The organism is Enterobacter cloacae complex sp. XAL002 (assembly GCF_049236805.1).
Classification (GTDB): Bacteria; Pseudomonadota; Gammaproteobacteria; order Enterobacterales; family Enterobacteriaceae; genus Enterobacter; species Enterobacter intestinihominis.
The window spans coordinates 1-56,182 of sequence record NZ_JBMKJN010000026.1 but is presented as its reverse complement, the minus strand read 5'-3'; the positions used below and the strand labels follow the sequence as shown (position 1 = coordinate 56,182).

The 56,182-nt window shown below is 45.6% G+C and carries 61 protein-coding genes; 29 read left to right on the top strand and 32 right to left on the bottom strand.

The window, feature by feature from the left end:
• Positions 1–12 precede the first annotated feature (12 nt).
• The 3 genes from ACOT0L_RS20035 to ACOT0L_RS20025 form a co-directional block, all read right to left on the bottom strand.
• Entirely contained in the window at positions 13–363 is a 351-nt protein-coding gene (locus tag ACOT0L_RS20035) for a hypothetical protein (protein WP_000743059.1), read from the bottom strand.
• 59 nt (positions 364–422) lie between these two features.
• Positions 423–1,025 carry a hypothetical protein gene (locus ACOT0L_RS20030; protein WP_012695474.1) on the bottom strand — a complete coding sequence of 201 codons (603 nt, stop codon included), beginning with the start codon at positions 1,023–1,025 and terminating at the stop codon, positions 423–425.
• Positions 1,026–1,120: 95 nt separating this feature from the next.
• A complete protein-coding gene (locus ACOT0L_RS20025; protein WP_000778029.1) occupies positions 1,121–2,065 on the bottom strand; it encodes a DUF5417 domain-containing protein in 945 nt (314 codons plus the stop codon).
• A gap of 510 nt (positions 2,066–2,575) precedes the next feature.
• On the opposite strand from ACOT0L_RS20025, the gene ACOT0L_RS20020 reads away from it, so the two are divergent.
• The 11 genes from ACOT0L_RS20020 to ACOT0L_RS19970 all read left to right on the top strand — a co-directional run bounded on the left by ACOT0L_RS20020 (position 2,576) and on the right by ACOT0L_RS19970 (position 9,619).
• Positions 2,576–2,752 (top strand): hypothetical protein, encoded by a 177-nt coding sequence (locus ACOT0L_RS20020; protein WP_001371930.1) that lies wholly within the window; start codon positions 2,576–2,578, stop codon positions 2,750–2,752.
• Between the two features lie 416 nt (positions 2,753–3,168).
• Entirely contained in the window at positions 3,169–4,353 is a 1,185-nt protein-coding gene (locus ACOT0L_RS20015; RefSeq protein ID WP_001272971.1) for a hypothetical protein, read from the top strand.
• 65 nt (positions 4,354–4,418) lie between these two features.
• Positions 4,419–4,700: a hypothetical protein gene (locus ACOT0L_RS20010; protein WP_000708863.1), complete on the top strand. Its 282-nt coding sequence runs from the start codon at positions 4,419–4,421 to the stop codon at positions 4,698–4,700.
• 314 nt (positions 4,701–5,014) lie between these two features.
• Positions 5,015–5,716, top strand: coding sequence for a hypothetical protein (locus tag ACOT0L_RS20005; protein ID WP_004248818.1), 702 nt, complete (start codon positions 5,015–5,017; stop codon positions 5,714–5,716).
• A gap of 134 nt (positions 5,717–5,850) precedes the next feature.
• Complete coding sequence (locus ACOT0L_RS20000) at positions 5,851–6,147, top strand: hypothetical protein (protein ID WP_000856246.1); 297 nt, start codon at positions 5,851–5,853, stop codon at positions 6,145–6,147.
• A gap of 44 nt (positions 6,148–6,191) precedes the next feature.
• Complete coding sequence (locus ACOT0L_RS19995) at positions 6,192–6,629, top strand: hypothetical protein (RefSeq protein WP_000286108.1); 438 nt, start codon at positions 6,192–6,194, stop codon at positions 6,627–6,629.
• A 67-nt stretch (positions 6,630–6,696) separates the two neighbouring features.
• Complete coding sequence (locus tag ACOT0L_RS19990) at positions 6,697–7,233, top strand: hypothetical protein (RefSeq protein ID WP_000800251.1); 537 nt, start codon at positions 6,697–6,699, stop codon at positions 7,231–7,233.
• 225 nt (positions 7,234–7,458) lie between these two features.
• Positions 7,459–7,827: a hypothetical protein gene (locus ACOT0L_RS19985; RefSeq protein WP_000537761.1), complete on the top strand. Its 369-nt coding sequence runs from the start codon at positions 7,459–7,461 to the stop codon at positions 7,825–7,827.
• Positions 7,828–8,259: 432 nt separating this feature from the next.
• Positions 8,260–8,559, top strand: coding sequence for a hypothetical protein (locus ACOT0L_RS19980; RefSeq protein ID WP_000442693.1), 300 nt, complete (start codon positions 8,260–8,262; stop codon positions 8,557–8,559).
• A gap of 356 nt (positions 8,560–8,915) precedes the next feature.
• Positions 8,916–9,200 (top strand): hypothetical protein, encoded by a 285-nt coding sequence (locus ACOT0L_RS19975; protein ID WP_001091367.1) that lies wholly within the window; start codon positions 8,916–8,918, stop codon positions 9,198–9,200.
• Positions 9,201–9,265: 65 nt separating this feature from the next.
• Positions 9,266–9,619, top strand: a complete 354-nt coding sequence (locus tag ACOT0L_RS19970; protein WP_000210769.1) for a hypothetical protein — start codon at positions 9,266–9,268, stop codon at positions 9,617–9,619.
• Positions 9,620–9,905: 286 nt separating this feature from the next.
• On the opposite strand, the gene ACOT0L_RS19965 is transcribed toward ACOT0L_RS19970, so the two are convergent.
• From ACOT0L_RS19965 to mobI, 8 genes are read right to left on the bottom strand one after another with little or no spacing between them, the layout of a single operon-like run.
• Positions 9,906–10,637: a nuclease-related domain-containing protein gene (locus ACOT0L_RS19965; RefSeq protein ID WP_000338612.1), complete on the bottom strand. Its 732-nt coding sequence runs from the start codon at positions 10,635–10,637 to the stop codon at positions 9,906–9,908.
• A 1-nt stretch (position 10,638) separates the two neighbouring features.
• Positions 10,639–11,820: a S49 family peptidase gene (locus ACOT0L_RS19960; protein ID WP_000952985.1), complete on the bottom strand. Its 1,182-nt coding sequence runs from the start codon at positions 11,818–11,820 to the stop codon at positions 10,639–10,641.
• Positions 11,821–11,830: 10 nt separating this feature from the next.
• Complete coding sequence (locus ACOT0L_RS19955; RefSeq protein ID WP_000718549.1) at positions 11,831–12,493, bottom strand: DUF4400 domain-containing protein; 663 nt, start codon at positions 12,491–12,493, stop codon at positions 11,831–11,833.
• The gene (locus ACOT0L_RS19950) at positions 12,480–13,589 is read right to left on the bottom strand and encodes a hypothetical protein (protein WP_000343600.1); all 1,110 of its coding nucleotides are present in this window, start codon (positions 13,587–13,589) and stop codon (positions 12,480–12,482) included. The genes ACOT0L_RS19955 and ACOT0L_RS19950 overlap by 14 nt, the downstream gene beginning before the upstream one ends.
• Entirely contained in the window at positions 13,589–15,673 is a 2,085-nt protein-coding gene (gene traD / locus ACOT0L_RS19945; RefSeq protein WP_001284073.1) for a conjugative transfer system coupling protein TraD, read from the bottom strand. Before traD ends, ACOT0L_RS19950 begins: the two co-directional genes overlap by 1 nt.
• Positions 15,673–18,819 (bottom strand): MobH family relaxase, encoded by a 3,147-nt coding sequence (gene mobH, locus ACOT0L_RS19940; RefSeq protein ID WP_001011152.1) that lies wholly within the window; start codon positions 18,817–18,819, stop codon positions 15,673–15,675. Before mobH ends, traD begins: the two co-directional genes overlap by 1 nt.
• Positions 18,820–18,828: 9 nt before the next feature.
• The gene (locus ACOT0L_RS19935; RefSeq protein ID WP_000995978.1) at positions 18,829–19,566 is read right to left on the bottom strand and encodes a hypothetical protein; all 738 of its coding nucleotides are present in this window, start codon (positions 19,564–19,566) and stop codon (positions 18,829–18,831) included.
• Positions 19,563–20,048 (bottom strand): conjugative transfer protein MobI(A/C), encoded by a 486-nt coding sequence (mobI, locus tag ACOT0L_RS19930; RefSeq protein ID WP_000071885.1) that lies wholly within the window; start codon positions 20,046–20,048, stop codon positions 19,563–19,565. Before mobI ends, ACOT0L_RS19935 begins: the two co-directional genes overlap by 4 nt.
• A 759-nt stretch (positions 20,049–20,807) precedes the next feature.
• Here mobI and ACOT0L_RS19925 point away from each other — a divergent pair.
• The 5 genes from ACOT0L_RS19925 (at position 20,808) to ACOT0L_RS19905 (ending at position 29,124) form a co-directional block, all read left to right on the top strand.
• Positions 20,808–21,608 carry a hypothetical protein gene (locus ACOT0L_RS19925; RefSeq protein WP_000004208.1) on the top strand — a complete coding sequence of 267 codons (801 nt, stop codon included), beginning with the start codon at positions 20,808–20,810 and terminating at the stop codon, positions 21,606–21,608.
• A 1-nt stretch (position 21,609) separates the two neighbouring features.
• Positions 21,610–22,122, top strand: coding sequence for a hypothetical protein (locus ACOT0L_RS19920; protein ID WP_001140952.1), 513 nt, complete (start codon positions 21,610–21,612; stop codon positions 22,120–22,122).
• Positions 22,123–22,713: 591 nt separating this feature from the next.
• A complete protein-coding gene (locus tag ACOT0L_RS19915) occupies positions 22,714–23,760 on the top strand; it encodes a thioredoxin family protein (RefSeq protein WP_000196727.1) in 1,047 nt (348 codons plus the stop codon).
• Entirely contained in the window at positions 23,750–25,165 is a 1,416-nt protein-coding gene (gene trhH / locus ACOT0L_RS19910) for an IncHI-type conjugal transfer protein TrhH (protein WP_001257292.1), read from the top strand. The genes ACOT0L_RS19915 and trhH overlap by 11 nt, the downstream gene beginning before the upstream one ends.
• Positions 25,166–25,173: 8 nt before the next feature.
• Positions 25,174–29,124, top strand: a complete 3,951-nt coding sequence (locus tag ACOT0L_RS19905) for a conjugal transfer protein TraG N-terminal domain-containing protein (RefSeq protein WP_000386160.1) — start codon at positions 25,174–25,176, stop codon at positions 29,122–29,124.
• 122 nt (positions 29,125–29,246) lie between these two features.
• Here ACOT0L_RS19905 and ACOT0L_RS19900 read toward each other — a convergent pair whose 3' ends face one another.
• The 4 genes from ACOT0L_RS19900 to ACOT0L_RS19885 form a co-directional block, all read right to left on the bottom strand.
• Entirely contained in the window at positions 29,247–29,753 is a 507-nt protein-coding gene (locus ACOT0L_RS19900; RefSeq protein WP_000654195.1) for a YrhA family protein, read from the bottom strand.
• A gap of 9 nt (positions 29,754–29,762) precedes the next feature.
• On the bottom strand, positions 29,763–30,824 hold the full coding sequence (locus ACOT0L_RS19895) for an HNH endonuclease signature motif containing protein (protein ID WP_000902297.1): 1,062 nt from the start codon (positions 30,822–30,824) through the stop codon (positions 29,763–29,765).
• Between the two features lie 123 nt (positions 30,825–30,947).
• The gene (locus ACOT0L_RS19890) at positions 30,948–31,505 is read right to left on the bottom strand and encodes an HAD domain-containing protein (RefSeq protein ID WP_001371950.1); all 558 of its coding nucleotides are present in this window, start codon (positions 31,503–31,505) and stop codon (positions 30,948–30,950) included.
• Between the two features lie 82 nt (positions 31,506–31,587).
• On the bottom strand, positions 31,588–32,127 hold the full coding sequence (locus tag ACOT0L_RS19885; RefSeq protein WP_000494968.1) for a lytic transglycosylase domain-containing protein: 540 nt from the start codon (positions 32,125–32,127) through the stop codon (positions 31,588–31,590).
• 147 nt (positions 32,128–32,274) lie between these two features.
• Here ACOT0L_RS19885 and ACOT0L_RS19880 point away from each other — a divergent pair, with 147 nt between their 5' ends.
• From ACOT0L_RS19880 to ACOT0L_RS19870, 3 genes are all read left to right on the top strand, one after another.
• The gene (locus ACOT0L_RS19880; protein WP_000720274.1) at positions 32,275–33,024 is read left to right on the top strand and encodes a thioredoxin fold domain-containing protein; all 750 of its coding nucleotides are present in this window, start codon (positions 32,275–32,277) and stop codon (positions 33,022–33,024) included.
• Positions 33,025–33,048: 24 nt separating this feature from the next.
• Positions 33,049–33,441 carry a hypothetical protein gene (locus ACOT0L_RS19875; RefSeq protein WP_000843243.1) on the top strand — a complete coding sequence of 131 codons (393 nt, stop codon included), beginning with the start codon at positions 33,049–33,051 and terminating at the stop codon, positions 33,439–33,441.
• A gap of 195 nt (positions 33,442–33,636) precedes the next feature.
• On the top strand, positions 33,637–33,897 hold the full coding sequence (locus tag ACOT0L_RS19870; protein ID WP_001439466.1) for a hypothetical protein: 261 nt from the start codon (positions 33,637–33,639) through the stop codon (positions 33,895–33,897).
• Positions 33,898–33,956: 59 nt separating this feature from the next.
• Here the strand turns inward: ACOT0L_RS19870 and ACOT0L_RS19865 are convergent, their stop codons facing one another.
• Positions 33,957–34,304 (bottom strand): hypothetical protein, encoded by a 348-nt coding sequence (locus ACOT0L_RS19865; protein ID WP_121343843.1) that lies wholly within the window; start codon positions 34,302–34,304, stop codon positions 33,957–33,959.
• Between the two features lie 370 nt (positions 34,305–34,674).
• Here ACOT0L_RS19865 and ACOT0L_RS19860 point away from each other — a divergent pair, with 370 nt between their 5' ends.
• On the top strand, positions 34,675–35,484 hold the full coding sequence (locus tag ACOT0L_RS19860; RefSeq protein WP_000031378.1) for a DsbA family protein: 810 nt from the start codon (positions 34,675–34,677) through the stop codon (positions 35,482–35,484).
• Positions 35,485–35,529: 45 nt separating this feature from the next.
• On the opposite strand, the gene umuC is transcribed toward ACOT0L_RS19860, so the two are convergent.
• Positions 35,530–36,783: a translesion error-prone DNA polymerase V subunit UmuC gene (umuC, locus tag ACOT0L_RS19855; protein ID WP_001371894.1), complete on the bottom strand. Its 1,254-nt coding sequence runs from the start codon at positions 36,781–36,783 to the stop codon at positions 35,530–35,532.
• Positions 36,773–37,207, bottom strand: coding sequence for a translesion error-prone DNA polymerase V autoproteolytic subunit (gene umuD / locus ACOT0L_RS19850; RefSeq protein ID WP_000111290.1), 435 nt, complete (start codon positions 37,205–37,207; stop codon positions 36,773–36,775). Before umuD ends, umuC begins: the two co-directional genes overlap by 11 nt.
• A gap of 325 nt (positions 37,208–37,532) precedes the next feature.
• On the opposite strand from umuD, the gene ACOT0L_RS19845 reads away from it, so the two are divergent.
• Positions 37,533–38,230, top strand: a protein-coding gene (locus ACOT0L_RS19845; protein WP_095033700.1) for an IS1-like element IS1B family transposase whose coding sequence is annotated in 2 segments (ribosomal slippage) — positions 37,533–37,782 and positions 37,782–38,230 — 699 coding nt in all. Because the reading frame shifts where the segments join, the coding sequence is not laid out codon by codon here.
• Here ACOT0L_RS19845 and ACOT0L_RS19840 read toward each other — a convergent pair.
• The 3 genes from ACOT0L_RS19840 to ACOT0L_RS19830 are packed head-to-tail and all read right to left on the bottom strand — an operon-like array spanning position 38,224 to position 39,465.
• A complete protein-coding gene (locus ACOT0L_RS19840) occupies positions 38,224–38,775 on the bottom strand; it encodes a trypsin-like peptidase domain-containing protein (protein WP_421637270.1) in 552 nt (183 codons plus the stop codon). The genes ACOT0L_RS19845 and ACOT0L_RS19840 overlap by 7 nt on opposite strands.
• Before the next feature lie 44 nt (positions 38,776–38,819).
• Complete coding sequence (locus tag ACOT0L_RS19835) at positions 38,820–39,125, bottom strand: hypothetical protein (protein ID WP_001100610.1); 306 nt, start codon at positions 39,123–39,125, stop codon at positions 38,820–38,822.
• Between the two features lie 22 nt (positions 39,126–39,147).
• A complete protein-coding gene (locus ACOT0L_RS19830) occupies positions 39,148–39,465 on the bottom strand; it encodes a hypothetical protein (protein ID WP_000785965.1) in 318 nt (105 codons plus the stop codon).
• Positions 39,466–39,656: 191 nt separating this feature from the next.
• Here ACOT0L_RS19830 and ACOT0L_RS19825 point away from each other — a divergent pair, with 191 nt between their 5' ends.
• A complete protein-coding gene (locus tag ACOT0L_RS19825) occupies positions 39,657–41,060 on the top strand; it encodes an ISNCY family transposase (protein ID WP_000125668.1) in 1,404 nt (467 codons plus the stop codon).
• 32 nt (positions 41,061–41,092) lie between these two features.
• Here ACOT0L_RS19825 and arsH read toward each other — a convergent pair whose 3' ends face one another.
• Positions 41,093–41,797: an arsenical resistance protein ArsH gene (arsH, locus tag ACOT0L_RS19820; protein ID WP_000130816.1), complete on the bottom strand. Its 705-nt coding sequence runs from the start codon at positions 41,795–41,797 to the stop codon at positions 41,093–41,095.
• Between the two features lie 86 nt (positions 41,798–41,883).
• Here arsH and ACOT0L_RS19815 point away from each other — a divergent pair, with 86 nt between their 5' ends.
• Genes ACOT0L_RS19815 through arsC form a run of 3 tightly spaced genes read left to right on the top strand, consistent with a single transcriptional unit; the run spans position 41,884 to position 43,977 of the window.
• Positions 41,884–42,204, top strand: a complete 321-nt coding sequence (locus tag ACOT0L_RS19815; protein ID WP_000941305.1) for a transcriptional regulator — start codon at positions 41,884–41,886, stop codon at positions 42,202–42,204.
• Between the two features lie 45 nt (positions 42,205–42,249).
• Positions 42,250–43,539, top strand: a complete 1,290-nt coding sequence (locus ACOT0L_RS19810; protein ID WP_000922628.1) for an arsenic transporter — start codon at positions 42,250–42,252, stop codon at positions 43,537–43,539.
• Positions 43,540–43,551: 12 nt separating this feature from the next.
• Positions 43,552–43,977, top strand: coding sequence for a glutaredoxin-dependent arsenate reductase (gene arsC / locus ACOT0L_RS19805; protein ID WP_000065802.1), 426 nt, complete (start codon positions 43,552–43,554; stop codon positions 43,975–43,977).
• A gap of 59 nt (positions 43,978–44,036) precedes the next feature.
• On the opposite strand, the gene ACOT0L_RS19800 is transcribed toward arsC, so the two are convergent.
• From ACOT0L_RS19800 to ACOT0L_RS19765, 8 genes are all read right to left on the bottom strand, one after another.
• Complete coding sequence (locus ACOT0L_RS19800) at positions 44,037–44,864, bottom strand: universal stress protein (RefSeq protein ID WP_001066652.1); 828 nt, start codon at positions 44,862–44,864, stop codon at positions 44,037–44,039.
• A gap of 18 nt (positions 44,865–44,882) precedes the next feature.
• Entirely contained in the window at positions 44,883–46,361 is a 1,479-nt protein-coding gene (locus tag ACOT0L_RS19795) for a SulP family inorganic anion transporter (protein WP_000927306.1), read from the bottom strand.
• Between the two features lie 491 nt (positions 46,362–46,852).
• Positions 46,853–47,128, bottom strand: coding sequence for a hypothetical protein (locus tag ACOT0L_RS19790; RefSeq protein ID WP_000864986.1), 276 nt, complete (start codon positions 47,126–47,128; stop codon positions 46,853–46,855).
• Positions 47,129–47,268: 140 nt separating this feature from the next.
• Positions 47,269–47,466 (bottom strand): hypothetical protein, encoded by a 198-nt coding sequence (locus ACOT0L_RS19785; protein WP_001371914.1) that lies wholly within the window; start codon positions 47,464–47,466, stop codon positions 47,269–47,271.
• A 986-nt stretch (positions 47,467–48,452) separates the two neighbouring features.
• On the bottom strand, positions 48,453–48,710 hold the full coding sequence (locus ACOT0L_RS19780; RefSeq protein ID WP_000637193.1) for a hypothetical protein: 258 nt from the start codon (positions 48,708–48,710) through the stop codon (positions 48,453–48,455).
• A 73-nt stretch (positions 48,711–48,783) separates the two neighbouring features.
• Positions 48,784–49,098 carry a hypothetical protein gene (locus ACOT0L_RS19775; RefSeq protein ID WP_001005009.1) on the bottom strand — a complete coding sequence of 105 codons (315 nt, stop codon included), beginning with the start codon at positions 49,096–49,098 and terminating at the stop codon, positions 48,784–48,786.
• A gap of 47 nt (positions 49,099–49,145) precedes the next feature.
• Entirely contained in the window at positions 49,146–50,042 is an 897-nt protein-coding gene (locus tag ACOT0L_RS19770; protein ID WP_000975181.1) for a hypothetical protein, read from the bottom strand.
• A gap of 2 nt (positions 50,043–50,044) precedes the next feature.
• Entirely contained in the window at positions 50,045–50,560 is a 516-nt protein-coding gene (locus ACOT0L_RS19765; RefSeq protein WP_000464825.1) for a thermonuclease family protein, read from the bottom strand.
• A 214-nt stretch (positions 50,561–50,774) separates the two neighbouring features.
• On the opposite strand from ACOT0L_RS19765, the gene ACOT0L_RS19760 reads away from it, so the two are divergent.
• The 4 genes from ACOT0L_RS19760 to ACOT0L_RS19745 are packed head-to-tail and all read left to right on the top strand — an operon-like array spanning position 50,775 to position 53,988.
• Entirely contained in the window at positions 50,775–52,202 is a 1,428-nt protein-coding gene (locus ACOT0L_RS19760; RefSeq protein WP_000833380.1) for a DNA cytosine methyltransferase, read from the top strand.
• Between the two features lie 60 nt (positions 52,203–52,262).
• Positions 52,263–52,430 carry a hypothetical protein gene (locus tag ACOT0L_RS19755; RefSeq protein ID WP_000220758.1) on the top strand — a complete coding sequence of 56 codons (168 nt, stop codon included), beginning with the start codon at positions 52,263–52,265 and terminating at the stop codon, positions 52,428–52,430.
• A 22-nt stretch (positions 52,431–52,452) separates the two neighbouring features.
• Positions 52,453–53,772, top strand: coding sequence for a DUF1173 family protein (locus tag ACOT0L_RS19750; RefSeq protein WP_000078513.1), 1,320 nt, complete (start codon positions 52,453–52,455; stop codon positions 53,770–53,772).
• Positions 53,773–53,784: 12 nt separating this feature from the next.
• The gene (locus tag ACOT0L_RS19745; RefSeq protein ID WP_000121164.1) at positions 53,785–53,988 is read left to right on the top strand and encodes a hypothetical protein; all 204 of its coding nucleotides are present in this window, start codon (positions 53,785–53,787) and stop codon (positions 53,986–53,988) included.
• Between the two features lie 63 nt (positions 53,989–54,051).
• Here ACOT0L_RS19745 and ACOT0L_RS19740 read toward each other — a convergent pair whose 3' ends face one another.
• Entirely contained in the window at positions 54,052–55,257 is a 1,206-nt protein-coding gene (locus ACOT0L_RS19740; RefSeq protein WP_001371952.1) for a hypothetical protein, read from the bottom strand.
• Positions 55,254–56,072 carry a DUF4942 domain-containing protein gene (locus ACOT0L_RS19735; RefSeq protein ID WP_000193207.1) on the bottom strand — a complete coding sequence of 273 codons (819 nt, stop codon included), beginning with the start codon at positions 56,070–56,072 and terminating at the stop codon, positions 55,254–55,256. Before ACOT0L_RS19735 ends, ACOT0L_RS19740 begins: the two co-directional genes overlap by 4 nt.
• Positions 56,073–56,182: the final 110 nt, after the last annotated feature.

The window sequence follows — 56,182 nt, the reverse complement described above, 5'->3', positions numbered from 1 at the left end:
GATACCTGCCGTTTACCCTTTGTCTCCGTTAAGAATGGCATCACGGCAGGCTTCCCAGATTACCTGGGCATTAGCATCACACTCCACGAACCCGCCGCACTGATCGTATATCACCTGGTATACCTCAGGGGGAATCTTCCCAGGCGCAACCGGAGTTGAGCGTTTGCCTTTATGAATCTCATCTGCGGTATCACAGACAGCGTCGAGATGCCGCGACATCCACTCAGATAATTTCAGACCCTCTCGATTTGCCTGTTTTACATAGCGAACCTTTCTGGAAACCGTAGATCGCATCTGAATCTGTGTCACAGCTGGCACATCTTCTTTCATGGCATTCTGTAATGCAGCTTTGGGCTTTTTCATGTTCATGGTTGCTTTAAATTATTCTGGAGTTCGTCTGATATAAATGCTGACGTGATCTGTCAGCGTTGCTTAAATAGTTTATCGCCTTCCGCCAGTTCGCCGTTGAGCTGTTCAATCACGCTCCAGATGAGCCGATCATCCGGCGTTGAGCCTGCACACTCTTTCACGACCGCCACGGGTCTAAATTCTTCAGGGTCTGCCTGCCCGGAGGTGAAGAGCCTGCTCTCAATCCAGTGGGCCCCCTCTGTGCAGCAGTGGCAACTGGTTTCAGGTGGTTCATCCAGACCGTCCACTCCACAGGCTGAGCAGGTGAACAGTTTGCGAGACCCACCAGCCAGTGGCGTATCGCAAGCTGCTGGAAGTGCGCCAGCATTGCGCCAGTACAGCACATGATTTGAATCGTAGCAGTGTCCATGAAGCAGAAGCGAAACGCCGCAACTGCGAGTTTCAATGGCTTTGCCTGTGCCAAGGTATTGCCCGATCTCGTCCCATACGTCCACTAAGGTGTCAGGCAGCGGACGCGTAACAGGGAACTTAGCGCAGTCGTCCGGGGTGCCTTTAATGCAGCAGAGGGCCGAATACGCAAGCTCCTGCATTTCGTAGGAGTACTGACCACATACCACGCGTTCCAGTTTGTCGATTAGTTGTTCTTTATTCATCATACTCAGCCTTATTAAACAAATTCATTACGCCACTGGCACCATCTGGCCGGAGCAGACTGCGGCCCGGTAGTAGAGCCGCAGGGGGTGTCGCTGGACTAACAGGTGCTCAGTGAGTCCCGCACTTCCTCATGACTGGTCATTTTCAGAAGAAGCTTTCCAGGGCAGCGTGGTTCCGCCTGTGAACGGGTGACGTCTTCGTTGATTGCCTGGATATGAGCAGATTCAACGGTCCGACGCTGTACGACATGGTTGCTCAGGTTGAATTCGCACTGGAGCCTTCTGGCATCAGAATCCGCGTTCATTGCAATACGTTCATCAAAGCGGCGGTTCATTCGCAGAGCCTCTTCGTGAGCTGCATCAACAAGGGTGCGTCTGGTGACATAGTCGTTACCAGCAAAAAACGATAGCTGAGCGTGTTCCGAAGAGTAGTCGGAGCTTCCCTTACAACGGGCAATCGCGGCTTCAGAGTGCAGGATTAATGAACTCAACCGTGAACAGACGTCATTGATGGTGCCGGTTTTCAGACAGTCGTGGATAAGTGTCCAGGCGGAAATGCTCAGCGGGCGGCTGGTGATCACATAGGGATTGTAATGATCAACCGTTACGATAGTACGCAGTGAATGAAGCGATTCGGACTGCGTACGTAAGTCACGGCGAACAGTACATGCCACCGAGGCAACATCTTTACATTCTTTGTCGGACATCGAGTCCAGTACGCGGATCTCCACCTCTGCCGCCTTTGAGGCGATATGCGCACTAATCTCACCCTTAAGACGTTTGTAGTCAGCCTTGAAGCTTCCCACGCTGTCAATATCGATCCAGTAACCACAGCTGTAACCAGCATTACCAAACTCGTCATCTTTCTCATAGTTCGGACAGCCGTCATTGCTCCAGCCAGCTTTTTCCAGCAGCTCGTCAATAGCGACCAGCTCAGCCATTGGTGCATGTTCGATAATGAAATAATGGACACGGCCCCAGGCATATGCGCGTGAACGGCCATCAACAGAAGTATCAGAAGTCGTCTGACGGGAAAGTTTCATGAGGTACTCCAGTTCTGCCCGGTACCGCCGGGGCGGTGGTGCGAAAGCCGCACCATGAATGACACTATGATCCTCCTAACTTCTATTGTCAATACAATTGAAGTGGCGTTGTATTTATTCATTATTTGGACCCGGCTCGTACGGAACGACCGTCGGGACTTGCCAATTATTCTGCGGTGAGCAGGGGGAAGGGAACATCCCACCGCTTGTTTCAAGATGTACAGCCAAGGAGGGCGCAGAATGCCTGACAGAATCATCGTGCAGCGGTAGCGAAAGACCTGACAAACGGGAAAAGTATCCTTTTATTCCAAAGCCAACCTCAGCTTTTAATGTCGCCAGTACGTTTCTTAAACATGCCAAATCGGTCTCTTATACGGCCGGATGGGCCCGATGAAAACGATAAAATGAGAAACAGAACCCGACACATCGCTGCTCTCTGGGAAAGCCGGTCAGCAGATGGAGCGCCAGGAACTAAATCCGCTGGTTTTAATAATGATTGAGGAGAACAAGATGAAAGATAACAAGACACGTCCTGTAGACTCGTATGCTCATGCTGATTTCATGGAGTCCGTCTTCAGCAACCTCAGGGCTTTCTGTGATGCGGAATGCCAGCGGCTAACTGCCGGTTATCCCCCAACTGTCAAACCAGAACAGCAAAGCACTGACGGCCAGCTGTCGGCGGCATAAATCATTACCTGCCAGTTCGTTCAAATTTCCGCTTCCTTAAGCCCGGGCCAAAAGCCCGGCTCAATCCAAAAACTGAACGTACCGGTTTACCTCTATATCTCCTCAATCCCCTGCGACTTACAAGAGACCCGCACCGGTTTAGCCATTCCTGTCCTGCCACTCTCTCATCACTGGCCCAGACAACCGGAAAAGTAACTTTTCTCTCCGACTCACCTTCTGAACCAGCTATTTTGCTTAAACGTAAAAACGGCCCACTGTTGTGAAGATTTAAAACGGACGGATCGAGTAGTATTGTCTCAGGAATTTTTTTTAAGAAAAGTTACTTTTTCTTCTGTGCAACCTATTAGAAAAAATGTCGAACCTGGTATTGTTGTGTTGTAGCGCAGTTAAACAACCAACCAAAAGAGAGAACAAAAATGTCCGCAATCGAAACTGAAGTAAAAAACAACAGCAACGAAATCAGCCTTCGTGGTTACCTGGAACGCACTGGTAACGGTGCCCGTAAAGGTAACGGCCTTATCATTGACCCTTCGGTTGTTGTAGAGCAGGAAGGCTTTAACACCCGCACGGCCGGTATGGGCGAGCTCTACTATTCAATGCCTCACGTTGTGGAACACCTGAACAGCCTGGCCGATGCCTACATGGAAGACCCGTTCAGCGTGACGCCTATCGTTGTTCAGATGGTTAATGGCGTACCTGTACTGCGTCAGGGGGCTTGCCGTATCCGTTCCATCGCTATTGCAAACCGCCAGCTGGAAGCAGAAGGGCGTGAACGCATTACTCGTATTCGCTGCGAAGAGTTTCGCGGTAGCGCTTCAAAAGCAGAACTCTTCACCCTGACCGGCAACTCCAACCTGGCGCTGTCTGTCGTAGCTGAAGCGCTTTCAATTAAGCGTCTTGTTGAAGATAAAGAAGAGCCTAAGACCTTTGCGGAACTGGCAAAAAAACGTGGTAAATCAGAGCAGCATCTTCGCCAGATGGTTCGCGTACTGGACCTGCCTTCTGAACTACAGACCATGCTTGTGAGCGATCAGGTGAGCATGTACGTTGCGCTGGACGAGTATATGTACAGCGGTGAGGATGCGGTAGATAACATCAACAAGGCGATCTCCATCTATGGTAAAGCGACGAAAAACACGCTGAAATTCGTCAAAGCTGCCAAGGTAGAAGAGCGCATGGCAGATCCGCAGACTCCGGAAAACTCCGGTGATGAGCAACCGGCAGGTAATGCTACCGTTAACACCCCGGTACCGGATCAACTGAATGATGAAAGCAATACAGAGACGCTGGTTACGCCACCGGTACAGGAACCAGCTCCGGCTCCAAAGGACAGCGCTCCTAAACAGAACCCGGCAGGTAAAGCACCATCCATGTCCAGCGTTCTGAACAAAAAGACCGTGACCGTCATTGCCGACACCGCGATCCCGATTTTTGAACGTATTGCTGAAGAAGCCAAGCTTAAAGAAGGTGAATCTGTCAGCACTGATACTTACACGCTTGTTCTGACCAATGATGAAATGAACGATATCATCAATGCTCATGCTGACCTGAAAGAGTACCTGCGTAAGCATGCTGAGAAGATGAATAAGGGACAGGCATGATTTTCTGACCGACCCCTCCATCCGGACGGGTCGGTAACTTTTTCAGGACAAGGGGAAACAGGGCAATGAAGAAGGCTTTTATCAACGTAGACAAGACTAACCCACTGCCAGTCCTGACGGATTCGGTGACCCGGGTAAGTATTCAGTGCACGGCAAAAGATGAAAACGGGGCAGGGATCGAAGTGAACATCCTCGACCTGATTCAGGATCATGATACGGATGAAGTGAAAGTGCAGTTTGGGAGCTCGCCTGTTCAGGCTCTGGCGATGCTCCGCCGGGTTATGACAGCACTGGAAAAGCAGGCAAATGCAGAACTGCAACAGAATTCCTGCTCGCGTATGCAGTAAACGGTAAAAGCAGAATGTTCCCTACTGGATAAACCCGGTGGACCTCACGGAGAGCAAGTCACCGAATGGTTCACTGTTAAGTGATATACATCCGGATTTATAAGGTTTTGCAGCATCCGAATAGGCAATAAATAGAATTATTTTGATTTATCTCAGCAAGGAAATGGAAAGCTACCAGATTTTAGGATAGCGAAATGCCTGTATCGCTACTCTGCTGAATTAGAAATGATTTTAAACGCAATGCATAATGATAGAATAGCAATGCCTTTAATTATTTGTCACGTCTGAATTATATGTAGACTTACGGAGAGGATATGGTAATTACTTATTCATTATCGGAAACGTTTAATATGTTTTTACGCGAGATTATTGCATCTGGACTTGCAGTTTTTTGCGCATGGTGCGTTTTGTGTCTTTTCTCTGATCAGGAACGAGGTAAAGAGGTTCCTGTTTCTATGAAAAAAATAACTTCAAAGTCAGCTTTCTCCTACTTTATCAGTTCTCAAATTGCCGCTTTTATTATCTCCTTGTTGGGTTCAATCTTAAGCACGAAATGGGACAACATCGTCTGGAATGATGAAATAAGACAGTTTTATCTGCATGTAGGATTTGGGCTGGTAGCTTGTGTATTCTGTCTGCTTGTAATCTTGCATGAGAAATTTATCAAAAGAAATTTAAATGTTTATTCTGGTTATTGTGGTTCACTGGCAGTTAGTCTCACAGGAATCTTTGTACTTTGTGCGTTATATCTGACATTTTCATTACCATTTCATTATGAAGAACGTCTACTTAATGATGCATCCTTGGTGGCTTCGGATGGCGTTGAAAATTCAGTCGTTTTTGCAGACGGTCGTTACTGGGTTTTTGAACTGGGCTTACCATATTTCAAACAGTCATTGCTCAAAGAGGTAAGAAGGGGCAGGTACCAGCTAATCTGCACTACAGAAAAAAAAACAACATGCTGGTCTGGCAAAAAACTTCCCGAAAAACCAACCTCTTTGAAAGCTAGTTCATAAAGATTTAAACTGCTCGCTTAAATCCACACTGGTCCAATTTTGAAAATTTATTGTGTTTTTAAAAGAAATTACAGTGTGGGTTATTAGCCAGTAGGTCGGAGTTTTATATAATACCCAAAAACACAGGAGGTATTATGAAAACCAATCTGGCCTATGCATCTAATTGCTCCGATTCTGTCTACTCCTATATTTATCAGGCACTGCAACAACGCTCTGGTGCCGAGAATGAAAGCCTTTATCAGCAGGCCATTTCCAGCTGCTGCACAGATAAACAAAAAAAGAAACTGGCCGGGTATTATGCCGGTCCATGGCAGCTGCTATTCAACGCGTGGTGTAACAATCGCGTCCCTAACACAGCGGTGCTGGCCCTTTTACTCCAGCAGTGCTTATCTCATTTCCAGTGCGAAGAAGTGATCGCAGCCTGGCAGTAACCCTATCAAGCCCCTTCGTATAGCGGAGGGGCAGGAGATATCTCATGTACAGAAACGACAGAAACGTGGATTCCTTCAACCTGGTTAATGCTCTTCAGCCGGTCTTTCGTAACACCGGCTGTGGGATGTTTGAATATGATCGTAAAAAGCAGAATGAAACCGCTGATTCAATCTTACGAGCGTTGGCGTTAAATGCCGATTTCGCGAGGGCCTTAAAACAGTACGTCCGGATTAATTCTGTACGACGGGTTGTTCAGTTCGATGACGGCTCGGTTCGCTATGGTATTCATGCCGAATTTGAAGGGCATAATAAAATTAATTCCTTCCGTATTTTTAAAGATGAAGATACAGACGCATTTGACTCCTATTTTTATTCGGTTTGCGATAATAAAGCTGAGCTGGTGGATTTTAAAATGGACTCTCTCGATATTCAATTGCAGGCAGTTTTTGAAAAGGTGACAGGTATTTTTCTGTCACATTAAATATTCAAATTTTCAATCCTCGGGCTGATAGACAAAAAACGCACTTTAGAATATAGATGAGATGAATATGAAAAACGTAAATATTTTGGATACCGATATTGCGGCCATTAATGCTCTTTCTGGCGTAGAACTGACTGACTTTCTCACTGCCGGGTATCAGGTAAACTGGTTAGGAGAAAGGGAGGTTTCGCTGGTGGGCTTTCCGTGTTTAGCAAGCAACAAGCAGCCGGTAGAAGTTGGTCCCGGCATTTTCATTAATCGCGTGTACAGCAGAGACAGCCAGTCTCTGAGCGGGAAATTGCGCTATGACCTGTCTAATGGTCTGGCAACGAGTGCATTTTCATTTTTCTCCCAGTCAGGCTGGTATGGGGGATTCCGTGTCGTATCTTTCCGTGACAACGGGCCAGCTGCGTTAATCAACATTGGTATTGTCCATGAGAATGTTTTGAATGCATTTTGTGCTGACTTCCCCCGGGCCAATGTGAGCGTAACCCGTTTTCATTGTGGCATGACGCTTGAGCAGATCCGAATGTTCATTTCAGACACTGCTTACGATATGCCGCTTTATAACAACGAGTCTGACTTTCGCAGGCTCGCCAGTTAGCATGGAGGCTGACTTCAGTGCTTACGCCTAAAAGCCGGTGAGCGAGGTGGCGGAACCGGTTGGCTTCGCCCAGTCTTACTTACTTCTCTCAAGGTACTGCGCTGCAAGCGTACGTAAAAAAAGTAAGTAGCTAAATGGCGTGAGCGATTAGTTCTATACGGGAAGAAGTCATAGTATTCTGAAATGATAGTTATCTCATACGAACGATAGTAATGGAGTTTCTTAATGGGCGTTGATATCTGCTGGCGATTTCAAAGGGAAGAAAAGCCTGGTAAATGGATTAATTTATCAAGCAATTATAAAGGGGACCGATCATATCTCCACTTTGCCTGGCTCGGATTTGATGTAGATCGTGAAAGGGCGAGCACATCAGCAGTTTTTATCCACGCATTACGCGGATTACCTGATGATATACCGTCCGAAGATGATGATTTATTCGGTGAACATTCATACTCATGGCTGACTTCGGAAGAAATTTTGTCAGCCATACCACCCGATAACGCCGGAGAGGTGATCCAGGAATTTGTCGAAGAAGTAAAGCGTCTCCACGTGGAGAACGGCAGCGTCCGTTTCGTCTTTGGATTTGAAGGGTAACCCGTAAGAAAGTAGCTATCTTACCCGGCTAGGTCTCCAATCTCTCAGATGCTCAAAGAGGGCCGGGCATGGTGCCCACACATCCCCTACCATTCCGATTTGATATTCGTCTAATACACCCTTTAAAGAAAACAAGCAGACGGCAATGAGACGTCGGATTAGCGTCAGCAAATATGAGACGTCAGTAGTCGATGTTTGTCCTGCGGAACGTGAATCTGTTTACAAGGGGTAAAGCCGTACCATCCATGAGGGCTCAGAGAGCCGGGGTCTCCTCCAGATCACTGGAAGTTATTGACTCTGGCAGGCCTATCCCTATGACTTTTTCCCGGATGGCAAATTAAGAGCGAACAGGGCCAAATTAGTACTCTTTTCTAAACGGAAATACTGAATCACCCTGATATAACTGGTCTCTCACAAGACAGGAGATCATCAATGGAACGTGTAATATTTTCAGTAATCTTTTTTATGATGCTGGGCGTACCTTTTTACCTTCTTTATAAAATTGCCCGGGACATTTTTGGTACCGCCGGTGCTGGTGAGCCTGCACAATTGCCTCAGGGCAAGCAAAGACGCTCAGGAGGCGCTGGTTCGGGTTCGATCTGGCAAGGACACCATCTACAGGGGAGCAGCCATTTGAACCCCCTCGGAGGTGATTGTAATGGTGAAAATAGCATAGCTGGTGGTTGTGATGGTGGCGGTGGAGGAGGTGACGGAGGTGGTGGTGGTGACTGATAGCCTGCAACTTTAACTATCAGGATGAAACCCATGTCCAGCAACCGGAAAAAGAATTCATTTCAACCGAAAAGCCCTGCCTTAAAGTGAAGCGTATTAAACGTGAAGGATGCTGAATTAGAGGGTATCGGTTTTATACTGAAGCGTAACTGGAAGAAGGATCTGAAATTAACTATTACGGAAAAGTAACTTTCTGACTCACCACGTACGCCCCTCGGTTATGCCATACAGTTTGATACGAAAACAGATCAGTAAGTAGATTGCTATACGCCGGAGAGAAGTCTATTTTTCATGCACCGAACCTGTTTGGCCTGCAATGGAAGCAGGTATAATAATCACATACAAAGGAGGGCATTATGAATACATTTTTATACGTGCTTTTGGCCTGGATTGTTGTGCTTTTTATCGCCAACAAACTGCTCGCAAGACGTAAGCCCAATACGGTTAAAATCCTGGTACAGCGCAACGGGAAAGCCGCAGAGGTTGATGCTGTAGTGGTTCAGGGTTCAAAGAGAGCTAACAACAGTTCTGTTGCGGACAGCGACGCGGTAGATAGTTATTTTGAAATGAATCCTTACTCCCGCGAAAACCAGGCGAATGGTTGGGCTATGCTGGCCAGAGACGATGACCAGCTTAAATAATCAGTTGAGTGTGATGTGTAAAGCAGCTTAAAACTCTAAATGGACGAACAGGGGAGGTGACAAAGATGACAACCAATACAACAACGACCACCTACCGCTCAGAAGAAATCGTGCCGTTCAGACGGCCCAAAGGGGATCTGGATAGTCGGTATATGCCTCAGGTGTATGCAATGGTGCGGAACTGGGCAAGTAACCCTGCTCAATATGGTGAGGGTGTACTGGCCTCCTACCGCCAACCGGCAGTAAACCTTGCCTACCAGGTAAAAGGAACTCGTGTTGTTTTAATTCTGGTACCAGTAGAGTGCGAGCCACCTGGAGTGATAATGACGGAAACAGTCCTGTGGCCGTCACTATCACTTGTAGAAGTCTTGCAGACCTTGCAGGAGGCCTGGCAAAATATTCCGGCGTTAAACCCCTGACGACTTCTGTCAATATCACCGGCTAGTGATTTACCTCTCTGCTGGTGGTCAGCCCGCCTAAGTTCAAATTATCTCTTTCTAAATTAGCCCGGATAAAAATCGGTCCCTCTAAAATAGCCTGCCCTGAGTAGGCTACGTCATACAAAGCGTTGGCCAGTCACCAGCTGGCTGGTGGCCATAATGCTCCACAGGATAAACCGTATCAGAACTACGCAAAGAAAAAGCCCCAACAATTTACCGATGGGGCCTTTTGCAGACATTTTACAGCCTTACCAATGATAGAGCGCTAAGGCTTCTGCTTAGTGAACAGACTTGCCCACAGATAATGGATAAAGTTGAGCAGAATGTATGTTACTCGTTGCTCGAATTTCATCGGGGCTTTGTACTTTGTCGTTATGTTATGAATATGAGTAAGGTCCGTATAGAGCCCTGGCGACTTCCTTGTTGACTTCAACACCGAACAGATGTGCTGAACAGACTCCGGTGTGAACAACCGTAGCCCTCGTCGTTGTTTGACTTTATGGATAAAATCGTCCATCCCCATACATAACCATTCCGGCTTGATGCCATCAAACTTACAACGTCCGTTTATGATGACGACATTGATACATTCCAGTTCTCTAGCCTTAAGAGCAGACTGAATAGCCCTGATGTGCCCCTGGTTTTGCTTAAACGGGTTCTGCAACTTGAGGGTTCGGGACTGAGTCCATTTCCGCCAGTGGCTTTCCTCCAGAGTACCGTAGAGCTTGCCTACGTAGTTTTTCTGCTCTATGACGTATATACCATGTGGGGCTACGAGAATGTGATCAACCTGCGTAGTGCTATGAGCCGACAACTGAAAGGTGAGATCACTAAGTAGCCCCTGAGCTTCTTCAGGAAGCCCAGATTCAATTGCCTTTGCAGTCCGCCGTTCCGCTATGGCAGAGGTCATAAATCCCAACAGACACAGCAACACGACGAAAATAAGGATAATGAAAGCTACCCCCGTAATGCTCCACAGCAGATTGAAAGCATCCATGTTACCTCACAGAGGGGTAGCTGGTGGCATTAACAGATTCTACTAAGCGGGTAGTGGTACCGGTAAGGCTCTCAATATTTGAAGACAGGCTCATCAGCATGCCGAGTGCAGAACGGAGATTACGATGAGGCTCATTGTAGTTTTTGAACGTGTCAGTGGAGTACATTTTTGAAAGACGTGTACGGATCTCTACTGACGTAAGATCTCCATCCACCAGGCCGTACTTAACTGCCTGAGGTGTTGGCCATACACGGCCTGAATAGAGAGAAACAGCATCGGCATCATGACGCGAGAGAAGCTTTTTACCCCGTCCAAGTTCAACATCAGTTATAAATTTTTCATGCATCGTGTTCAGGATCTCCTTCTGCATGAACTCCCTCGTTGAATCGGACAATGGGTGGAAGGGGTCAAGAGCATCTTTGAACTCACCGGCCGTAAGGGGCTCATTCTTGACGCCTACTGTGCTCATGATCTCTGACAGATTCCAGTGGTCCATACGCACACCGATAGAACCGATCAGGGCATTACTGTCGGCATAAATTGCATCAGCGGGCGATACCGCGTAATAGCATGCGGATGCGCATATGCCTTTCACACTAACGATGATTGGTTTATATGAGTCTGCGATATCAGAGAAAAAACGACCGGTACCGCTGGAGAGTACTTCGAGGGAGTTTTGCTTCGACCGTGCTTCATCGCCACGTTCTGTGCTCCCGGTTTTGTTACTCTTGTCAGCGGCTACAGATGAAAGAGAGCCACCGGCATCTGATACGCGTTCAATCTGTGGCTGGTGGTTTTTAAGCGCGTTTATCTGGCGGTAAATAATGATGGCGTCAGAGGGACCACCACCACCTGACTCTGCCTCGATAATAACTGCTTTGGCATGGGGATTATTGTAAGCTTTGGCAAGAGCTGTTGCGATCACTGTTCCATCGCCCGTTTCCGAGCCGGTACCCATCTCGCCAGAAATCCGTATTACAGCTATATGGTCTTTCTTCCCTTCAGCGTCCTGCCATTGTTCGTAAAGATTGTAGAAAGAAAACCCTACAGCGGTCATGGCAATTAGCGACATAGCAACTTTTGCCGTGGTATGAATGCGAAACATCTTATAAAAACGGTCAGCGTTATCATTGAGCGATTCTTTGATATTTGTAGGGGACTTCCTTTTTTTACTGCTTAACATCTGACCACCTTTACATGAGTTTTTGAAAGTTAGACCACAAGCGATTCAATGCAATTCCCAGTATCAATAAAGCGACTGGTGGGAAAAGTTGAGCGATATTGTTAAATAGTGACATATTTGGCATGACCAGGTAGACCATCGTTAAAGCACTGATCACCCAAAATGCTCGAAACCAAATACGATAAAACTGAACTGTAACCTTACCAAATACGTACCTCTTCAATTTCCACTGGTACATTCCATCTGCTAGCATGGCAAATAGATAGGGCAGAAAAACGATTAGCCACCCCAGGATTAAGTTCCACCGGAAAATGGACTGATAAAGTAAGAGGGGTATGTTTTTGGCCATAGTGTAATTAATAGAGGTAAATTTTTCAGCAACAATGTTAATACCTCTGGCTGGTTTTTTGGTGTCAGGGATCAGAATAGTATTCAGATAGTCAATTAACTTATAGTCATGTACCAACCAATTTAAAGTCGCTTCACTATTTGCAATGACAGACTTCCAACGGTCATTTGATATGATGGACCGGCTTGCATTAACCTCCTGAGTAATCTGATATTTGAGCTCCTCAGTATTCTGGAAAGCCAAGCTGTAACCAAAATAAATGACCATGCCAAAAAAAAGCATTGTTCTGAGCACTGCTGCCCTGCTTGTATTATCCGCAGCCATTGCTTTCCCTCCATTCACGAAAAAGAGCTAGCCTCTGATCGTGATTGCAATAGTTGTTACGCCACATCGTCGGGATACCCAGGAGCCAGTGGTACTGTTTAGGTATGATTTGGTCGATGAGGCTTAACTCCGCCAGTTCTTTATGCTCTGCGCTTTTCCACTCGATCTGTCCCACATCAGGAACAAATACAGCGGTCCTTGCTTTTGCGGCCTGGCGGGAAAATTCTATAAAGTTGATGCCCCACGGCGTCCAGTATCTGTACTGCTCGTTTAGGCCGATGTTAAACACCGGCAGAGAAAGAGTTGAGTCGGCAAAAGCCGAAATCACATTTTTGCAGACTCTTGGACTATCTATTTTTTCCTGTTCGGTTTTGAGATGAGTCAGCAGTGCACGGTCAATAATGCTGTTAAAGGTGTTTGTATAAAGGCCATTAGGGTCAGGAAGCTGATCTATGGCAGTAATGATTTTAAATTTTAACCGAGAAAGAAAGGGAGAGTCCTCAATAGTAACTATATGACTATGTGTTGTTTCTGGATGAATCTGGGGTTTGATGCGCTGTACTTGTTTAAAAGAGACACTACCTGGCAAATTAATGAATGCGCCCACCGTGCGTGTTAAATCGACGAAATAAGGCAAAAGATAACAACCAAGCATACGGGCATTCTTTTTTACAAGATCACACCGTACGTCATTGTTATCGAAAGAAATACGGAAACTAACGAATTTACGTTCAGGACCTTCGCTGGTGGTCAGTGATTGAATCCATTCATGGCATGATCCTTGTGGTACCGACCAGTAGCTGGTTTCACGGTCCCCAAAGGGATCAGTCGTGATCAACTCTCCCTTTAAAAGGAAAAGCTCAGACAGGGTATTTGCCATGGAGAATAGGGAATCGATATCGTTGCTCTGACAAAATTTTCCCAAATGATGAAACGCGTTTTTTTCTATCATAGTTAGCCGATCTCGAACTTCCTGAGAATCTGCGTACTTTAAACCCAAAGACTGAAAGCGCCTTTTTACGAGCGAGCGACATTTGCTGACTTTTAGTGCAGAGCTTAAAATTTGCTGGCGCGTCAGGACAATTTTTTCATCCATCAATGCAACTTCCTTAGAAATTTATTAAGATTTTTGATATCGAGATTTTGACGCAAAGTAACTTTTCCGGCCTTCTTGAAAAGCATTTCCGACAGAGTTGTGTTTGGCTTCATTTGTTTCTCAGCAACAGCAATAGGGATTTGGCCTACAACCTTCCTGCCATCTTGAAGCCTGGCAACTATGTGAAACATAGGGACCTGACCCAAGAGATCCTTTGGAATACTCTCTTCTAAAGTTGTCTGCTTTCTTTCTGAGATTGAACCTGAGAAGTTATTATGCGGCAAAGATGTTTCTGAACCGGTCGTATAAGTGACCATATTTGTGCTTATCGCACTCTTACCAAAGTTCTCTACAACAAGCGTCTGAGTAGGAGTATCGTTGACTCGCAAGCTTATATAATTGTTGCAGAGCCCCGTAATTCGATTGGCAGTTTCAACACTTGCCGCAGCAATAAAGTCGGAGATGGTTTGGGTGCAAATAAACAGTGCAATTTTCGCTGCACGACCCTGCGCCAGAAGGTTAATCATAGGGTTGTTAATGGCTGAGTGTGCCTCATCAACAAAAATACTTATCCTGGAATTAGCTGACATATCACCATCTTGAGCGTTGTAGCGACTACCGGCACAGGAGGTCAGATCTGACATTATTAATTGAGAAATAGCAGCTGCTGTATCGGGGTTTGAAAGGCCATCAAGCGAAATGTATAGCACCCCGCCAGTGCTGAACATCCCTTCGCTTGTTACAATTTCTCTTGATGATACTGAGTTCGGGTTAGGAGATAAAAGCTCATTTAAAGGTTTTTCAATGAGCATATCGAAAACAGGCATAATACCTGCGGTCATTTTAGCCATATGCTCTGGGTCGGACATTGAGTAATCAATAAGCTGGGAAACAGTATCTAACCAGTCTATTTGTTCGGACCCCTCGTAATTCATGAAATGAGCCGTAAACCATTCAGCGAGACGCTTGAAACGTACCGGCAAGGTATCGTTAGCGACGTACTTAACTTTTTCGGTCCAGACATCGTAACCATAATATCTCGCGTAACATGACTCCATTACCTTGACTGTAAGATTCACAATAGACATGTGGCTTTTCATGTTCTTGTGAATCAGATAAATAGAAGGCTTTTTCTCTATGTAAGAAAGCCCGGAAATCACATTGGAAACGAGAGCCTTGGCATACTGAACGAATGGGTTAACCTCACCGGGAACTGTCACCAAGCTCAAAAGACGAGATGTTAGGTCAGAAACATTAGTATAGGTGTTGCAGACATCAATACAGACCGAAGATGCTGGCTGGCCAGGATGAAATTTATAGAAAGGAAGACCGAGGGTCTTAGCCTCTTCCATTAGAGATTCTCGCCACTCTGCATCGTTCTTTGGATCTATGACAACAACAACATGACCAAGATGAAGCATGCTAATGCTTAGTAAACGCTGTAGCACCGTTTTCCCGGTACCCACGTTTCCGGTTATCAGAGTATGACCAAACCAATTGTCTTCAGTTACAAATATGGGTTCCCTACGTTCCACAGCAAAAATTGCATTGCTGCCGCCCATCTTACGAGCCATTGCGTCAAAATGTCTCTTAATTGGGTTGAAGACGAATGGCAACTCGATCTCACGTTTATCACTGGAGAGGTTAGCTATTTGATATGCCCGATCCGCATGTTCCGGACCCCACTCAAACCCATCACAAAAATAGGACTTTCGCTCGGGTATATCCTTATTTTTATTTTGATAATCCTGAACCAGTTGACGATACTTTCGCTCATTGGAGAAAAAGTTACTTTTGTTAATTACACGCAGTGAATCAAGACTAACGAACATGAAATGTCGCTTGAATACACGCCAATGAGCCATCAAAAATGGCGCTGCTGTTTTGCAACGATAAAGGCACAGCAAAAAAAGCAATATTGAGGTGAACAGAACTATTGGGGCGATGTCCAGTCCGTCTGAAGAAAGTCCCATATAAAGCATAGAAACCGAACAAATCAAAAGTATTGAGGCACTACGATACTCAAGAATAGGCCGATAAAAATTCTCTTGTGCATGGAGGTTAGTCCTCTTCGAATCTGACATTATAGGTTCCCAGCCTCTTTCAGGTTATTGATAATTCGTTCAATGTCCACTTTCGCCCGGTCTGATGCGGCCAGCAAAGTAGGCATGTTAAATGCATGGCATTTTGTATTGATCACAGCACCAGAATTAACGAGGTACTGAGGAAGCTTATTGAAAAGATCTTGAGCCTCTAACTGCGACCCAAATTTTTCCACGCAAGATTGGGTCAGATAGAGAGTATTAGGAGTACTTACCATAAATCTGTTTTTGCGCTTTCTTTTAAACGCCACCTCCATTTTGGACAGAATTTGATGCAGTACTAACGCAATTTCTACAAATTCAAGCTCTGTAACGTCACCTTCGCTTATAAGCGAGAATTCACCATTTTGGTCTGATTCAGTAGATGCAAAGACTTTACTGTTCAGATTGTGACCAGAAACAGGTGATGCTGGTTTTTGTACTTCTGCTTTGTCCGATGATTTATTCCGGTTGCGCTTGGGATTTTGTTTTTCTACCGGTGCTGTTGGGGCGAACAGTCTGGCCAGTGCTGGCGAAAGATGATGCCCCTTAGCGTCTGTGGGCGCATGCTCTCCATTTGATTCTTCAAGTACAGGAGGTAAGGCGGGCTCTTCACTTGCCATCACACTGGTTGCGGCTGCTTCGGTCTGGGAATACACAACTTCAGCTGGTGGTGGGCAGTTACCCTCAGTATCTGGTTCTGAGTTTTCTTGTCCTACAGAAACATCCATAGAGCGTTCATTCGTACCCTGGGGATCAGCGTTCTGTTCTCGGTTAAGTTCTGGTAATTCTGACGGCTCGGAGAGAAGCTTTTCATTATGGACCGAAGAGCTTGTTGCACAACTACCGACTTCTGGCCGAGAAACACTAAGCTGTGAGAAATCGGTATAATCAATGATCTCATGCTCTTCATCTTCTTTCTCAAAAAGATGTTGATAATGTTCATATTCCACAGCCTCAGTTTTCAGCGGACCAGTCGCGGATGCACTATCGGTTCCATGATATTCCACGTCGCCAGAATGTTCTTCGACTGCATTTACACGTGGGGGAGGCAGCTCAAGCGTTTGCTTTGGACGTGGGGCAGAGTTTTCAACAGAAGACTCATCATTAATCACTAATGCCTGATACATAGAAGTATTGAAAAGTGACTTTAAAGTTGTTGGCCTTCTTGGCTCATGATAGGTGAGCTGGAACCCGGCGCAGTTATCGCCGAGCTGGACTAAACGCAGATCGTCAATGTCCCTTACTATCCACATTCCATCGAGAGAGCCTTCTCTGAATGTCAGTTGGAAATAGGGCTCTTCACTGAATGCTTTTTCATCTAATCCCGGCAGCAATGCCATAGTGGTATCTATGTTGAGGTAGGGGACAGCATCAACACACACTATATAGTCATTGGAAAGTGGAGCGCTTAAAAGGAGTTCATGAAGTTGGTTGACCAGGACATGGGATTCCGTGTCCTTTGCCGATTCATCTTCACTTTCTTCTATATCAGGAATGACAGGATCAGCTGCTTCCTCACCCTCAGATTTAACTATCTGCGTGTCATTATCAATTTCATTATCACTTTCGGCTTTCTTCTCAAAATCGTCGGATGAGCCTTCATTTTTCTTAGAATGTATATCAACATCAATAGAGGCAGAGGAGCGGCCTAAATCATTAACCTTAAGAACAGCCGTCTCAACAGTATCAGTAATTTTAGTTATAACGTCCCGACCGGGCACTGGTCTTCTGTATTCAGTAACTGTTTTTTGCTCGTCAATGTAAATAAAGTCTTTATTGGCATTAACGCTAAAAAGACCCGGCACTGAGTCAGGGATTTTATAGGAATCAAAGATTAAACCAATCCACCTTAGCTTAAGAAGGTTATAGAATTCTAGTTTCCCTATCCCATTTCTAAAGATGTTTGATATTTCGTTTTCCGAATAGATACCCGGAATGAAGTAGTGAACGACACGCTCATCATCATAGGGCTCGACGTAACCACGTTGAACTAGGGATTCTACCAATACGGTCTTACCAGCCTCTCCCTGAGGGAAGTTATATTTATGTAATTCGAAATCATTGAGAACAAAATCAAGGAATGCGTTCTCGTTAAGGTATACCTCACCATTTACGATAATGATGTGCATAGGCTTAGCATTGTAATTGTTGATATTGATACTGGTAAAGTTGTGCTTGATGGTACTAATGGCCCTTGCTGCTGCATCATTAGAACGCAGACCCATGATAGGGTCACGTAAAACATTAAGGTCTGTACCAGTAGAATAGAAATCAGCGGTCCTCACGCATTTAGACAAAAAGTCATTCCCATCAGTATAAACGTTTAGGGCGGTGATCATTTTTGAATAAACACGTTCTTTATTTACCCGATCCAAAAATGCAAGACATACCGGGTTTAGGATTCGCTCAAGGAAAACGCTGGACCAGATATTATGTTGATTATGAATACGCTTTCGCCAGTGGATTTCGTATTCAACCACGTCATTTTCACGTGCCCAGTCAAGAAGACTTTGTGAGCTTGGCGTCCAAATGATCGGACTAGCTAAATTCAGGCTTACAATGTCGAGATCGTAAACCTTTCCGGCATCATGGACTAAACCACAGATAAACGCAGCATAGAGATATACTTTTCTACGGACTACTTCTTCATCTTGATATCCGATTGGTCTCAGTTCTGAGTGATGCGCATTTTTTAAAGAGAGTATGGCCACTTCCAGGCTGTGAGAAAGTAACCCACCAATACCATTATGATGATGATTTTCGGAAGCTGGCAAAAGATGTATCCAGCGAACATATTCAACCAAGGGCTTTAAAACTAAATTAGTAAATGTATATGCATCGTCCCTGATGTCGCTATCGCTGATAGCTAACATCATTGAAATTGAGTGCAGCTTTTCCCGATACAGAGACAGGATTGACTGTTCATTAAATGTCTGTATGCCCGTCGGACGAGTTGGATACTCGATGAATTTCAGGACTTCTGGATTTGGATGATCAGGAACAGTGTACTTCTGATCTCCTAGAATCTGCGCAAAAGGAGAGAGGCTTGATATATCCTCAATCATTACAGAGGTTGCATCATTCTCCTGAGATGAGAATATCCCCAAAATCCGTTTAATACATAAATACAGCGCCCTGAAATTCATCATCATACCTTATCGACGTTTGCCTGACAGTTCGGCTGCAATGTATGCCTGCACACTTTTATATTGCATTACTTTGGTGATGAACTCTGCTGGACTGTATGGCCCATCCTTACGGCGAGAAACATTCAGAGTCTTTTTCACATTCTCAACATATAAATTAATACTCTTTATAATGTTGTGAGACATAACCGGATAGTCGCTTACAGCCAGTAAACCCAATGAGTTGTACTCATACATTGTGTTCATGAGCTGGTTCATCTCGAAGATGTACTTGTAAAACCTCATGGTGTTGTGGTTATTGAAGTTGAGTTGTACTGGTTCAAAACTGAAAGGTACAAACTGAGTTGATGACATGAATGAGTCATTCTTGTCGAACTCAATTGACTTAATATAAGCAACAAGATTTTCTTTCATCTTATTGTTTTCTTCATGCAGCTCGTTGAACCAATCCTGAATAGCCTGAACAAGGTCAGGATGTTTAACTGCATCAACCGTTTTAAAGAGAGAGGAAATAGCGATACTCACATCATCAAAACCTCTGATGACTGCTCCATTTCTGGCAGTTAAAAACCGGTTAAAGTCTGGGGTGCCGGGGTTAATAATAACTTTGGCCATACCCTGGTGCTCTGGTCTACGTTGAGTAGAAGTTTGAGCGTTTACGCCTTGCTTTTTATTTGAACCTTTTACCATTACATCTTTTGGTTCAATGTTAATACGCTCATTGTCCGTGATAATTGCGTCGTTCATTGTGCCACCTTAGTTTTTGAGTATTGACGGATTTTTCGTCCAAGTTCGATATATGCTGAATGATAGAGCTCAAGCATTTCTCTGTAAGGCTCCAGCAATGCTTCCGTTTCAGAAATCATTTCGTATTCCCAGCTGGCATGGTTTACAAAACAGTTCTTAGAATATTTTCCACTTTTCATTGGTTGCACCCGTTTTGACATGTGGCTAGGCGCTCTTGTTTTATAAGGGCTGAACTGATGCCAAGTGATCGTTACTTTTCTGGCATTACCAATTAGCTCAACTTTTGGTGCGTAAGAACCCAGGTACTCCCTCTTTGGAACTTTGCTATGTCGGGTAAGGTTAATCTCTTGGTGGTTTCGTTCCTTCCACTTGATCCAGTATTTTGTAATGAGATCTTCAGCCTCAACACGCAAACCTTCAATCTGAGCACGTAAATTTTTACGTGTTAGCTCTATAGAACTTATAAGATTTGAATTACTCATGACGCCTCCTGATGTGAAATTACTATACCGGAGGAAATTTCCGTTTTTTTTCACGAACAGAAGATTTTTGAATGCTCTTTGATGAGGGAATTGAACAGATGTAATGCACTCGCTGTTTCCCCCATTCGGGAGGGGCCTTCAGAAACAGTAACAGCGAGTTTAGCCTCACTTCCATCGCTACCCCCTAAAGTTACTTTTGACAGAATGACCATTGTGGATTATTGCTTTTGATAATGTGCATTGCTCTATTAAAGTTATACATATATCTAGTGCCACTTTTCCAAAAAAAATGACCCTATGGAACTTTGTCCATAGTGACACTTTTATAAAAAGTGACCCTATGACGACATTACATAGGGTCACTTTTCAAACATAAGTGACCCTATGTGAGGCATTCATAGGGTCACTTTTCTTTGTTTAGTGATCCTATGTAAGCATGAGGTTGATGAAAAGTAAAAATGTCAGTTTATGACGGTCAGTGAAAGACGTCGTTATTCTAATCCAACGTTGGGAGGGGCTGGATTTAGGTTTTTTTTTAATCGCTTCACATTTCGTTAGCATGCGCAGGAATTTTTGATAAAATTCTGGTTAGTTTGGTTAAAAAGTGTTACAAGTAAGCGGTGTGGTTGAAGGGATAGATTTAAGGCTTATTCAAGCCTTAAGAAAATACTAAAAGTTACTTTTCACCCTACCGAACACCTAACAAAAAATCCATGTTGAAGATTTGAACAATTGTAATGGCGCAAGGACAATCAGCACATGTCAGAATCTGATAATTTAACTCGTAGCTTACTCGGTAAACTTTTCCGCACTGAGATTTCGCTTATTCGTAGTTACCGTGCATTTTTAATGTTATTGCCTGTGCATGGATCTTCTGCATATCAAACTGGGACTCCTCTTCTCCAGCGTCGCCTATTTGGGAAAGGATTTAGTACAGCCGCTGATTTAGCTTTTGAAGTGGAAACACGTCCAGGTAGTTTTTTGGTTCCGCGTACACTCGGAAAGGAAATTACATGGGAGAGGTTTTTTTCTGCGGTCTTGGACGGTGATTCCAATGTAATTCGTGAATATGATACAAATGATATTGACTATGGTATTTACGATGCCGGTGAAAAAGTGACTTTTCTGAATGGTACAGTGGATATCTATAATCCCAAGAAGATTCATGAGTTGCGTTCTAAATGTGTTGATATACAGAATGACTACTTTATGCAGGTGTTCTTTATCTCAATGCTCGCACCAGAGTTTGTAAGTATTTTCTTTGGTTTAAAACCAACTACAGCTGATGCTATTAAAGACATTGGTTATTCATCGTTAAAAACAATTAACGATGTCGTTCTTTTCCCACGTACAATTGCTTTCTCACAAGGGCATATTGAAGAGAGTGTTTCACTTAAAACGAAAGTTTTTGCCTGGGCTTATGAATTGTCTGCTGACATCCGGTTAGGAAAAGTTAGTGATGATTTGATGGAACTATTACGTTATGACACTATGTTCACCAGTCACCGTCAGGATGTGTTCAACACTTTAACAAATAAAGTTATGTTAAAGGATTATTGATATGGCAAAGGTCGATCAAACAAAAGCTAATGCTCTATTGCGAGCAGCAAGAACTATGTCGCTTGGGGCAAATAAAAATACAATACGAATTTTGTACGGTAATCATGTTGCTGAAAATATCGATTTTGAGCCTGGTGCAAAAACAAAACTCAAAAAAGGTATCCGGGGCTGGAGCAAACGCACAGATAACCGCCGAGCCTTTTCTGCTGTTATTGATGTCGCAGTTAACTATTTTGGTTTTGATCCAATAAATCCGGAAGCGAGTTTTCGGCAAATTGACTTCAACCGAATAATGAGTGTCCTTCATAATCTGGGATACTTTGTATGCGCACCGGAAGTTAATAAAATAATAGAAATCCTTACTTCTATGAAAGAAATTGAAGAACTAGGTGCCTGCGAAAAATGTAAACGCCCATACATTGTGCCAGTGACAAATGATGCTCATTGTCCACGTTGCAGATTATCTTCAACTGCTTCAGCCATAGAGAGGTATTCTCAAGAAGAATTAGATTAAATTTAAAAAAGATATCGCGAAACTTGCCTTGTCTGAATCTAAATATTGACTTAAGTCAAATTCTGTTGTTTGCTTTACAATCAAATATTAGTTACAACTTAAATATCAACTCTTGACAAGTAAAGATATAATTTGATTTTTCTTTATTCAGTTTTTCTTCGTTCCAAAAATGTGCACCTTTTTTTCTGTTGAAAACGTAAAACTACTTAGGTTCTCAAAACCTTCTATGCATGACGACTTCTTAATCGCTTTCAATTAATATATTTTATATTCTTGTCTAAGTTCGCTTCTTTGATCCTTAGCTATTCCTTTTTTGAAATATAGAAACAGCATTACTTGTGATGATTTTTTTCAGCTCTAAATACACCTGTTTTCAAAGCAATATTTGCTTTTAGATATTCGATAAAACCATGTTTTTGTTACACCGGATTTTTGACAACGTGCAAGATGGATGATCTTTCCATCACCGAGACTATCTTCTTAGTCAGCACTCCTTTTCCGTCCTTTTCAACATAAAAACGACCATGCTATACGAGCTCTAACCTTTTTTTTGTATGCCATCATAACCGCATCAGAAAAGGAGAACGGTCTATGACTCGTATTGCATTAGCGCCTTCAAAGATGGTTTTGCTTATGTCTTTGGTAATTACTGGTGCCCACGCCAGCCCTGAGCAACCCCTAATAAAAGATACGCCCTTTGTATCTGGCCAGGCTTATAAGAAGGGTTTCTTCTGGTATGACGATCCTGCTAAAAAAAGCGAAGCTGAAGAAGAAGAGGTTTTGCCACCAACCGGTGCTGCTAGCTCGCCTTCAAAAGAGGAAATGGTAGATTTAAATTCAAAATGGCTAAAAGAGAATATGCCTCGACTGTTAACGCAGGCAATGGATAACCCTACCGCAGAAAATCTATCACGTTATTACACGGCGCAAAGGTTAATGCTGGATATCAGTACGCGTTTTTCTGACAAATCAAAAGATTATTTTCTTAAAAACCCGATGATGTCTGAAAAACGCAGGCAACCAGTGGAAAAGGTGGCACTGGATGCTCACCGCACTGTTGTTGAAAAAAATCAGCAAACGGTAATGAAAGATATCTTTACTAAGTCAGGTTTATTTTTCTTTTTCCAGAGTACTTGCCAGTTTTGCCACGAAGAAAGCCAAATACTTCAATTTATGCAGAACTATTATTCGGTAGATATTCTTCCAATCAGTATGGATGGAAGGCCATTGCATAATGGCCTTTTTCAGGATTTTAACATCCCCAACGCACAAATTATTGATCAATTTAAAATTCGAGAGGTACCTACAATTTTCCTGGTTTCAAAGGATGGGACATCAGCTCAGCGCATTAGTGAAGGCATGATCTCCGCTGATGAATTAAAGAACACTATTATACTTGCCGCGAAGGGCATGAATCTGATCGATGACGCTTCGTTCCAGTCAACTCTAGATATTAAAAGGCAATATACCATCGGCGATGATGGCGTTATTACCGTTAATAAATCCGAAATGGAATCAGACCCATTCCTACTTCAAAAAATAATGGACCAAAAACTCGAAGGCTATGACATGCCTACGGCCGATCCGGTCAATTATCTCAATGCTGGCGGCAGTTTTGGAGGCACTTATGCGCAGTAATGCCGTTTTCAACTTCAAAAAGTTACTTTTGTCTCTTTCTGTTTGTGCTGCAATTTTAGCCCCGACTGCAAATGCAGACAACGCAATGCGTAACATTTTCAATGGCATGATGACGTCTACCAGCCCGGCCACCTTTTCCACAGCAACCCGTACAGGCATAGTTGGCGGGTCAATGTCTTACCGAACAACAAACGTTAATACCAACCTTGTTTCCATGTCGTTTCCAAAAGCTTCTGTCGGTTGTAACGGTATTGACGTTTTTCTTGGGTCCTTCAGCATGATCAACGGGGACCAGCTTGTGCAGGTGGCCCGTGGTATTGCCCAGGGTGCGGCTATCTATGCTTTTAACGTTGCTGTTTCAGCTATTTGTGCTGACTGTGCTGCAACGATTAATGACATCCAAAACAAACTGCAAGCGCTAAATAAATTTGCGAAAGATTCATGCAATGCAACTTACTCTTTCCTTTCTGAAAACGTGGGTACGCCAAGCCAGTTCGCTAACTCAGTTAGCTCTGGACCAGCCTCAATTCTGGGATCGATTAATGGTCTTATTCCTGATTTTGGCTCATCGATGACAAAGTCACCTGAAGCTGTCACTTCTCAGGTTAAAGCAAAGGATCCCGAAGAGTTCGCTGAAAAATTCAGTGGTAACCTCTTCTATATGTCGTTCATGGATATTGATAAGGGAACGATGAACATCGGAGGGGTAACGGAGTTATCCGGTTATAAACTGGCAGAACAACTTATGTCTCTCGTAGGTACTGTCATTATCAACTGGGATAGCAAAGGCGAAAAAGCGGGAATGGAAGTCCGCCCGTCTACCATGACTGTCACGGATTACATCATGGGGCCACCAGCTGGCGGATCAATTAAAATGCTCAAGTGTTCTCCGGCACCAGATCCATCATCCCCACGAAAGGCTCAGTGCCTTGTCATGTCAGAAGTTAATGACGGTGGTTTTAAGGGATTGAAGGATACCATTTCTGATCTTCTTTTAAACGTACAGAAAAAAATCATCAACGACGTTCGTGTTTCAGATGATGAATTACGCATTATCTCCTATATCGGCATCCCGACCATTATCGACTCTTTGCAAACATTCGAAGCACCGGAAGGGTACGCATACATTCAGGACATCAGCACTATTGCTGCGACGAGCCTCGTAATCAACATGTTGCGCCAGGTTGAGGCCAAAATTTCAACCATGAGCATACCGAGTGAGTCGCTGTCGGGTAAAAGGGATGATCTCAACCGATTAACAGACAATCTCTCAAAACAGGTTAAAGCCGCCTATGAGCTATCGCACAGCCAGGTCGGTACCAGCTCGGACGTCATTTCAACCTGGGATAACCGTCGCCTGCAACGGAAGGCTTTCACTGAAAGTATTCGTGGCACACGTAACTGAGGTCTGACATGGATTACAACATATATACCCTGGGTGATATTGATTTTGTCTGGTCGGCTTTTACCGGTATTGCCCTGATCTTTTCTCAATATACTGGTGTAAAAGAGTTCCTGACCACGGCCGCCGTTGTAGCAGGTGTGAGCCTATTCTATAAAACGTGGCTATGGCTTCAGGCTCCGACCAAAAATGAATTACCGTTTTTCTCCTGGTTTTTGGGGTTGATCCTTTTCATGATGGCAATGGTTCGAGTGGATGTAACTATTGAATCTGTAAAGTCGGGAGAGGTCAGAAACGTCGACGGAATTCCAATTTTTATTGCTGCGATGGCAACCGTCACCACTAACTTAAGCCAGGGTTTGCTGAAGGATTATAAAACAGCGTTTGATCCGCTTTCTCCGGTGGACCTGTCTGCAACAACTCTGGACGATGACATCACCCTCGGTCCGATGATCCGATTCGTGAAGTTTTTGCAATGGGGCGGCGATAGCCAGGGCTACTGTTCCGCATTTCCTGAACCGGCCAGCGGGCTAGGGCCAATGAACGTATGTGCTACCGTTCAGTCTCTTGCATACAACTGCCTGAAGGCTACCCAAAACTCAAGCGCAAATATTGCCGGTAAAGAAACTATTTTTAACGATATTTTCTCAGCTAATCTGGCAGATAGCATGGACCGGATTAATCAGGCGATGAAAGGCGCACTGAAGAATGCCTCTGCCAGTATTGTTGGCGCTAACGGTTCAAAATCTGGTACGTGTGATGAGGTCTGGTCAACTGTGAAACAGGTTACCAGTACAGCTGAAGCTCGCCAGACTATTTCCCTTATAGGACAGACAAACGGCATCCTTACTCCAGACGAAGCAAATGGTGCACCTACCGGCGCAAGCTTTACTGATGTTATGGCGTCAGCAAATGGTATGTACGGTAAGGCTATTGGTTCGTATGACGCCACCCTGAACCTGTTCATTATGAATGAGCTCAGAAATGGCGCAAGCAAATATAAGACCCCACTCGGTCTGGCTTCCGATATGCAGTTGTTTGAGGCTTCTCTGAAGCGAACCAACACAATGGCTTCACAGGGCCAGTTGTGGTTACAACTGTCGGGAGCAGCAATCGCATTCCTTGAAATGTTTGCTTATATGGTTGCTCCATTTGCTTTGCTTATGCTGCTGGCGTTAGGTGGTAATGGTGTTGCCGCTGCGGCGAAATATTTGCAACTTATCCTCTTCGTGAATATGTGGCCGCTTACGGCAGTAATGGTCAACGCGTATGTGAAGAAAGTCGCGACGGCCGACTTGGATACCTGGAGCACCCTCAACAGCCAGAATAATGCCGTCACGTGGATGGGACTCCCAGGGCTTGCGGAAACATACAGTTCATACCTGTCTGTTGCTTCCGCCCTCTATGCTCTGATTCCGGTACTCACATTATTCCTGATGACACAGTCGATTCACCCGATGATGAATGCGGTTAAGGGAGTGACCCCCGATGCGCCGGTGGATACTGGTCATGTAACGCCCAAAGTATGGGATGGCCCTAACAGCGGTAAATCTTCATTTGGTGACGTGACACGAACCGCCTTAACCAGTACCGGTCAGGGATACAGCGATGGCGGCGCAGTTGATTCAAGTAATTTCCGTCTTGGAATGTGGAATGCTGGTTCAAGTATCGCTAACAGCCAGGGACAAGGATCAGCTGTAACCTCATCAGTTATGAGTGCGGCAAGTAATTCATTCCAGGCTGGTTACAGTCAGATGAGCGAAATTGGAAGGTCAGGACAGTCGAGCCAGCAGTTCTCAACCAACCTGCAAACAATGAAGCAGATCTCGGATAAGATTGGTGCCTCTGTAGCAGAAGGTATTGCAACGAAACATGGGGTGAGTGCGTCTCAGATGGCCAGCATTGCTTCAAATGTTATTCTCAACGCTGGGCTTAATGGAGGTGTTGGAACTGGCAATGGAGCCGGGCTGAAAGCGGCTGTAGCAGGGCAATTGAGTAGCGGTGCATCTAAGACCAATACAGGCAGTGACTCGCTTTCAAATGACCTTTCAAAAGCAATCACGAATCAGCTTAGCCAGGATTCTGCGTTAACTGACCAGTTCAGTAAAGCGGCGTCTCAGGTAAGCAGCGATCAGATATCCAATACTAATGCGTTTAAAGAAGCATCGTCGAAAATGAACCAGGCGACACAGACGATGGCGCAAAATATTTCTACATCGGTTTCGACTAACGCAAGCTCCAATAGTGGAATGAGCCTTGATTCTAAACAAAGCATTAACCTGGACAGGTTCTCCGATTCTATTCGCAACAAAAACTTCAGTGATGATGATGTAAGGAATTTTGCTCGTAAGAATGGGCTGGATGAGAATGCGTTTATGGAGAAATTCAACTCCTATAACGATACCTTCAAGGCCAGTAATCAGCTTGGATCGCAGCTTCAACGTACTGACGCGCTTGTGGCTGCAACCCGAGATTTCAGTGAGCAAAAAATTGCGATTGATACCGCCCGGGGAGAGACGGCCGAAAGTAATAAACAGGATCTCCGTGAAACCTCCAGCCTGCTTAAAAGTCTGGTTTCCGACTTCGGTGGTAATGCACAGCAGCTGCTACCTATCACCAATCAGCTCGACAGAATTTCAGGTGACGGGTCAGGAATTAATACTATCACTCAGGCACAGGATAGAACTCCTGACAGCGTAAATACGTCTGGCGTGATGAGTGCGTCACGCGTAGGGGAACTGGGTGGAAGTGTAGATTCGCAGGCTAAACTCGGTCTTTCCTCCAACGCTCAGGACGCGACACAGCATGTCCCTGGAAAAAGTGAAGCTGGCTTTACTCCGTATAACCTTGATAACGCGGGCAAAGGCGATATTCAGGGAATACATAACAACAACGTGGGCCGCACTTATTCTGATGAAGAAAGGAATGTGCTTAATTCTCTCGAAAAGAATGGACCTGTACTGAATAATCAGGGTGTAGAGAAAGTCGTCAATTCGGGTCAGGATGTCAGAAATGCAGAAGGCACATTTAACGATCTGGAAAAGGTTGGAGGTCGGGTGGTTGGTGATGGAATGGATCAACGAGCCACTGCTTTGAACAGTATGTATCAGAGCGGGCAAGTTCGTGGCTTATCTAATAACACTGATAACTACTTTAGTCGTGTTGCCAACAACCCGAACTTAAGCCGGGACGATAAGCGAGCTGAATTGGCACAGCAAGCTGTCTTTACCTATGGTGCCAGCACCATGGCTACCGGTGCCGAAAGAGAGCAGCTCAAAGCGGATACCCAGAAGATCCTTAATGAACTGGGTAACTATAACGTTAACTGGAGTATGAATGACGTTAAGAGCATCCATAGCAGTTTCAACACTCATAACAGAGCTGATGGTTCACTTGAGTCAGTCGTACGGGCAAACCTGGGAGAAGGTGGGTCGGGCGGTGGTCTCGTTGGTAACCGCACTCAGACCGTCACAGATCGCTTGGTTGGGGAAAAGATAGAGGCCAACACTGAGCGGGGCGCGATTTCTGGTGCGCTACTCGGGGGCCAGCAATTTGTTTCGGATACGCTAACCAGCGTTGGGGCGAAACCGGTAAATGAGATGCTTACGGGAGCGGGCATCCTTCAAACCCAGACATCGATAGCAAATGATGCCTCTAACCCTGCAAATATGCCTGATTCTCTCCAGGGTAAAGTCCTTAATCACATGCAGATGTCTGATGGCGTCGCAGCTGTAAGTGACCGGTATCAGAGTATTAGCAGCGACGGCGTTTCGACTTATGCGAATGCAGCGCAGAACTCTGAAAGGGCTATCCGGCAGCAATTGACGGATGACCCACGCTTTGGGCCTCAGAAAGCAGATGAATTCATTCAGTACATGAAGTCAGAGCTGAGCAACACAAATGAGCCTTACCAGTCACGTGTCGATAAAGCGGATCAGTGGCTTAATGAAAATAAAAAATAAGGGAGGTTGAATATAACCTCCTGAAATGACTATCAATAGATTGTAAATTACTGCTAAACAATTAAGGCCGCAAAGTATGTGTTTGCGGCCTTTTTTTCAGAAGTACCGCTCTTGCGGAACATTCAACTGACGGTTTGAATCAGTGAAGACAAAAATCTATCAAACTCTGTATGAGATTCAATAACATAATCAGTAGATGCTTTGTCTCTTATCTGAAAGCAGTCGTCTGCAAAACTATAAGCGAAAAGTGACATGCCATCTTCTCCGATTAACACCTTATCAGTGAGATTTGGGTCAACGTAGATTTCATTGTCTCGTGCTTCAAAGTTGCGTATGTAAATATTTGACCACAATAGATTTTCGTTCTCTGCCTGAACAAGGTTATAAAACGTAAGTCCGTTGTACTCAAAACCATCCATAGCATTAAACACTTGGGCATAATCAAGCCTGGTTTTAATGAGTTTCTGTATATCTATATAGGCGCTCTTTTTGTGATCTGCCCACTCCACTGGAGGCGGATTGCAGATTAAGTCTTTCAAGACTTCCGGGGCTACCGGGCTGGCTAAAGGGTAGTGATCTGCAACCATCAACCTCTTTAAGCTGCTGAGTAGTTGAGTTAAATCTTTCATGAGCGCCTCTTACTTTCCTACCGGGTAGATAACACCGTTCGGCGATGGCCATAGAACTTTGGTGCTTGAATTATACGGTAGATCCTTCGTAATGATGGATTGTGCTTTCGACAGTGCTGAATGGTATGGTGAATTCTGAATAAGTACCAGGTTGTCTATAGCGTTTGTGCCACCATCATCAAGAGGGATCTTGTGGTGAACCTGCCACCCAGAGGGGACCTTGCCTGTTGCAAGTTTCATCAAATCGTTAGGTTCAAACGTAGCCAGGGCATCTGGGTGGTCTGAAAGTGATTTAAGGAAGTTAGGGCGTACAGTATTGTTGAATTGTCCACGGAGAGCTAAATATTCAGCTCTGTCTCGGCGCATGTAGTTCAATTCGCTAACATTCATATCATCGAGCAAAACGTGTGCTTTTTTGTACTTGCCGAGATAACTTGTCAATTCATCCGCAGACCTTGGATTTCGGATAACCAGAAGTGAAGCCGCTGCAACCAGCATACCTGAAGTTGTTTCGTTCAATACCTGGTCATAGCCTTCAACAGCTTCGCCGCCAAGTTGTTCAGCCGTATGTCGAAATCCCTCCACATTTCCATTATAAAGCCCGCCAGCTGCGAGAAGACGACCAGCCGCTTTGGAATTAATGGTTTTTGTTGATTGGGCGTGCTGTGCTGGTGTCGTTGATCGAACGTAATACCCCGGGCGTTTCAACTGACGAGAGATGATATCGCGCAGACGGGTAAAGAGGGACAGGGGCAGGTCATTGCGTAGGTTGCCATTTGATATAACCCCCGGCCCGGCATTGCCGGTTATGTCTTTTCTAAGCAGAACGATCTTACCGTATCTGATGTCGTCAAGCGTATCGCGGTAAGCGAGCCAGGGGCGTTGATGGTGGAACTGGTGATACCGGCTGACAAACTGTGTATATCCCTGCGGTAAATTCCATTCCTGAATAATCCGGTTTGGCAGGGCGGTATCTTCGAGGTCATGTACCGCCGTGGCCGGATGTATGATGTGGGGAATATCCTCAAGGTATATGTCATCCAGTGACTTAGCCTGACAGTGATGCAGCATAATGTCCCTTTCTTGTCGAATTCATATGAGACATTATTGCGTATGGTATAAAACAATCAATCCTAAAGTGGATGGGCGTACGAGATCAGCAGTGACAGGGTAAAAGGAAAGTTACTTTGTTCATCAGCGTCCCATGAGCTGATGGTACCTTGCGTTAAGAGCTGCAAGGTCAGATTCGGTGAGGCCCGTGTAATAATCGGTTTTGTGCAAATGCGGATAACCGGCCGGAAATAATGATTCGTCGTCATCAAGGCAGATAAATGCTTTAACTCGATGTGAAAAGACAAAGTCCTCACACTCGGCAGCCCGCACACCAGTCTGTCCGTGTTTTAAATATACCGAACCGGTTGCACCTATGATTTTGTCTCTATAAGGCACCCGGAACAGAGATTTCAGATAACTTGTATTAGCGCACTCACGCCATGAGCTGGAGATAACAATCACCATGGCAGGGCAGTTATCCAGCAATTTCTCTAACAGTGGCATTCGCTCAAAGGTTTCATTTTTACACCTGTGGCAAACCCCATCGAAATCTAAGAAAAGCACGACATGCGAATCAGGGAGAGGGGCCCATAAACCAGCTGTTGTTTCTTCATGAACACATACTTCTTCATGATGAGGGTTTTTCTGGATCAAGAAAGAAGAGAGAATCTTAAATAAATTTCTTGCAGAAGAAGACAATATATTACTCCTGAGTCAGTGTGAAATATTTGTGGTGGTTTACCCAAGCCACTCGATGATCTTCTGTAATATCGGGTTGTATTTATTTAACAACAGGAGTCGGGTTTTGCTCCGGGACATTTTTAGCTATATGGCCATTGTATCGAGGAGGTTGCTGGGTCCATTGATAAAGCTCACCCATCCCGTTACGCTGCTGGATCCGGCGATTGTACTTTACCATGAAGTTAAATATGTACTTTGCACGTACCTTTGGGGTTTTGCTGTTGTAATCTGCAATCCCTTCAAACACATTGCCCTTGCGATCAACAATTTTTCTATAGAGCCACCATGTTCCAACCCAGAAACTTGCGCAAGCATCGTAAGCCAGAACCCGCCACGTTACCGTCGGGAAATGCTTTTTTATTTCAGGTAGATTGGATGAGTTGATCTGCATTGGGCCAATATCATAAGTGCCGTTAGTATTCCTGCTGAAAGTACCAACCTTACCGCCTTCATTGTCAAACAACGTAAAAACCAGTTCAGCATCAATTCCGAAGTAGCGGGCGGCATCCGTAATGCACTGAGTGTAAATCTCATCAGGAACGGGAATAGGTTTCACATCATCTGCTGGTGGTGTAAACACAACGATTTCTCCACTGAATCTACGTTTTATCTATTCTCCCATATATCTATCGACTTTCTTTCGGCTTTACCCGTTGATTTAAGCGTTTAAGCAAAATTCTGGAATTTTGGGGCGTGATAATATTAGTGCTCGATTTAAGGAGCGGAAATGAAAAAAATTATTAAGGCATCGGTATTACTTCTTTCATTAAGTACCGCCTTCACGATGAATGCCGAGCCGGTTAATACAATGGTACTGCCAGATGCAGCCCGGGATAAGCTCAAAGCCATTGGGCTTTCAATCGAGCACGTCGAACCCTCGCCAGTAAAAGATATTTTTACGGTGATTTCCAGGGAGGGGGTAAGTTACGTGAGCAAAGACGGAGATTACATTTTTACCGGAAGCTTATTCCACGTGAAAGGTAAAGATGTGGTAAACACCACTGAGCAGGCCATTTTAATGGGCGTCCGGGAATTCGCATCCAAAACAAAATCCATCGACTACAAATCACCAAACGAAAAATACCGGCTTGCTATCTTTACCGATATAACCTGTGGATACTGCCAAAAACTGCATCATGATCTGAAGTCTTATCTTGATGCCGGTATTTCGATTAAGTTTCTTGCATTCCCACGTGCAGGACTGAACTCGGTAGTAGCCGGGAACATGGCCAAAATCTGGTGTTCAGCAAAGCCAAACGAAGCTCTGGATGCAGCGATGAATCCGGTTTCAACTATCCCGGAAGGACGTCCTGATGAGGCTTGCTTAAACATTATCAAATCGCATTTCCAGGTGGCCTCAACAATCCCGCTGCAAGGTACTCCTACCATGGTGACACTAAGCGGCAAACCGCAGTTATTTACGGGGTGGCTGAGCCCGGAAAACCTGGTGACCCAAATGGGCGCTGCGCAAAAGTAACTTTTCCGACTGTAAGAGGTGTGTATGAAATCTACTTTACTGAGTACGTTAATGCTGGTTGCTGTAGGTGTACAGCCCGTTTTCGCTGCACAATGTCAGTACGGAGCCTGTGGAACGGAAAACGATCCCGGAATCGGATTTCTGATGTCATCGGTACAAATGGATAAAGGTGAACATCTAAAGGAACTCTCTGGTGTTGCGACCACAGGTGACACCATCTCTAAAAAGATGGAAAGCTACCTGGGAAATAAAAAGCTCAAGGTAAACACCGACAGTACCCGCAAGGGGCCGGGTAATACCACCATCAGGCCTACAGATGAGCTCGCCCCAACGAGGCAACTAAAAGTTATCCGGCCCGAACTGGTAAAAAATCCCGATTCGCAGCTCGTGGTAGCTTTCAATGAGCGCCTGGCCTGATTTATTGACTGAGAGCGTCCAGAAGGAAAAAAGATGTCGATACTCAGTAGCTTCGTCATCAGAGCAACGGGGATACCTGACAAAAAGTATCTCCGGGATCCCGTAATAAAACGTTGTTATAAACGTCTGAGTCGTAGGGTGCCTGCTCTAATGACGGGGTGGCTTCTGTGCATTCTGGGTTCAGGGTATGTCAGTATGGCACTGGAACAGCCTGATAGCACTGTATTACTCAGTCTGCTGCTGTTGTATGTTATGTCAGGCATTTTACTGATGCAGTTCCAGTATATGTATTCAGAGCGAAGCATAGGCTACAAGTTCTACCTGGAAGTGCTTATGAATGCAGCTGCCAGTACTCAACATAAAGAACAGTTACAGTATCTGTTCATTAATAAGCCCAATTCCATCACGATGGGCGATCTTTACCGACTTTATGATTTTAATGGGGGAGGGCGATAGCCACGTTAATGTGCGTGTCCAAAAGTCACTTTTGAACATTCTCTTCCCGCCGTCTGCTTTCAGTTCCAGGGGATCACTGCAACATAATTTCCGGAACGCAGCGGCGCATCAAATTTATCAGTAAAGGCGTCGATCATTGCTGAATAAGCAATGCTGTCTGACGGCACAGGTGCATTGCTTTGCATACTCACTTTCAGAACCTGCTTTGCTCCTTTCGCTGACGGGTATACCTCGACATCCAGCTGTCGCATATAGTGCATCTGCGACATCGTCTCAGTGCCTATTACCCCATCGACTGGCTTGTAGTCATAGTCAGTATGCAATTCGCCATGCTTGTCAGTTCTCGTTGTCTTTTTATCTACAACGTAGCCTGTCACCCCAGTAAGAAGCTGCTCGCTATACTGCATGTTCTCCTGTGAGCTGCTGATTCGGAACCTGAGCACATAATCTGGCTGGTGAGTGGAAATAATGACTCCTTTTTTTGCTAATCCATCAGCAAAACGGCCTGAAAACATTCTGGACTGAATACTTTCGTCCGGAGGGACTATCTGAAACCTTTTATTTGTAACAGGACGAGGCATTAGATCGTACGCATCTACCTGGTTTGCGAAATGATATCCGCATCCACTCAAAAGCATTGCGGTTGTGAGTATAAAGCCCTGCCTAATCATCCTTTAATCTCCAAAAAGCATTGTTTCACGAATAATTCCGATTTACCGGGCCAGTATAATCCATCGCAGGTTAATAACTAACAGGCTGAAAAGCATAAAGGTAGCTATGTCTAAAGAATTTTATTTAAAACCGATGGCCACGATTTTAATTTCTGCGGTTATTGCTACCGCTGCCTCGGCGTTAATCACGGCAACTTATTTTAAACCGAAGGTGCTCAGTGAGGAAGAAATTGGCAAAATTGCCGCTACTTACCTGGTAAAAAATCCCCATTATTTAGTGGAAGCAGGTAAGGCGCTGGAAAATCAGAACGTGAGTGCCTCAGTGGAACGAATAATTCCATATGCGCCAGCTCTGCTGGATACCAAGGAGACGCCAAACATCGGCCCTGATGACGCCGACGTCGCGGTAATCGAGTTCTTCGACTATCAGTGTATTTACTGCATGCGGGTTACACCTGTTGTTGAATCGGTAATGAATCAGAGCAAAGATGTAAAATTCTTCTTTAAAGAATTCCCGATTTTTGCCGGTTCAAAACCTGTATCTGCCATGGGGGCCGCTACGGGTCTGCACGTCTATCAGAATTTCGGTGCTGAAGCCTATCGTAAGTACCACAACAACCTGATGGCTGTGGCTCATACCTTCATGACCTCTCAACGCAAATTCGAACTCACTGACTTTAATACTGTGGTGGAAAAGTCAGGGTTTAACAGCACGTTTTCTGACAGGGAAAAAAACCGGTATGAAAACGTGATCTCCGGCAATATGCAGCTGGGCGAAGCGCTCGGGATCACCGGCACACCCGGTTTCATCATTATGAATATGAAAAAGCCGAATGCGGCGACTACCACATTTATCCCCGGGGCTATGGACGCAGCAACTTTGCAGGGCGCAATCGAAAAAGCTCGCGGGGCCTAAAGTTACTTTCACATTTGATGAGTACGGCCATGCCGGTCATGGCCGCTACGCTTTTACAACGAGTAATTCATCCCAGCGGGTCGTATATCTCGGTGATAGCATGGCCTGCTTCATACGAAAATCCTGTTGAATGCCTTCCCCCAGTAAAAACAGAGCTCCGCGCTTTTCTTTATTGAACCGGTCCATAACTTTCATCAGTGCCTGACTGCCAGGCCTGGCCGGGCGAGTATCAAACAGGCTGAGTTGCTCTGTGCCGTCAGTCATAGCGGAGAGCATTACCCCTGCTTTCGCATACGCTATCCCGGGTCTGTAAATGCGGTTCAGGATGGTCATGGCTGCATCAACCAGATCGCGGGTGTCCTGTGTAGCGGTAAGCGGCTCGATACCACAATTGCTGTAGCGGTTTTCACCTTGCGCATAATTGCTACTCTGAATGAAGACTGTGATTTGACGGGTCCACGAGCCATCCTTGCGCAGCTGCTCTGCCGCCCGGGCGGTAAAAAATGAAACTGCCTCATGTAGCTTGCCTATCTCATTAAGGCGCTGACCAAAACTTCTGGAAACGATAATCTGTTGCCTGACAGGAGGAGACTCGTGCAGCCGGAAACATGGTTCGCCATGCAGTTCCCGCCAGGTACGCTCGATTTCAACGCCAAAGCTTTTACGTAAAAAGCGAACGTCGCTATTATAAAAATCACCGGCAGTGATGATCCCGAAAGCCGACAGGCGTTCACTAATCTTTCGACCAATACCCCATATTTCTCTGGTACTGATCAGGCTCAGGAGCTTCCTGATCCTGGCCTGATCAGTCAAAACTACAACCCCGCCTGTAGCTGCCCATCGTTTGCTCGCATAGGTGCATAATTTAGCGAGGGTTTTGGTGCTTGAACAACCCACACCACAGGTAAGGGACAGATTATGAAGAAGTGTACTTCTGATCAACCGGCCGTAATCTTCATAATCTATTATCTTGTTCATGTTTTTCAATAACATGAAATTTTCATCTATGCTATATCGACTCGATTGAGGCGCGAAGCTTTCCAGCGTTTCATGGAAGCGATTTGAGTAGTCTTCATACAAAGTAAAGTTAGAGCTCCGGACTTCGATCCGGTGTTGCTGAATCAAATCCCTGCACTTAAAAATTGGGGTCCCACGCTTAATACCAACGCTTTTAGCCAGTTTATTCATTGCAATGACGGACGAATCGTTATTGCTGGCTATGATGAGCGGCTTTTTTGACAGCTTGGGATCCATCGCACACTCAAATGCCGCATAGGCTCCGTTAATATCAACGTGCATGTACATGGCTGAACTGATTCAGTGCAAAGGTGACGACGCCCCATATCTCAAGGGATTCAGGATTTACACGTATCGGCTTATAGGCTGGATTAGAAGGCATCAAAAGCAGCTCAGGATACGTGTGTAAGATCTTTACCGTAAACTCTCCATCCACCAGCGCAACGACGATAGAGCCGTGTCGTGCTGTTAAAGACCGATCCACAACCAGTATTGCTCCATCATTGATACCGGCATTGATCATACTGAGGCCCGCCGCCCTGACAAAGAAGGTTGAGGGGCGGTTGCGGACTACATATTCATGCAAATTTAATTCATTATCTTCATGCCCGGCGCACGGACTCATCACTCCACAGCTTAGTAAATCACTGAAAAAAGGTGCCATTTCGTAAGGCTTGTTGCTAATGTGCTCAAGGATAACAGACATAGCTACACTCGAATTCTTGTACTGTATGTATAAACAGTATTGCGAGTTGAAGAGAAAAGATCAAATCTCTCCGGTAACGCTATCAAGCCTGACGAAAAATTAAGCTTTATCATAAACATCAAAAACCATCTTTTACCGATAATGGCGAGCTGGCCTACGAAGAAGGTATACAAGCTAGGATGAAAGGATTCTGATGCTCCTCCCACCAAATTTTTTATCTCCTGAAGACCAGGCTGAGTACGATGCTTATATGGCAAGGTTCAGCGAGGTGGTGATGCTGCCAACTTACTGATTTAGTGTATGATGGTGTTTTTGAGGTGCTCCAGTGGCTTCTGTTTCTATCAGCTGTCCCTCCTGTTCAGCTACTGACGGGGTGGTGCGTAACGGCAAAAGCACTGCCGGACATCAGCGCTATCTCTGCTCTCACTGCCGTAAAACATGGCAACTGCAGTTCACTTACACCGCTTCTCAACCCGGTACGCACCAGAAAATCATTGATATGGCCATGAATGGCGTTGGATGCCGGGCAACCGCCCGCATTATGGGCGTTGGCCTCAACACGATTTTCCGCCATTTAAAAAACTCAGGCCGCAGTCGGTAACCTCGCGCATACAGCCGGGCAGTGACGTCATCGTCTGCGCGGAAATGGACGAACAGTGGGGATACGTCGGGGCTAAATCGCGCCAGCGCTGGCTGTTTTACGCGTATGACAGGCTCCGGAAGACGGTTGTTGCGCACGTATTCGGTGAACGCACGATGGCGACGCTGGGGCGTCTTATGAGCCTGCTGTCACCCTTTGACGTGGTGATATGGATGACGGATGGCTGGCCGCTGTATGAATCCCGCCTGAAGGGAAAGCTGCACGTAATCAGCAAGCGATATACGCAGCGAATTGAGCGGCATAACCTGAATCTGAGGCAGCACCTGGCACGGCTGGGACGGAAGTCGCTGTCGTTCTCAAAATCGGTGGAGCTGCATGACAAAGTCATCGGGCATTATCTGAACATAAAACACTATCAATAAGTTGGAGTCATTACCGCGCTTCCACTAACTCCATTTTGATAAAAAGCAGTCAAACCATCAGAACCAACTATTCCTTTATAATAGTAGGTTGAGTCGGGGGAAGCATACGTATTTGAAAGCGTATTATACATTCCCGATAGAACCCAAACAGACTCACCTGGAGCTAGAACATTATCACATACTGGAAGCTTCCAATTAGGTGGGGCTTTGACAATAGTATTTTTTTCTACTTTTAAAAGAGCGAGGTCCCGGTTCTTAGGATCATCAATATTGATAACTGTTGCTGGTTGGCTCCCATTCCTTGTTATTATACTTAGACTATAATCCTTGCTTGCATCAAGCCATAAATGTGAAGCTGTAAGAATATGTTGTTCATCGATCCAAGTACCTGAGCCGGAGATTGTCTTATTTCCAGACTTGATTTGAATTTTTACAGCTGAGTCCGAAAGCTCAAAATCATTGTGGTGCATACTTTGTTTATGAGGATTATCGGTGGAACAAGCAGAAATCAGTAAGGCTGAAAGAGCTAAAACCTTTCTATACATAGTCAGTTTCCTTCGAATAAGGCGAGTTTGGTTTCTAGAATATTTTATCCAGCGAGGAATTCTTCTAACGTGCTATCTTGGTACTGGGGATATATCTGCTTCATCATGCCAAAAGCAGCAACCGCTACGCTTTCTAAGTCGGAATAGAATTTAGGCTCCGTATTAAGATCATCACCATTCTTCAGAACGCCCTCGAAGCAGCTATAATCATTTCCGAACTCTTGAACAATAATCCAGCGCCCATCACGGAAACCTACGAGCATAACCGCTGAATTAGGATAGTCGCCAGCAGGCGTTAGCCAATCAAAGTGATAGTGCTTTATCGTATCATATTTCAGATGTACATTCATTATTCCTCCGTTGGCGATTACATTATTTGAGTTTTTTCATGGACTCTAAAGAAGCGAGGTAGGAATTATAGCGATCACCAAATTTTTCTTTCGCACGCTTAACGCGCATTTTCTCCGCGAGCTCAGTCTTGTTTTCTGCCTGGTAGGTCCTATTATTTTGCGTCTTTACTTCGGCCCCTGGGCCTGCTGCGTACGTTTTGTTTTTCTCGCTAATACACGCTCGGCATTTACTCTTGAGGCCAAACTTGCCCTTGAGCTCTTTTCCAAACTGTTCAAAGGGTTTAACTTGCTGACATGATTTGCATTTTTTAAAGCCCGGGGGGAGGTAGGTGTCAGCCATGAGCTGCTCCAGTAGGTATTGATTATAGGTGATTTTAACTTAAAGACGACGTCACTTTCAAACAAATCGACTACTTAACGCTGATCTTACATAATCCTGATTATGCGCACTTAAGTTGTAGTAGCAAAGTTGTAATGTCCGATAATGGCTAAGTTAAGATGTCCGGCGTGTATAATCAAGTAAGGATTACCATGACGGCTCTCGCAGCGGAGTTTTTCACATTGGATGAAGTTAACCGACTCAAAATCATTCAGGATGTCATCGACCGGCGTCTGACAACACAAATGGCAGCTCAGCGGCTTGGTATCTCCGACCGTCAGTGCCGTCGTCTGCTTGCGCGTTATCGTGAAGATGGTCCGATTGGCATGACCAGCCGCCGTCGTGGTAAATCCAGTAACAACCAGTTGCCTCAGGGACTGGCCGCATACGCGCTGAACATTATTCGCGAACGCTATAACGATTTCGGTCCGACGCTGGCCTGTGAAAAACTGTCTGAGGTGCACGGTGTTCATCTTTCCAAAGAAACCGTCCGTAAGCTGATGACTCAGGCCAGTCTGTGGGTCCCACGTAAGCAACGTGCGCCAAAAATTCAGCAACCTCGTTACCGCCGTGCCTGTGCCGGTGAACTCATACAAATCGACGGCTGCGACCACCACTGGTTTGAAAATCGGGGACCTAAGTGTACGGCACTGGTTTACGTTGATGACGCAACCAGTCGTTTAATGCAGCTTCTTTTCGTGAAATCTGAGTCTACTTTCACCTATTTTGAAGCGACCCGGGGCTATATTGAAAAACATGGCAAACCGCTTGCGCTGTACAGCGACAAAGCCAGCGTATTCAGGATCAACAATAAAAATGCAACCGGCGGCGACGGCGATACCCAGTTTGGCCGTGCGATGCATGAACTGAACATTCAGACCATTTGTGCAGAAACCAGTGCTGCCAAAGGCCGCGTTGAACGGGCGCACCTGACGCTTCAGGACCGACTGGTCAAGGAGCTCAGGCTCCAGGGCATCAGTTCCATGGAAGCTGCGAACGCATTTGCCGAAGAGTTCATGAACGATTACAACCGTCGTTTCGCAAAAGCGCCTCGCCAGGCGTTTGATGTTCATCGGGAACTGGATGTCGATGACGATCTTGATATGGTATTTAACTGGCGTGAAGCTCGTAAAGTGTCGAAATCACTCACAGTGCAATACGACAAAGTCCTTTATCTGATTGAAGACAGCGAATTCAGTCGTCGGGCGATTGGTAAATACATCGATGTCTGGCATTACCCGGATGGACATAAAGAGCTCCGGCTTAATGGCGTATCACTTCCCTACTCCACCTATGACAAGCTTTCTGAAATCGATCAGGGGGCCATTGTGGATAACAAACGTCTGGGGCGGGCCCTGGAAATGGCGCAGCTGGTCCAGGCCGAGCGGGATAATAACCGGTCGCAATCCGTACCATCCGGAGACGGCCCTTCTCGCAGGCGTAAAGCTCCCACGACGAAGAAATCCCAGCGTTCCCTGGATCAGGACGATATGTTCAATGCCCTGGTGAAACTTCAGTCACGCTCTGAAGAGATATTTGGGAAGAAACCGATTTAAAGCCCGGTAATCCATCCGGGCATGCCTGGCTGTCAGATTTTGGCCTGATTGACCCGTGCCGCGAGCTCCTGATGACTCTCTTTCCTTTCGCTGTAGCGGTCGGACAGGTAGGCTGTGTGCCCTTTCAGGAGTAACGTCATTTTGAACAACTCTTCGGTAACGTCGACAATCCTGTCATACCAGGGTGAGGGTTTCATGCGCCCTTCATCATCAAATTCCTGCCATGCCTTTGGCACTGACGACTGATTGGGGATGGTGAACATCCGCATCCAGCGGCCAAGTATCCGCATCTGATTGACCGTGTTAAACGACTGTGAACCACCACAAACCTGCATGACGGCCAGCGTTTTACCCTGGGAAGGACGAACAGCACCTTCACTCAGGGGTATCCAGTCAATCTGGGCCTTCATCACCGAGCTCATGGCGCCATGTCTTTCCGGAGAACTCCAGACCATTCCGTCACACCACCTGACCAGCTCGCGGAGTTCAAGCACTTTGGGGTGACTTTCGGGCGCATCATCGGGTAACGGCAGACCGGATGGGTTAAATATTTTCACCTCAGCCCCCATCTTTGCCAGCAACCGCCCGGCCTCTTCCGCTGCAAAACGACTGTAGGACCGCTCTCGTACTGAACCGTACAGGATGAGAATTCGCGGCATGGTTTCGTTGTTGCCCGTAAGTTTGCTGGCAAGCGCATCATCAAAATAAGCCGGTTCGATTGCTGGTAAGTCGGTCATAAAAAATCTCCATTTCATAAGCTATGCTTTAAAAGTTATCACATATGAAATACCATATGTATTGTTATTTTTTTACGAGGTTAAGCATGCTACAGCCTGTTCAGCTTTTTAAACTGCTCGCCGACGAGACCCGTTCAACTATCGTGATGCTTCTCAGGGAGTCCGGTGAAATGTGCGTCTGTGACATCTGTGCGGCAACCGCAGAGTCTCAGCCAAAAATTTCTCGCCATATGGCCCTTTTACGTGAAGCCGAGCTGGTCATCGACCGTCGCGAAGGAAAATGGGTGCATTACCGACTGTCGCCACACATGCCAGCATGGGCTGCGGGTATTATTGATACAGCCTGGAACTGTGAACGAGAAAACATACGCAACAAGCTCAGTAGCGTGGCATCTGTCTCCTGCTGATGGCGATATATATATCCGAATAAACAAATGTGAATGGAGTTTCTGATGTTACTGGCTGGTGCTATCTTTTTATTCACGCTCGTCCTGGTTATCTGGCAACCCAGAGGGCTGGGGATTGGCTGGAGTGCCTCACTGGGCGCAATTCTGGCATTGCTGACTGGCGTCGTTCATCTGGGGGATATTCCGGTGGTCTGGCAGATAGTGTGGAATGCGACCGCCACCTTTATCGCCGTGATCATCATCAGTCTTCTGCTCGACGAATCCGGCTTCTTTGAATGGGCCGCGCTGCACGTTGCCCGTTGGGGGAATGGCCGGGGGCGGCTGCTCTTCACCTGGATCGTCCTGCTTGGTGCGATGGTTGCGGCACTGTTTGCCAACGACGGTGCGGCACTGATCCTGACACCTATCGTTATCGCGATGCTGCTGGCGCTGGGATTCAGCCGGGGAGCAACCTTAGCGTTTATCATGGCCGCAGGGTTTATCGCTGACACGGCAAGCCTGCCACTGATTGTCTCAAACCTGGTGAATATCGTCTCGGCGGATTTCTTTAAGCTTGGTTTCTCAGAATATGCCGCCGTGATGGTCCCGGTTAACCTGGCCGCGATTGCGGCTACGCTGGTGATGCTGCATCTGTTTTTCCGTAAGGACATTCCCGCCGTTTACGACGTTTCTCTGTTGAAAGAACCGAAAGACGCTATACGTGATGTGAATACCTTTAAAACCGGCTGGCTGGTTCTGGTGTTGCTTCTGGTGGGATTCTTCGGACTGGAGCCGCTGGGCGTACCGGTCAGTTTGGTCGCAGCCGCTGGTGCATTGCTTCTGTTTGCTGTTGCGAAAAAAGGGCATGCCATTAACACCGGTAAGGTGCTGCGTGGTGCGCCCTGGCAAATCGTTATCTTCTCGCTGGGGATGTACCTGGTGGTCTACGGCTTACGAAATGCCGGTCTGACCCACTATCTCTCTTCCTTGCTGAATCAGCTGGCAGAGCAGGGATTGTGGGCGGCAACGCTGGGTACGGGCTTCCTGACGGCCTTCCTGTCATCAGTGATGAACAATATGCCGACCGTGCTGGTCGGGGCGCTGTCGATTGATGGCAGCACAGCGACCGGTGTTATCAAAGAAGCGATGATTTACGCCAACGTCATCGGCAGCGACCTGGGGCCAAAAATTACCCCTATCGGCAGTCTGGCAACGTTACTGTGGCTGCACGTTCTGTCGCAGAAAAATATCAAAATTACCTGGGGATATTACTTCCGGGTGGGCATTGTCATGACAATCCCCGTGCTGTTTGTCACGCTTGCAGCACTGGCGCTTCGTCTGTCTTTCACTTTGTAATGAGATACTGATATGAGCAACATTACCATTTATCACAACCCGGCCTGCGGCACGTCACGCAATACCCTTGAAATGATCCGCAACAGCGGTACAGAGCCGACCGTTATTCATTATCTTGAAACCCCACCATCACGAGCTGAGCTGGTAAAACTCATTGCGGATATGGGGATCACGGTACGAGCGCTGCTGCGTAAGAATGTCGAACCTTTTGAAGCGTTAGGGCTGGCGGAAGACCGCTTTACTGACGAGCAGTTAATCGATTTTATGTTGCAGCACCCTGTTCTGATCAATCGCCCTATCGTGGTAACGCCGCTGGGTACCCGGCTATGCCGCCCTTCTGAAGTCGTGCTGGATATTCTTCCCGATGCGCAGAAAAGCGCGTTCACGAAAGAGGACGGTGAGAAGGTAGTTGATGAAAAAGGTAACCGGCTGAACTAAACGTGTTCTTGTGACGAAGGGCGAGAGAACTCGCCCTTTTTTATTTAAGATAATCAGTGCTAACGGAGGATAAGAAGCGGTTGTTGCGTCTTTTGCAGCATTTCGGAGGTATGACTACCGATAAAGAACTGCCGCAACCTGGAATGACCGTAGGCCCCCATCACTATCAGATCGACAGCATTTTCCTCGGCGTAACGAATAAGCGCGTCCCCGACTGATTGCCCGGTAAGATGTGTTGTGCTGTTTTCTATATCCGCGTCACGTAAAATTTGCTGTGCGGTCAGCAGCTCTTCCTTCTTACCGTTTACCATGACAAGGTGGCACTCCAGCCCCCTGAGTAAGGGACTCATCGTCAGACGTTCCAGGTTACTCCTGCTTTCTTCACTGCCATCATAAGCCAGCATGACTCTGGAAGGCACTGAGTAGTTCTCCGGAACAACCAGTAGGGGTTTCTTTTGCAGACGAATAACGCTTTCCAGATGAGAGCCTACCGGATGCTGGCTACCCCGACGCCCCAGCACCATGAGACGAAGGTCGCTCAGCTCTGCCAGAACTTCATCCGGTGTACCGTGTTTTTGCATCAAAAGCACATCCGGGCTTCCCTGTTTTTGAAGCAGTTCAGCACAACTTTCCAGTATTGCTTTCCCCTGGGCCATCAGCAGGCGATTACGTTGCCCTTCAATTTCTACCAGCTCATCGGTCAGCAATTGCTGACTGTCTATGCCGAGAGTGCCGGTCAGGTCTGACACTACCGGGGTGCTGTCTTTTTCGATAACGTGCAACAGTGCTAGCTGTGATTGCAAAGTGCGGGCTGCCCACGCCGCATATTCACACACTGACCGCGTTGAAAGTGAACCGTCCACACAGGCTGTAACAGTATTATTCATAGTTTTCCCTCCAGTCTGTTAATGACCGCCCATCAGTTTTTCGACTTCTTCAGGTTTATCGTGAACACCAAACCGGTCAACGATGGTGCGGGTGGCTTCATTCATCCCACGTATTTCAACCCCGGCGCCCTCTCTACGGAACTTAATGACCACCTTATCCAGGGCGCTGACGGACGTGATGTCCCAGAAATGGGCATGTGAAACGTCTATCACCACATTCTCAATCGCTTCACGGAAATCAAAGTGGCTCGTAAAGCGGTCTGCTGATGCAAAGAATACCTGGCCGGTGACGGTATACGTCCGGCTCGTCCCCTCCAGAACTGAGGTTACACGCATGAACCGGGATACTTTAGTGGCAAAATTGAGCGAAGCAATCAGTACACCGGTCAGCACACCGAAGGCCAGATTATGTGTTGCCACCACAACCGCGACGGTGGCAAGCATGACCACGCTGGTTGAAAGGGGGTGTGTCCGCAGGTTGGCAATGGAGCGCCAGGAGAATGTCCCGATGGAAACCATAATCATCACCGCGACCAGCGCTGCCATCGGAATTTGGGAGACCCAGTTGCGCAGGAACACAATCAGGCAAAGCAGCACCACGCCCGCCGTGAGGGTTGAAAGTCGTCCGCGTCCACCGGATTTTACGTTGATAACAGATTGCCCAATCATCGCGCAGCCTGCCATTCCTCCGATAAAGGATGTGCAGATGTTCGCGATGCCCTGAGCTTTGCACTCCCTGTTTTTGTCGCTTGGCGTGTCGGTCATGTCATCCACGATAGTGGCGGTCATCATCGACTCAAGCAGGCCAACCACCGCAAGCCCCGCAGAATATGGCAGGATGATGAGCAGCGTCTGAAGATTTAAAGGCACGTCCGGGAGCAGGAAGACCGGCAGACTGTCGGGAAGTTTCCCCATATCCCCGACGGTTCGCACATCCAGATGCAGCCACATGGCAATCCCAGTCAGCACCACGATGCACACAAGCGGTGAAGGAATGGTTTTGTTGATATAAGGGAAGAGATAGATGATCCCCAGCCCTGCCGCAGTCATGGCATAAACATGCCATGTCACATTGGTCAGCTCAGGCAACTGGGCCATAAAAATCAGTATTGCCAGTGCATTAACAAACCCCGTGACCACTGAGCGTGAAACAAAACGCATCAGCCCGCCAAGCTTCAGATATCCGGCTATCAGCTGGAATACCCCGGTCAGTATGGAGGCAGCCAGTAAATACTGTAAGCCATGATCTTTCACCAGCGTCACCATCAGGAGAGCCATTGCACCGGTGGAGGACGAAATCATCGCCGGACGTCCGCCAAAGAAGGCCATAACGAGAGGAATACAGAACGCCGAGTAGAGGCCCACCTGGGGATCAACACCGGCGATAATGGAAAAGGCGATCGCTTCTGGAATGAGTGCGAGCGCGACAACAATACCGGCCAGAACGTCACCACGGACGTTACCCAGCCAGTCCTTACGCGTCGAGGACAGCAACATAGTAATTTCTCAGTTTTTAGATACAGTCAGCCCTGGAGGGCTACATTTTTACGTACGGTAAAGCACATCCGCAGACGGGATGTTATTGAGTGCGTGCTGAGGCTTGCTCAGTACGACAGAGGAAGGAAAAACTCAGGGTGGCGTAATACGCATAGCGGTTGTCAGATTCTCCATAGCGGATGTGTATATATTGTCGGCTCTGTTGTCAGGAAGAACTTACAGAACACGTCGCGTTTGAACATGAAACACTTCAAAGCAGCCCAATACTACAAATAAAGCGAATACGGGGTCAACCCAACAAGGTACTCAAACGAAGAGGTTAAGATGCGATTTTTATCCAGGAATTCAATATTATCAAAGGACATTTGAACTTTGCCCCACCCCGGACATCTCTACTTAGCTTTGACATAAGTTATTGATTCATATGTGGTTATTTTTTAACATTTACGTTTCACGTACTGATAGATTGCCTTTGAAGCCAACGCTGACCGTCATTCATCTTGATCAGGAATTTGGGCATCTTCTAAAAACACCTTTGTACGGTAATCATCTTTCCAGCCTAACCAAACTGAATCTTCACCACCGGAAGAAACAACTTTACGGTTTCCTGTGAGATTATCAGCCTGTTCTAAGCATATTGACTGCATATCAATGAGCAAATCAGCTTCTGCGACTTCCGTGCCGCCGATCGTTTCATAGCCGGAAATCAGAACAATTGCCTCAGGGTCTCTTTCGTTCAGCATGGCGATCAACTCTTTCACTTTCATTTTAAGATACCAGTAGTTTATTTGTGTGCATTGCTGATGGATTTTATAGTGCTGCCGACCTTTTTCAAGGTGCTTCCGTTGCTTCCAACGATCATGCTAACGACCTTGTTGTCTGACCTGGTATTGCCGTGGTCATCCTTTTAGAGAAATGCTCCAAAGATCAACATGGCGGCATAGGTTTTCCAGCTTGACCAATCAATCGTGGAACCAAGCAACAGATAGAATGCCAGGGCTACCAGCCCCAGCTTTACTACTAGCGCGATTATTATGGTGAAGATAGACTCATCGCGTTCGCCTTTAAGTATTTTATACCGCGTAATTAAACTGTCGTTTTTCATGTAGCATCCGTTATAGTTATTAAAGTCCTGCATTAGAAGTTGTTATTTGCCGAAGTTACCTTGTATGAGTTAACTGTGGATCCAAAAATACAAAATATAAGCTGTGCCAATTGAAAGGATTAGAAAAGCACAGTTACTAATAAAATCTACTAATGCTTGTAGCTTCTTTATTCTCACAATTGCTGGACCGTGTTCAGTAGAGGTACTACTCAGCCCTTTTGTTCTGGCACTCTCTGCTTTTCTGAAAAAATTGTAATGCAATCCTGACCGCAAGCAAAACCATGCCAAACCAGTCGTTATTACGATATTTATGTAGAAAGCATATTGAATCATTTGTTCAGTTTCGAAGCTTTCCATTGAAAACCCTTTGTTGAAATGTTGAATAAAATTATTTTTAGTAAATGTAAGCAATAAATAGAACGAATATTAATAGTGAAAGATGCAATGCCAACATCTGCTTATGATGCCTTATGAGGATTTCTTCCTTCGCATTCATTAAATCGTACATCTCATCAATATTTTTATTGCTGGTATATTCGAGACGTTCATCACGAAGTAATTTGAACTTTACCAATACGACAAGTGATTTAATAATAAAGCTCGTAAGCATAACAGTTATAGACAAAAATAAAAAATAGGCCAAATTCATATATCACTCCATGGAGATTAATAGAAAAATTTATAATAAGTAATCTCATAGAGCATTACTTGAATCTTCTTCCCATACTAAGGACTCACCGAGAAACTTAGTTAAAGATGATTTGGCATACTGTGGTTCGGAAAAAAAACGTGGGAACCAGCCGTCAAAGCTTTGGGTACCATTGTGACGATTTTCAGGCGAGACTGATAAGCGGTACCCGTCTTCGTAAGGTGAAATGCTAAATGTGTATCCATCATCTGTCTTTGAGATCAGCGTTTTGCATGTCATATGACTGTTTGCTCACAAAGTTACTTTTCTAAGATATCGAAAAGTGTGGATTAGATCATCATTCAGATAGTCTTTTCATCACAAACTTTCCTGCCCACATTATCACAATTATAAAGGTAATAAAACCGATCTGCTCCCAACGTAAATTGGTTTGCTGTTCGGAATCATCCAAATGAATTGCATAAATGTAACATCCGAAGGTAAGCGTGAGTGGAACAACAAGCATCCCTACCTTTTTAGTAATATTTCCAATAAACCACCAATAAAGAACCCAGGAAATAATAGAAGAATAAAAAATTGCTTCTGAAACTATCATATGTAACCTCTTGAATTAGTCGATGCTGTGGGTAAATAAACCCGGACCGTCAAATGATGCAATTGCAAAATATTTAGTAACCATGAATCCTTCGGTTATCTATTTCAGCCATGTATGCAGTAGGCTTTTTTAAGAGATAGATTGGTGAAACGACATTCGTTTTGACTTTATAAGCCAGAATGAAAACACCTGCGGAGCTTGCCATAAGTACCGCAAGAAGAATAGATACCGTTAACTCCTTTGGTGTTTGTATCACCGAAAGAAGAAACAATGCGCTTATGGCTGCAAAAATCCAGCAATATAATGATGCATCCATAAAACCAGCTACAACACTCGATCCAAAAAAAAACCAAAATAAACTTATTAAGATTACTGAGTTTTCATTCATGTCTGTTCCTTGTTATTACTAATTATATTATGCTTTATAGTTGACCGTCAGACTACCCACGGGTTTTGACGAACAAAGTCACGCACTCCATTTATACATGCTTTTGAGATGACTTCAAAATAAGGATGGTTTGATGGAATCATATTCCCGGTATTATCAAGAAGCATAATAGTCCCTAAAGACCGAACCAGTTGATATTCATTGAGCTTACGCTTTAGCAAAGTTTGCAATCTATAAATTGTCTCACCGGAACTGTTACCTTCGATACCTACAACAGAGACCGTACAGTTCACTTCCTGATTATCAGATTGATAATCGAACCAGTAATTTTCGTTGCAATTTCCTTTTTGCGCATGCTCAATTTTGCCAGGCCATTTTACCCATAAAGAAGAGTTGTTTTTAGATCGTAAGATCTGCTTCAGCGTTTCCAATGGATTTTTTTCATCAACCTCAGACCAGGCCGAAATAAATTCTTTCTGCATTGCCTTAGGGTCTATAACGGCAATGAAATCAAATTCCTCTTTATTGATAGAGTTGGCTCGATCTTTGAGATAAAACAGACCGAGTTTATATCCCTTTTCACTTTTCCAGTTTGCTCCCACAGGCTGATAGTCTGTATTTATAAACGGTTTGAAAGTGTGAGTGTCGGGAGAAAAAATTACTGAGGGTGCCAGCACCCGGCCTCGGTATCGTATTGGATTTACAAATATTTTTTCCCCGTCACATAACATTTCAATAATTGCTTTTGTCACAACTACTGAAATAGAAGGTCTACATGTATTTTGATTTATTTCCCCGAGGTGCGCCAAACTTCCATCCTCACTCTTCAACACCTTTGTAAGGCAAGTCGGGCAATACTGTTGATCTCTATAATAAACAGGCATGGTTAGACGACCGGAATCGTTTAGTACCAACTGAAGTAACGGATGAGGCTCTTTCATCATGGTTATTTCTTCCCTTTCACCTTTCTGGGCTTTTCGTTTGCCTGTCTCCACTGCCATGGTGGGACAGGGTTGGTGTCTGCCCATAACCCTTTTGCCTCCTTTTGTGCTGCGGATTCATATTTGATATAGCCAGGGACAATGGCGTTATCTTCGAACCGATAAACCCACGCATATCCACTGTCCACCATAGAGGCATTGATATCATATCCATCTAACCAGATGGTACCTAACATACGGCCATAGATATCCGTACCATGGTCTATCACGGTAACGATTTTAGTTGCTATAGCTGTGGTTAAGGCCTGTTTTGCTTTTTGGCCAAAAGCCTGTTTAGATTCAGGAGCGTCTATACCATACATCCGTATTTTGATGGTTGTGTTTTGAGCATCCAACGCAGTTATGGTGTCACCGTCAACAATCTTAACCACCTTTGCCTCAAAAGTTGTTGAGTTCCCCCAGGACGCCACTGGGAATACAACAATCATGATGGGCAAAAGTAACTTTGTAAAAAAAAACATCATTTCACCTGAATTTGTTGAGTACAGACATGTATCCACAAGCCTATTTACAGGCAGTATTTTAACAAGTCATTATTTCATGGGCGGGCTTAAAACCAATCTTTTTGCAACTTAAAGGCAGAATAATCACAATAAATTTAGAACCTGAACCAAAAAATAATCCAAATTAAGCGTGTTAATCTATCTCAAAGATATTATTCCTGAGAGAGTTTGGATGAAACGTTACACTCATGATCTTGAGACAGACCTGAATGATGTGGATAAAACACCATCTCTGATCCACAAAACTTTGTTAACAGCTTCGACTATTTATGACCTGAAATATCTGGCTCAGGTATTAAATGATGAAAATGGCAGTAATTGGTCCCGTGCATCCCTTAAACGTCAGGTTACATGCATACCTGAGCATTGTGATCTGAGTATCGCAGATGGACGCTATCTACAGACTTTAATACCTTCACGACCTGCTGATTATGAGGACAGGCACTTTAGCTTTATCGATCTGTTTGCAGGGATAGGTGGACTGCGAAGCGGATTTGATGCCATCGGTGGTAAATGTCTTTTCACGAGCGAATGGAATACTTATTCCAGCCGTACTTACCGGGCGAACTGGTATTGCGATGAGAACGAGCACCGCTTCAATTCAGACATCCGTGACATCACTCTTAGCAACCGGCCCGAGGTTACTGATGACGAGGCATACAAATTTATCGATGCCTCTATCCCGGATCATGATGTTCTTCTTGCGGGATTTCCATGCCAGCCATTCAGCATCGCCGGTGTCAGTAAAAAGAACTCTATGGGTCGCAAACACGGTTTCGAGTGCGACACTCAGGGTACGCTCTTCTTTGATGTGGCCAGGATCATCCGGGCAAAACAACCTGCAATTTTTGTTCTGGAAAACGTAAAAAATCTGAAGAGTCACGATAAGGGTAATACCTTTAACATCATCATGAAAACGCTCGATGAGCTTGGCTACGACGTCGCAAACAGCGAAAGCACGGGCGCGGATGATCCTAAAGTCATCGATGGCCGTCATTTCCGACCCCAGCACCGTGAACGTATCGTCCTTATTGGTTTTCGCCGCGACCTACGTCTGAAAGACGGTTTTACTCTGAGAGATATTAAAGACTTTTATCCGGACAAGCGCCCTTCTCTCTCAGATTTACTGGATCCGAGCGTAGATAGTAAATACATCCTCTCCCCTAAACTCTGGGAGTACTTATACAACTATGCAAAGAAACATGCGGCAAAAGGCAATGGTTTTGGTTTTGGACTAGTAGATCCTTCCAATGTTAATAGTGTCACCAGAACCCTCTCAAGCCGCTATATGAAAGACGGATCTGAAATTCTTATTGATCGGGGCTGGTCTCATGAGCTGGGAGAAACTGATTTCCATAACACATACAACATGGACCGTCGGCCACGCATGCTAACGCCACGTGAATGCAGCAGGCTAATGGGCTTCGATAAACCCGGGGAAAGTGTTTTCCGTATCCCTGTGTCCAATACACAGGCTTACAGACAGTTTGGGAACTCCGTGGTCGTTGATGTCTTTGCGGCCGTCGCCAAACTGCTGAAGTCTCGAATTGAATTTGCAGCCTCCCAGCGCTTGCGGCAGTTTTACGACGAAGTCAGCTGACCTGAGCTCCTTCATCAATTTAAATGCTTAAGATTGTTGTAATAATGTCAGAGGTCAACCATGACGTATTTCGAATCAGCTGAAGGTGAGACGGTATCTAAAGAACGAGCATTACAAGAACTGTCCAGGCATTGCGTTCCCGAAACAGATTTCGAAGAATTCTTTAGCGACATGGGCGTAAAGGAACAGTATGACGCTCAGGAAGTGTTGCTTTGGTTGGGATATTAAACTTCCTGTTTAGGAGACTACTATGAGCCAAAAATTCGCAGTGATGATTGCTTACGACGACGATCCAAACGTCAAAAGGTACTCACCTGACTTTCAAACGCAGGATGAGTTTGCTAAAGGGTGGCAGTCGGCTCTTAAAAAGGCACACCACACCTCAGGTCAAAAATCAGTCATCACCTGCGGATGTCGTGGAAAAGGAGAAAAGCGACTTTATGTTCGTGCTTTACCGAACGGTGATGCCTTTATTCTCGTCAAAGCCGCTAACACGGGCATTGAGCATGATCCTTCCTGTGTATTCTTCTCCCTTGATGCCCGGCATACCGGCCTGAAAGGATATGCGAGTGGTGTGGTCCGGATTACAACCGAAGGTGATATGGCTGTAAGGCTCGGTATCGGTATGACAGAGAAAGATCCTCCTGAAAAATCAGAAGTGCCTCCCCTGCCCCATGTTCAGCGACCAGAAGGAGGTCAGGCCTCAATGACCCTCCTGGGCTTGCTTAGTCTTTTGTGGACAGAGTCTGGTCTGAATGTCTGGTACCCGAAAATGGCAGGGAAACGTAACGATTCACTGGTACGGTATCGTCTGCTTGAAACCGCTAAACAAATTCGTACCGGCAGAGCCTGCATAGGTGACCATTTATTCATTGGTGTACCTGACCCGAAACAACCTGTCGCTCAGTCGCAAATTCAGCGTCTTTCATCACAGGCGATGAGTGATAAACGTCTCATGCTCCTGTCAGTTTTACCTCGCTACGATGCTGAAAAGCATGAGAAGCCACTTAAATTTTTACCCCTGCGGAATTTTGGGGGGCTACCGCTGATTTTTTTCAATTCAGAAGGCCATTGGGATAGCGTAAAGAAACGATTTTCATCGGAGTACGCAGCATGGAAATCCGGGGCGAAAATAGTTGTCTTTGCGTTGACGTCACCAGCTGCGGTAACCGGCAGAGGCCCTTCTGTAAGAGCTCATCAAATTGTGCTGATGCACGTTAGCGAGAACTGGATACCTCTGGACTCCTCCTATGAGGCGGTTGTTGCAGAAAAGCTGGATGCAGAGCACCGGCAGTACGTTAAGCCCATGCGTTATGATGCGAGTATTAGTGAGGTGTTCCCTGACTTCTACCTGCTCGACACAAAAAGCGATAAGCCGTTCCCGATGGAAGTATTTGGTATGGCCACTCCTGCTTATCTGGCCCGAAAGCAACTCAAAAAAGATTATTACAACCGTGAATATGGGCCTTATGGATGGTGGCACTGGGATGCGACCACAGCATCTGAAACTATGGTGCTGCCTCATTTTCCAGAATCACGTAAACCTCTTTCAACTGGCACACCTGCTTAAAATGGAGAAAAAATGTCATACATGCTTTCACTAAGCGAACAGACAAAACTGAACGCTTTCCTGTCAGGGATCCTTGATGATTACAAGACTGGGGTTATCACTCAGATACAAGCTGTTGGTAAAATCGGTAACGTGTTTTCTGCACTGGAAAGTGGAGACTCAAAAAAGGTAGTGCATTTGTTGACTGAAGGACGAAAACTCCTGCGGACGGGCTGAATGTCCGCAGAAGGTCTACTGTGCCAGGGGATGCAGAGAAGTCTATCAACCTGGCTTCATTTATCATGATGTTTTTCTACTACGCGGCTGTTTTGACTTTCCAGTACCTCCCCCTGCCATTGCACCAGTCAATGTATCAATGGTGCCTTTCAGGGATTCTGAGATTGTTTTCTCTGCCTCCAGGGTAGCTTCCAGCTTCATTACTTTGGACTGGAGCGTTTTTAATTCACTGCTTTGTTCAGCCACTTCCGCTTCATAGCCCTGGCTGACCAAAGTTACTTTTTTCAGGTCGGCGCTCAGCGACTCGTTTAGTTTATGGAGTTCAGTAAGCTCGGCATTCACCGCCACCAGGTCACCCTCCTTCCCGGACAGTGCACTTTTCAGCTCAGCACAGAGGTTCTGTGCAGCAATCAATTCCTGTTCAAACCTGTCCCTCTCTGCCTTTGTATCTGACACAGTCTGACTTAACTGGTCGCATTGTCTGGAAAGACCGGCATTATCAGAACGCTGAGTGTTGATCTCTTCGTTCAGCTTTTTTTGATATTCAAGGTGACCAGCGATCTCTGTTTTACGTTCAGCCAGTTGCTGGGAGAGTGAGTCATTTGACTGCTGTGCGAGGCTTAATTCATGCCGTGTGCTATCTAACTGGTGATGGCAGGTTTCGAGTTCTGCTTCGGCAACATTCAGCCTTGTTTCTAACTCCTTGACGGTACTGTCCCGGATCTCTAATCGACCCTGTAGCGCCTGATTCTCAAGTTTCAGCTCATCCATATCGGTAGCGCTTTGCTCAAGCCGCTGTAAAAGCTGCGTTACCTCCTCCTCCAGCTGCATGCTACGTGCTTCAGCTTTTTTAACACTATCACTCTGTATTGCGGTATAGCTTCTACGGTAGTGCCAGGTGATGTACGAGATAATATCGCCGAGTGCAACCTTCACCTCATCGGGTATATCCAGGTAACGGGCCTCTTCAGGAACCTCTTTAACATACTTCTGGTACTCAGCGAACATCTCCTGTGACCTTGCAAACGAGCCGCCAACAGCGTTTCTGAGCCAGTGAACTTTGAAGCTCAGATCGATATTTTCCGGGTTAATTTTTTTCTCTTCGCACAGACGTTCGATTGCATTGAAGTAATCGATCATCGCAATAGATGAGTACCTTGAACGACCCATTTCCTTTGATTTTTCTGTGGATTCGCTGCGGATGTCATTCTGCACCTCTGGCGAGGTAGCATCGTTCAGGCTTTTTTCTTTATCGTTTTCGATCATCATTTTTTTCCTGCGGCCGGAAGCTGGTTTGCAAAATATATGCTGATAAGATCGTTCAGAGCATTCAGAAGCGAGATACTGTCGATACAAATATGAACGTTTCCATTCTCAAACAGGCGACACCGCCAGCCATTCTCATCGCAGACCTCGCCTGTGAAATCTGTATTTCTCATGGCCGTCAGCCTGTCGACCATACTCAGCCCACCGCCGGTTGCAGGTGTTGGAGTATCAGAACAGATGCATACAATATTCTCAAAGTCGCGTAAACAAAAGTGATTGTCCTGCGAGAAACCGTTGTACCTCAGTACGTTCACACCAGGAAAAATCCCCCGAAGAACAAGCTTTTTCGGCATTGTATATTGCCGTGCATTGCTTTTAAAACTTCGGTCAAGCTTGTTGAGAACATCAACGAAACCTTCTGCAAGCGTGTCTCGTCTGTTAGCCAGTGCATGCTGTAATGTTCCCTTAACAATCTCCAGGGAAGCGACGGGCGGATCCGTACGTAGGGATTCGTTAAAGGCTTCTTTTTGCTTATGGTTCCAGTACCGGTCCATACCTATTTCTTCAAAGAGCCTTTTCCACGTTTTACGGTCAATTTCCTTACGCCCCTCCTCGATGGTGCGATCCAGTGACGACGGAAGACCAAATGCGTTGGGCTGCATAATTCTGCTGGTGAAGAGAGAGAGACCGCACAGTTCCGACGCTTCCGAGATTAACCGCATCCCTTCTTCGAATTTCTGCATGGCCATATCCCGGGCGCTGATGAGCTGCCCTGTCCGGCTCGCCGGTACTGGCTCAGAACCCTGGTTTTGAGTCATTTTACACTCCATTTTGGTATGTCAGAACATTTTGATTTGAGCAAAGGTAGGTGTACACAGACATTAAAGTTGTCTCCTTTAACATGAAAAAGACTTTAAAGTTGTCTACT

Bases quoted from the DNA above. Each gene is read 5' to 3' on its own strand.
- ACOT0L_RS20035 (WP_000743059.1), bottom strand. From the start codon at position 363: ATGAAAAAGCCCAAAGCTGCATTACAGAATGCCATGAAAGAAGATGTG.
- ACOT0L_RS20030 (WP_012695474.1), bottom strand. From the start codon at position 1,025: ATGATGAATAAAGAACAACTAATCGACAAACTGGAACGCGTGGTATGT.
- ACOT0L_RS20025 (WP_000778029.1), bottom strand. From the start codon at position 2,065: ATGAAACTTTCCCGTCAGACGACTTCTGATACTTCTGTTGATGGCCGT.
- ACOT0L_RS20020 (WP_001371930.1), top strand. From the start codon at position 2,576: ATGAAAGATAACAAGACACGTCCTGTAGACTCGTATGCTCATGCTGAT.
- ACOT0L_RS20015 (WP_001272971.1), top strand. From the start codon at position 3,169: ATGTCCGCAATCGAAACTGAAGTAAAAAACAACAGCAACGAAATCAGC.
- ACOT0L_RS20010 (WP_000708863.1), top strand. From the start codon at position 4,419: ATGAAGAAGGCTTTTATCAACGTAGACAAGACTAACCCACTGCCAGTC.
- ACOT0L_RS20005 (WP_004248818.1), top strand. From the start codon at position 5,015: ATGGTAATTACTTATTCATTATCGGAAACGTTTAATATGTTTTTACGC.
- ACOT0L_RS20000 (WP_000856246.1), top strand. From the start codon at position 5,851: ATGAAAACCAATCTGGCCTATGCATCTAATTGCTCCGATTCTGTCTAC.
- ACOT0L_RS19995 (WP_000286108.1), top strand. From the start codon at position 6,192: ATGTACAGAAACGACAGAAACGTGGATTCCTTCAACCTGGTTAATGCT.
- ACOT0L_RS19990 (WP_000800251.1), top strand. From the start codon at position 6,697: ATGAAAAACGTAAATATTTTGGATACCGATATTGCGGCCATTAATGCT.
- ACOT0L_RS19985 (WP_000537761.1), top strand. From the start codon at position 7,459: ATGGGCGTTGATATCTGCTGGCGATTTCAAAGGGAAGAAAAGCCTGGT.
- ACOT0L_RS19980 (WP_000442693.1), top strand. From the start codon at position 8,260: ATGGAACGTGTAATATTTTCAGTAATCTTTTTTATGATGCTGGGCGTA.
- ACOT0L_RS19975 (WP_001091367.1), top strand. From the start codon at position 8,916: ATGAATACATTTTTATACGTGCTTTTGGCCTGGATTGTTGTGCTTTTT.
- ACOT0L_RS19970 (WP_000210769.1), top strand. From the start codon at position 9,266: ATGACAACCAATACAACAACGACCACCTACCGCTCAGAAGAAATCGTG.
- ACOT0L_RS19965 (WP_000338612.1), bottom strand. From the start codon at position 10,637: ATGGATGCTTTCAATCTGCTGTGGAGCATTACGGGGGTAGCTTTCATT.
- ACOT0L_RS19960 (WP_000952985.1), bottom strand. From the start codon at position 11,820: ATGTTAAGCAGTAAAAAAAGGAAGTCCCCTACAAATATCAAAGAATCG.
- ACOT0L_RS19955 (WP_000718549.1), bottom strand. From the start codon at position 12,493: ATGGCTGCGGATAATACAAGCAGGGCAGCAGTGCTCAGAACAATGCTT.
- ACOT0L_RS19950 (WP_000343600.1), bottom strand. From the start codon at position 13,589: ATGGATGAAAAAATTGTCCTGACGCGCCAGCAAATTTTAAGCTCTGCA.
- traD (WP_001284073.1), bottom strand. From the start codon at position 15,673: ATGTCAGATTCGAAGAGGACTAACCTCCATGCACAAGAGAATTTTTAT.
- mobH (WP_001011152.1), bottom strand. From the start codon at position 18,819: ATGAATTTCAGGGCGCTGTATTTATGTATTAAACGGATTTTGGGGATA.
- ACOT0L_RS19935 (WP_000995978.1), bottom strand. From the start codon at position 19,566: ATGAACGACGCAATTATCACGGACAATGAGCGTATTAACATTGAACCA.
- mobI (WP_000071885.1), bottom strand. From the start codon at position 20,048: ATGAGTAATTCAAATCTTATAAGTTCTATAGAGCTAACACGTAAAAAT.
- ACOT0L_RS19925 (WP_000004208.1), top strand. From the start codon at position 20,808: ATGTCAGAATCTGATAATTTAACTCGTAGCTTACTCGGTAAACTTTTC.
- ACOT0L_RS19920 (WP_001140952.1), top strand. From the start codon at position 21,610: ATGGCAAAGGTCGATCAAACAAAAGCTAATGCTCTATTGCGAGCAGCA.
- ACOT0L_RS19915 (WP_000196727.1), top strand. From the start codon at position 22,714: ATGACTCGTATTGCATTAGCGCCTTCAAAGATGGTTTTGCTTATGTCT.
- trhH (WP_001257292.1), top strand. From the start codon at position 23,750: ATGCGCAGTAATGCCGTTTTCAACTTCAAAAAGTTACTTTTGTCTCTT.
- ACOT0L_RS19905 (WP_000386160.1), top strand. From the start codon at position 25,174: ATGGATTACAACATATATACCCTGGGTGATATTGATTTTGTCTGGTCG.
- ACOT0L_RS19900 (WP_000654195.1), bottom strand. From the start codon at position 29,753: ATGAAAGATTTAACTCAACTACTCAGCAGCTTAAAGAGGTTGATGGTT.
- ACOT0L_RS19895 (WP_000902297.1), bottom strand. From the start codon at position 30,824: ATGCTGCATCACTGTCAGGCTAAGTCACTGGATGACATATACCTTGAG.
- ACOT0L_RS19880 (WP_000720274.1), top strand. From the start codon at position 32,275: ATGAAAAAAATTATTAAGGCATCGGTATTACTTCTTTCATTAAGTACC.
- ACOT0L_RS19875 (WP_000843243.1), top strand. From the start codon at position 33,049: ATGAAATCTACTTTACTGAGTACGTTAATGCTGGTTGCTGTAGGTGTA.
- ACOT0L_RS19870 (WP_001439466.1), top strand. From the start codon at position 33,637: ATGGCACTGGAACAGCCTGATAGCACTGTATTACTCAGTCTGCTGCTG.
- ACOT0L_RS19865 (WP_121343843.1), bottom strand. From the start codon at position 34,304: ATGCAGTATAGCGAGCAGCTTCTTACTGGGGTGACAGGCTACGTTGTA.
- ACOT0L_RS19860 (WP_000031378.1), top strand. From the start codon at position 34,675: ATGTCTAAAGAATTTTATTTAAAACCGATGGCCACGATTTTAATTTCT.
- umuC (WP_001371894.1), bottom strand. From the start codon at position 36,783: ATGCACGTTGATATTAACGGAGCCTATGCGGCATTTGAGTGTGCGATG.
- umuD (WP_000111290.1), bottom strand. From the start codon at position 37,207: ATGTCTGTTATCCTTGAGCACATTAGCAACAAGCCTTACGAAATGGCA.
- ACOT0L_RS19840 (WP_421637270.1), bottom strand. From the start codon at position 38,775: ATGTATAGAAAGGTTTTAGCTCTTTCAGCCTTACTGATTTCTGCTTGT.
- ACOT0L_RS19835 (WP_001100610.1), bottom strand. From the start codon at position 39,125: ATGAATGTACATCTGAAATATGATACGATAAAGCACTATCACTTTGAT.
- ACOT0L_RS19830 (WP_000785965.1), bottom strand. From the start codon at position 39,465: ATGGCTGACACCTACCTCCCCCCGGGCTTTAAAAAATGCAAATCATGT.
- ACOT0L_RS19825 (WP_000125668.1), top strand. From the start codon at position 39,657: ATGACGGCTCTCGCAGCGGAGTTTTTCACATTGGATGAAGTTAACCGA.
- arsH (WP_000130816.1), bottom strand. From the start codon at position 41,797: ATGACCGACTTACCAGCAATCGAACCGGCTTATTTTGATGATGCGCTT.
- ACOT0L_RS19815 (WP_000941305.1), top strand. From the start codon at position 41,884: ATGCTACAGCCTGTTCAGCTTTTTAAACTGCTCGCCGACGAGACCCGT.
- ACOT0L_RS19810 (WP_000922628.1), top strand. From the start codon at position 42,250: ATGTTACTGGCTGGTGCTATCTTTTTATTCACGCTCGTCCTGGTTATC.
- arsC (WP_000065802.1), top strand. From the start codon at position 43,552: ATGAGCAACATTACCATTTATCACAACCCGGCCTGCGGCACGTCACGC.
- ACOT0L_RS19800 (WP_001066652.1), bottom strand. From the start codon at position 44,864: ATGAATAATACTGTTACAGCCTGTGTGGACGGTTCACTTTCAACGCGG.
- ACOT0L_RS19795 (WP_000927306.1), bottom strand. From the start codon at position 46,361: ATGTTGCTGTCCTCGACGCGTAAGGACTGGCTGGGTAACGTCCGTGGT.
- ACOT0L_RS19790 (WP_000864986.1), bottom strand. From the start codon at position 47,128: ATGAAAGTGAAAGAGTTGATCGCCATGCTGAACGAAAGAGACCCTGAG.
- ACOT0L_RS19785 (WP_001371914.1), bottom strand. From the start codon at position 47,466: ATGAAAAACGACAGTTTAATTACGCGGTATAAAATACTTAAAGGCGAA.
- ACOT0L_RS19780 (WP_000637193.1), bottom strand. From the start codon at position 48,710: ATGATAGTTTCAGAAGCAATTTTTTATTCTTCTATTATTTCCTGGGTT.
- ACOT0L_RS19775 (WP_001005009.1), bottom strand. From the start codon at position 49,098: ATGAATGAAAACTCAGTAATCTTAATAAGTTTATTTTGGTTTTTTTTT.
- ACOT0L_RS19770 (WP_000975181.1), bottom strand. From the start codon at position 50,042: ATGATGAAAGAGCCTCATCCGTTACTTCAGTTGGTACTAAACGATTCC.
- ACOT0L_RS19765 (WP_000464825.1), bottom strand. From the start codon at position 50,560: ATGTTTTTTTTTACAAAGTTACTTTTGCCCATCATGATTGTTGTATTC.
- ACOT0L_RS19760 (WP_000833380.1), top strand. From the start codon at position 50,775: ATGAAACGTTACACTCATGATCTTGAGACAGACCTGAATGATGTGGAT.
- ACOT0L_RS19755 (WP_000220758.1), top strand. From the start codon at position 52,263: ATGACGTATTTCGAATCAGCTGAAGGTGAGACGGTATCTAAAGAACGA.
- ACOT0L_RS19750 (WP_000078513.1), top strand. From the start codon at position 52,453: ATGAGCCAAAAATTCGCAGTGATGATTGCTTACGACGACGATCCAAAC.
- ACOT0L_RS19745 (WP_000121164.1), top strand. From the start codon at position 53,785: ATGTCATACATGCTTTCACTAAGCGAACAGACAAAACTGAACGCTTTC.
- ACOT0L_RS19740 (WP_001371952.1), bottom strand. From the start codon at position 55,257: ATGATGATCGAAAACGATAAAGAAAAAAGCCTGAACGATGCTACCTCG.
- ACOT0L_RS19735 (WP_000193207.1), bottom strand. From the start codon at position 56,072: ATGACTCAAAACCAGGGTTCTGAGCCAGTACCGGCGAGCCGGACAGGG.